The organism is Leeia aquatica (assembly GCF_012641365.1).
Classification (GTDB): Bacteria; Pseudomonadota; Gammaproteobacteria; order Burkholderiales; family Leeiaceae; genus Leeia; species Leeia aquatica.
In genome coordinates, this window is record NZ_JABAIM010000004.1 from 280,179 (window position 1) to 332,542 (window position 52,364).

The 52,364-nt window shown below is 61.8% G+C and carries 52 protein-coding genes, 1 tRNA gene and 1 pseudogene (1 of these 54 only partly in view); 28 read left to right on the top strand and 26 right to left on the bottom strand.

Annotated features, from left to right (window positions below; all coding sequences use genetic code 11):
- The 4 genes from kdpC to HF682_RS16200 form a co-directional block, all read right to left on the bottom strand.
- Nucleotides 1–151 carry the beginning of a potassium-transporting ATPase subunit KdpC gene (gene kdpC, locus HF682_RS16185; protein ID WP_205882132.1) on the bottom strand. Its footprint begins 437 nt before the window's first position, so only the first 151 of its 588 coding nucleotides appear in the window; the start codon lies at nucleotides 149–151; its stop codon lies beyond the left edge, outside the window.
- 10 nt (nucleotides 152–161) lie between these two features.
- Nucleotides 162–2,216, bottom strand: a complete 2,055-nt coding sequence (gene kdpB / locus HF682_RS16190; protein ID WP_168878370.1) for a potassium-transporting ATPase subunit KdpB — start codon at nucleotides 2,214–2,216, stop codon at nucleotides 162–164.
- Between the two features lie 12 nt (nucleotides 2,217–2,228).
- Nucleotides 2,229–3,920, bottom strand: a complete 1,692-nt coding sequence (gene kdpA / locus HF682_RS16195) for a potassium-transporting ATPase subunit KdpA (protein WP_168878371.1) — start codon at nucleotides 3,918–3,920, stop codon at nucleotides 2,229–2,231.
- A gap of 222 nt (nucleotides 3,921–4,142) precedes the next feature.
- Nucleotides 4,143–4,230: transfer RNA gene (locus HF682_RS16200), tRNA-Ser, on the bottom strand.
- Nucleotides 4,231–4,390: 160 nt separating this feature from the next.
- Between HF682_RS16200 and HF682_RS16205 the strand changes: the two genes are divergently transcribed.
- A complete protein-coding gene (locus HF682_RS16205; RefSeq protein ID WP_168878372.1) occupies nucleotides 4,391–5,074 on the top strand; it encodes a Bax inhibitor-1 family protein in 684 nt (227 codons plus the stop codon).
- Between the two features lie 69 nt (nucleotides 5,075–5,143).
- On the opposite strand, the gene HF682_RS16210 is transcribed toward HF682_RS16205, so the two are convergent.
- The 6 genes from HF682_RS16210 to dusB form a co-directional block, all read right to left on the bottom strand.
- Nucleotides 5,144–5,473, bottom strand: coding sequence for a hypothetical protein (locus tag HF682_RS16210; protein ID WP_168878373.1), 330 nt, complete (start codon nucleotides 5,471–5,473; stop codon nucleotides 5,144–5,146).
- A 122-nt stretch (nucleotides 5,474–5,595) separates the two neighbouring features.
- A complete protein-coding gene (gene rlmD / locus HF682_RS16215; RefSeq protein WP_168878374.1) occupies nucleotides 5,596–6,927 on the bottom strand; it encodes a 23S rRNA (uracil(1939)-C(5))-methyltransferase RlmD in 1,332 nt (443 codons plus the stop codon).
- Between the two features lie 28 nt (nucleotides 6,928–6,955).
- Nucleotides 6,956–7,618, bottom strand: a complete 663-nt coding sequence (locus HF682_RS16220; RefSeq protein WP_168878375.1) for an HAD hydrolase-like protein — start codon at nucleotides 7,616–7,618, stop codon at nucleotides 6,956–6,958.
- 50 nt (nucleotides 7,619–7,668) lie between these two features.
- Entirely contained in the window at nucleotides 7,669–9,237 is a 1,569-nt protein-coding gene (gene purH, locus HF682_RS16225; protein ID WP_168878376.1) for a bifunctional phosphoribosylaminoimidazolecarboxamide formyltransferase/IMP cyclohydrolase, read from the bottom strand.
- 42 nt (nucleotides 9,238–9,279) lie between these two features.
- Nucleotides 9,280–9,528: a Fis family transcriptional regulator gene (locus HF682_RS16230; protein ID WP_168878377.1), complete on the bottom strand. Its 249-nt coding sequence runs from the start codon at nucleotides 9,526–9,528 to the stop codon at nucleotides 9,280–9,282.
- A 58-nt stretch (nucleotides 9,529–9,586) separates the two neighbouring features.
- Nucleotides 9,587–10,591, bottom strand: coding sequence for a tRNA dihydrouridine synthase DusB (gene dusB, locus HF682_RS16235; RefSeq protein ID WP_168878378.1), 1,005 nt, complete (start codon nucleotides 10,589–10,591; stop codon nucleotides 9,587–9,589).
- Nucleotides 10,592–10,875: 284 nt separating this feature from the next.
- Between dusB and purB the strand changes: the two genes are divergently transcribed.
- From purB to panC, 6 genes are all read left to right on the top strand, one after another.
- Nucleotides 10,876–12,255, top strand: coding sequence for an adenylosuccinate lyase (gene purB / locus HF682_RS16240; RefSeq protein ID WP_168878379.1), 1,380 nt, complete (start codon nucleotides 10,876–10,878; stop codon nucleotides 12,253–12,255).
- 9 nt (nucleotides 12,256–12,264) lie between these two features.
- Nucleotides 12,265–13,608 carry a polynucleotide adenylyltransferase PcnB gene (gene pcnB, locus HF682_RS16245; protein ID WP_168878380.1) on the top strand — a complete coding sequence of 448 codons (1,344 nt, stop codon included), beginning with the start codon at nucleotides 12,265–12,267 and terminating at the stop codon, nucleotides 13,606–13,608.
- Entirely contained in the window at nucleotides 13,608–14,114 is a 507-nt protein-coding gene (gene folK, locus HF682_RS16250) for a 2-amino-4-hydroxy-6-hydroxymethyldihydropteridine diphosphokinase (protein WP_168878381.1), read from the top strand. Before pcnB ends, folK begins: the two co-directional genes overlap by 1 nt.
- 24 nt (nucleotides 14,115–14,138) lie before the next feature.
- The gene (locus tag HF682_RS16255; RefSeq protein WP_168878382.1) at nucleotides 14,139–14,774 is read left to right on the top strand and encodes a deoxynucleoside kinase; all 636 of its coding nucleotides are present in this window, start codon (nucleotides 14,139–14,141) and stop codon (nucleotides 14,772–14,774) included.
- A gap of 147 nt (nucleotides 14,775–14,921) precedes the next feature.
- A complete protein-coding gene (gene panB / locus HF682_RS16260; RefSeq protein ID WP_168878383.1) occupies nucleotides 14,922–15,716 on the top strand; it encodes a 3-methyl-2-oxobutanoate hydroxymethyltransferase in 795 nt (264 codons plus the stop codon).
- Nucleotides 15,717–15,727: 11 nt separating this feature from the next.
- Nucleotides 15,728–16,552, top strand: coding sequence for a pantoate--beta-alanine ligase (gene panC, locus HF682_RS16265; protein ID WP_168878384.1), 825 nt, complete (start codon nucleotides 15,728–15,730; stop codon nucleotides 16,550–16,552).
- Nucleotides 16,553–16,887: 335 nt separating this feature from the next.
- On the opposite strand, the pseudogene HF682_RS18140 reads toward panC, so the two are convergent.
- Together HF682_RS18140 and HF682_RS16275 are read right to left on the bottom strand one after the other, a co-directional pair.
- Nucleotides 16,888–17,005 (bottom strand): annotated as a pseudogene (locus tag HF682_RS18140) (prepilin-type N-terminal cleavage/methylation domain-containing protein); the annotation flags it as partial.
- Between the two features lie 167 nt (nucleotides 17,006–17,172).
- Complete coding sequence (locus HF682_RS16275) at nucleotides 17,173–18,099, bottom strand: helix-turn-helix transcriptional regulator (RefSeq protein WP_168878386.1); 927 nt, start codon at nucleotides 18,097–18,099, stop codon at nucleotides 17,173–17,175.
- A gap of 178 nt (nucleotides 18,100–18,277) precedes the next feature.
- On the opposite strand from HF682_RS16275, the gene HF682_RS16280 reads away from it, so the two are divergent.
- From HF682_RS16280 to HF682_RS16305, 6 genes are all read left to right on the top strand, one after another.
- On the top strand, nucleotides 18,278–20,218 hold the full coding sequence (locus HF682_RS16280; RefSeq protein WP_168878387.1) for a TonB-dependent receptor domain-containing protein: 1,941 nt from the start codon (nucleotides 18,278–18,280) through the stop codon (nucleotides 20,216–20,218).
- Nucleotides 20,219–20,261: 43 nt separating this feature from the next.
- Nucleotides 20,262–20,567 (top strand): DUF2218 domain-containing protein, encoded by a 306-nt coding sequence (locus tag HF682_RS16285; protein ID WP_168878388.1) that lies wholly within the window; start codon nucleotides 20,262–20,264, stop codon nucleotides 20,565–20,567.
- Nucleotides 20,568–20,574: 7 nt separating this feature from the next.
- Nucleotides 20,575–21,696, top strand: a complete 1,122-nt coding sequence (locus HF682_RS16290; RefSeq protein WP_168878389.1) for an ABC transporter substrate-binding protein — start codon at nucleotides 20,575–20,577, stop codon at nucleotides 21,694–21,696.
- On the top strand, nucleotides 21,693–22,742 hold the full coding sequence (locus HF682_RS16295; RefSeq protein WP_205882133.1) for a FecCD family ABC transporter permease: 1,050 nt from the start codon (nucleotides 21,693–21,695) through the stop codon (nucleotides 22,740–22,742). Before HF682_RS16290 ends, HF682_RS16295 begins: the two co-directional genes overlap by 4 nt.
- Nucleotides 22,739–23,515 (top strand): ABC transporter ATP-binding protein, encoded by a 777-nt coding sequence (locus HF682_RS16300; protein ID WP_168878390.1) that lies wholly within the window; start codon nucleotides 22,739–22,741, stop codon nucleotides 23,513–23,515. The genes HF682_RS16295 and HF682_RS16300 overlap by 4 nt, the downstream gene beginning before the upstream one ends.
- Before the next feature lie 198 nt (nucleotides 23,516–23,713).
- Nucleotides 23,714–24,652, top strand: coding sequence for a VirK/YbjX family protein (locus tag HF682_RS16305; RefSeq protein ID WP_168878391.1), 939 nt, complete (start codon nucleotides 23,714–23,716; stop codon nucleotides 24,650–24,652).
- Between the two features lie 7 nt (nucleotides 24,653–24,659).
- Here the strand turns inward: HF682_RS16305 and ribA are convergent, their stop codons facing one another.
- Nucleotides 24,660–25,253: a GTP cyclohydrolase II gene (gene ribA / locus HF682_RS16310; RefSeq protein WP_168878434.1), complete on the bottom strand. Its 594-nt coding sequence runs from the start codon at nucleotides 25,251–25,253 to the stop codon at nucleotides 24,660–24,662.
- Between the two features lie 202 nt (nucleotides 25,254–25,455).
- Here ribA and HF682_RS16315 point away from each other — a divergent pair, with 202 nt between their 5' ends.
- Nucleotides 25,456–26,271, top strand: a complete 816-nt coding sequence (locus HF682_RS16315; protein ID WP_168878392.1) for a c-type cytochrome — start codon at nucleotides 25,456–25,458, stop codon at nucleotides 26,269–26,271.
- 6 nt (nucleotides 26,272–26,277) lie between these two features.
- Here HF682_RS16315 and HF682_RS16320 read toward each other — a convergent pair whose 3' ends face one another.
- Nucleotides 26,278–27,747 (bottom strand): NAD(P)H-hydrate dehydratase, encoded by a 1,470-nt coding sequence (locus HF682_RS16320; RefSeq protein ID WP_168878393.1) that lies wholly within the window; start codon nucleotides 27,745–27,747, stop codon nucleotides 26,278–26,280.
- A gap of 139 nt (nucleotides 27,748–27,886) precedes the next feature.
- On the opposite strand from HF682_RS16320, the gene glyQ reads away from it, so the two are divergent.
- The 6 genes from glyQ to HF682_RS16350 all read left to right on the top strand — a co-directional run bounded on the left by glyQ (nucleotide 27,887) and on the right by HF682_RS16350 (nucleotide 33,548).
- A complete protein-coding gene (gene glyQ, locus HF682_RS16325) occupies nucleotides 27,887–28,795 on the top strand; it encodes a glycine--tRNA ligase subunit alpha (protein ID WP_205882143.1) in 909 nt (302 codons plus the stop codon).
- Nucleotides 28,796–28,858: 63 nt separating this feature from the next.
- Nucleotides 28,859–30,925 (top strand): glycine--tRNA ligase subunit beta, encoded by a 2,067-nt coding sequence (gene glyS, locus HF682_RS16330; RefSeq protein ID WP_168878395.1) that lies wholly within the window; start codon nucleotides 28,859–28,861, stop codon nucleotides 30,923–30,925.
- A gap of 12 nt (nucleotides 30,926–30,937) precedes the next feature.
- Entirely contained in the window at nucleotides 30,938–31,480 is a 543-nt protein-coding gene (gene gmhB / locus HF682_RS16335) for a D-glycero-beta-D-manno-heptose 1,7-bisphosphate 7-phosphatase (RefSeq protein ID WP_168878435.1), read from the top strand.
- On the top strand, nucleotides 31,480–32,061 hold the full coding sequence (locus tag HF682_RS16340; RefSeq protein WP_168878396.1) for a phospholipid scramblase-related protein: 582 nt from the start codon (nucleotides 31,480–31,482) through the stop codon (nucleotides 32,059–32,061). The genes gmhB and HF682_RS16340 overlap by 1 nt, the downstream gene beginning before the upstream one ends.
- 45 nt (nucleotides 32,062–32,106) lie before the next feature.
- A complete protein-coding gene (locus tag HF682_RS16345; protein ID WP_168878397.1) occupies nucleotides 32,107–32,829 on the top strand; it encodes a lysophospholipid acyltransferase family protein in 723 nt (240 codons plus the stop codon).
- Nucleotides 32,784–33,548, top strand: a complete 765-nt coding sequence (locus HF682_RS16350) for a M48 family metallopeptidase (protein ID WP_168878398.1) — start codon at nucleotides 32,784–32,786, stop codon at nucleotides 33,546–33,548. The genes HF682_RS16345 and HF682_RS16350 overlap by 46 nt, the downstream gene beginning before the upstream one ends.
- Before the next feature lies 1 nt (nucleotide 33,549).
- Here the strand turns inward: HF682_RS16350 and HF682_RS16355 are convergent, their stop codons facing one another.
- The gene (locus tag HF682_RS16355) at nucleotides 33,550–34,590 is read right to left on the bottom strand and encodes an aminopeptidase (RefSeq protein ID WP_168878399.1); all 1,041 of its coding nucleotides are present in this window, start codon (nucleotides 34,588–34,590) and stop codon (nucleotides 33,550–33,552) included.
- Nucleotides 34,591–34,696: 106 nt separating this feature from the next.
- On the opposite strand from HF682_RS16355, the gene gloA reads away from it, so the two are divergent.
- Nucleotides 34,697–35,083 (top strand): lactoylglutathione lyase, encoded by a 387-nt coding sequence (gene gloA, locus HF682_RS16360; protein WP_168878400.1) that lies wholly within the window; start codon nucleotides 34,697–34,699, stop codon nucleotides 35,081–35,083.
- Here gloA and HF682_RS16365 read toward each other — a convergent pair.
- From HF682_RS16365 to phoB, 3 genes are all read right to left on the bottom strand, one after another.
- Nucleotides 35,064–37,007: a sensor histidine kinase gene (locus HF682_RS16365; protein ID WP_168878401.1), complete on the bottom strand. Its 1,944-nt coding sequence runs from the start codon at nucleotides 37,005–37,007 to the stop codon at nucleotides 35,064–35,066. The two genes, gloA and HF682_RS16365, sit on opposite strands and share 20 nt — an antisense overlap.
- Nucleotides 37,008–37,120: 113 nt before the next feature.
- The gene (gene phoR / locus HF682_RS16370; RefSeq protein ID WP_168878402.1) at nucleotides 37,121–38,479 is read right to left on the bottom strand and encodes a phosphate regulon sensor histidine kinase PhoR; all 1,359 of its coding nucleotides are present in this window, start codon (nucleotides 38,477–38,479) and stop codon (nucleotides 37,121–37,123) included.
- 60 nt (nucleotides 38,480–38,539) lie between these two features.
- Nucleotides 38,540–39,232 (bottom strand): phosphate regulon transcriptional regulator PhoB, encoded by a 693-nt coding sequence (gene phoB, locus HF682_RS16375; RefSeq protein ID WP_168878403.1) that lies wholly within the window; start codon nucleotides 39,230–39,232, stop codon nucleotides 38,540–38,542.
- Between the two features lie 155 nt (nucleotides 39,233–39,387).
- On the opposite strand from phoB, the gene HF682_RS16380 reads away from it, so the two are divergent.
- The 6 genes from HF682_RS16380 to HF682_RS16405 all read left to right on the top strand — a co-directional run bounded on the left by HF682_RS16380 (nucleotide 39,388) and on the right by HF682_RS16405 (nucleotide 43,909).
- Entirely contained in the window at nucleotides 39,388–39,753 is a 366-nt protein-coding gene (locus HF682_RS16380; RefSeq protein ID WP_168878404.1) for a gamma-butyrobetaine hydroxylase family protein, read from the top strand.
- A 22-nt stretch (nucleotides 39,754–39,775) separates the two neighbouring features.
- Nucleotides 39,776–40,507: a bifunctional demethylmenaquinone methyltransferase/2-methoxy-6-polyprenyl-1,4-benzoquinol methylase UbiE gene (gene ubiE / locus HF682_RS16385; protein WP_168878405.1), complete on the top strand. Its 732-nt coding sequence runs from the start codon at nucleotides 39,776–39,778 to the stop codon at nucleotides 40,505–40,507.
- Between the two features lie 2 nt (nucleotides 40,508–40,509).
- Nucleotides 40,510–40,839: a DMT family transporter gene (locus tag HF682_RS16390; protein WP_168878406.1), complete on the top strand. Its 330-nt coding sequence runs from the start codon at nucleotides 40,510–40,512 to the stop codon at nucleotides 40,837–40,839.
- A complete protein-coding gene (locus HF682_RS16395; protein WP_168878407.1) occupies nucleotides 40,836–41,432 on the top strand; it encodes a ubiquinone biosynthesis accessory factor UbiJ in 597 nt (198 codons plus the stop codon). The genes HF682_RS16390 and HF682_RS16395 overlap by 4 nt, the downstream gene beginning before the upstream one ends.
- On the top strand, nucleotides 41,432–42,949 hold the full coding sequence (ubiB, locus tag HF682_RS16400; protein WP_168878408.1) for a ubiquinone biosynthesis regulatory protein kinase UbiB: 1,518 nt from the start codon (nucleotides 41,432–41,434) through the stop codon (nucleotides 42,947–42,949). Before HF682_RS16395 ends, ubiB begins: the two co-directional genes overlap by 1 nt.
- Nucleotides 42,950–43,045: 96 nt before the next feature.
- Nucleotides 43,046–43,909 carry an amino acid ABC transporter substrate-binding protein gene (locus HF682_RS16405; RefSeq protein ID WP_168878409.1) on the top strand — a complete coding sequence of 288 codons (864 nt, stop codon included), beginning with the start codon at nucleotides 43,046–43,048 and terminating at the stop codon, nucleotides 43,907–43,909.
- Nucleotides 43,910–43,918: 9 nt separating this feature from the next.
- Here HF682_RS16405 and HF682_RS16410 read toward each other — a convergent pair whose 3' ends face one another.
- Nucleotides 43,919–44,812: a response regulator gene (locus HF682_RS16410; protein WP_168878410.1), complete on the bottom strand. Its 894-nt coding sequence runs from the start codon at nucleotides 44,810–44,812 to the stop codon at nucleotides 43,919–43,921.
- Between the two features lie 143 nt (nucleotides 44,813–44,955).
- Between HF682_RS16410 and HF682_RS16415 the strand changes: the two genes are divergently transcribed.
- On the top strand, nucleotides 44,956–46,056 hold the full coding sequence (locus HF682_RS16415; RefSeq protein ID WP_168878411.1) for a VanZ family protein: 1,101 nt from the start codon (nucleotides 44,956–44,958) through the stop codon (nucleotides 46,054–46,056).
- On the opposite strand, the gene msrQ is transcribed toward HF682_RS16415, so the two are convergent.
- The 7 genes from msrQ to HF682_RS16450 form a co-directional block, all read right to left on the bottom strand.
- A complete protein-coding gene (gene msrQ, locus HF682_RS16420; protein ID WP_168878412.1) occupies nucleotides 46,035–46,685 on the bottom strand; it encodes a protein-methionine-sulfoxide reductase heme-binding subunit MsrQ in 651 nt (216 codons plus the stop codon). The genes HF682_RS16415 and msrQ overlap by 22 nt on opposite strands.
- 10 nt (nucleotides 46,686–46,695) lie before the next feature.
- Entirely contained in the window at nucleotides 46,696–47,628 is a 933-nt protein-coding gene (msrP, locus tag HF682_RS16425; RefSeq protein ID WP_168878413.1) for a protein-methionine-sulfoxide reductase catalytic subunit MsrP, read from the bottom strand.
- A gap of 57 nt (nucleotides 47,629–47,685) precedes the next feature.
- Nucleotides 47,686–48,765, bottom strand: coding sequence for a peptide chain release factor 1 (prfA, locus tag HF682_RS16430; protein ID WP_168878414.1), 1,080 nt, complete (start codon nucleotides 48,763–48,765; stop codon nucleotides 47,686–47,688).
- Between the two features lie 54 nt (nucleotides 48,766–48,819).
- Nucleotides 48,820–50,073, bottom strand: a complete 1,254-nt coding sequence (hemA, locus tag HF682_RS16435) for a glutamyl-tRNA reductase (RefSeq protein ID WP_168878415.1) — start codon at nucleotides 50,071–50,073, stop codon at nucleotides 48,820–48,822.
- A 91-nt stretch (nucleotides 50,074–50,164) separates the two neighbouring features.
- Nucleotides 50,165–50,716, bottom strand: a complete 552-nt coding sequence (gene tsaC / locus HF682_RS16440; protein ID WP_373282895.1) for an L-threonylcarbamoyladenylate synthase type 1 TsaC — start codon at nucleotides 50,714–50,716, stop codon at nucleotides 50,165–50,167.
- A 2-nt stretch (nucleotides 50,717–50,718) separates the two neighbouring features.
- Complete coding sequence (gene purD, locus HF682_RS16445) at nucleotides 50,719–51,993, bottom strand: phosphoribosylamine--glycine ligase (protein ID WP_168878416.1); 1,275 nt, start codon at nucleotides 51,991–51,993, stop codon at nucleotides 50,719–50,721.
- 163 nt (nucleotides 51,994–52,156) lie between these two features.
- Nucleotides 52,157–52,364 (bottom strand): hypothetical protein (locus tag HF682_RS16450; RefSeq protein WP_168878417.1); only part of this gene is annotated, 208 nt, incomplete at its 5' end.

Here is a 52,364-nt window from a genome sequence, read left to right on the forward strand (position 1 = left end):
GACTACCGGTGGCGGTGTAGGGAGACAGGGCGCGGCCCAGTCCTGTCGCCAACAGGGAGTAGGTCAGCCCGAAGCCGAGCAGAGTCAGCATGGCCATTCCCAAGGCCGGGCGTAGCAGGCGGGTTTGCGGGGTGATATCAACGGTATTCATGGCAATCTCCTCATGCGCCAAAGGTGGCATGCAACAGCATGTCGATCAACTTGATGGCCGGGAACGGCAGGATGATGCCGCCGAGCCCATACACCAGCATGTTGCGTCGTAACAGCGCCGTTGCGGTTGACGGGCGGAAGCGTACTCCGCGCAGCGCCAGCGGGATCAGCGCCGGGATGATGATCGCGTTGAACAGCAAGGCGGCAATCACCGCATTGTTCGGGCTGGACAGCTGCATGACATTCAGCGTGGCCATGGCGGGAATCGCACCGGCAAACAGCGCGGGCAGGATGGCAAAGTACTTGGATACATCATTGGCCAGAGAGAAGGTGGTGAGCGCCCCGCGGGTGATCAGCTGCTGCTTGCCGATTTCTACCACCTGCAGCAGTTTGGCGGGATCGTTGTCCAGATCGACCATATTGCCGGCTTCCTTGGCGGCCTGTGTTCCTGAGTTCATGGCCAGACCGACATCTGCCTGGGCCAGTGCCGGGGCATCGTTGGTGCCGTCACCGACCATGGCGACCAGTCGGCCACCTGCCTGTTCCTTGCGGATACGGGCCAGCTTGTCCTCGGGGGTTGCCTCCGCAATGTAATCGTCGACCCCGGCTTCGGCCGCTATGGCGGCTGCGGTCAAGGGGTTGTCCCCGGTGATCATGATGGTTTTGACCCCCATCGCCCGGAAGTGCGCAAACTTCTCCTTGATGCCGTGTTTCACCACATCGGAGAGCTCCACCACGCCCAGCAGATGCTTGCCATCCGATACCACCAGCGGGGTGGCCCCTTTGCGGGCAACCGCCTCAACCCGGTTGGCCAGTTCAAGCGGGACTTGCCCACCGAGCGACTGCACATGGCGACTGATGGCATCCATGGCCCCTTTGCGGATGGTGCGCCCGTCTGGCAGGTCGACGCCGGACATGCGGGTGTGTGCGCTGAAGGCCACAAAGTGTGCCTGTTCTGGCTCCTCCAGCGACTCACCGGGCTGGCGTGCCAGCTTGACGATGGATTTACCCTCAGGGGTGGGGTCCGCCAGCGAGGACAGCAAGGCCGCTTCACGTAACGCGGCATGGTCGATGCCAGCCAATGCATGGAAGGCGGTCGCCTGGCGGTCGCCATAGGTAATGGTTCCCGTCTTGTCCAGCAGCAGCACATCAACATCGCCTGCCACCTCCACCGCTTTGCCGGATTTGGCCAATACATTGGCGGACAGCGCCCGGTTCATCCCGGCAATCCCGATGGCTGGCAGCAAGCCGCCAATCGTTGTGGGGATCAGGCAGACCAGCAAGGCGACCAGCAGCAAGGGATTGAGCGTGACACCCACAAAGCCCGCAATAAAGGGGAGGGTGGCGACCACCAGCAGGAAGGTGATCGTCATGGTGAACAGCAACAAGCCGAGAGCCACTTCGTTCGGGGTTTTCTGCCGGTTTGCACCTTCAACCAGGGCAATCATGCGATCCAGGAAGCTATGTCCGGGTGCCACCGTAATCTTGACCACAATCTCGTCTGACAACACCTTGGTGCCGCCAATCACGCCAGAGCGGTCGGTTCCCGCCTCACGTAGTACGGGGGCAGATTCACCGGTCACGGCCGATTCATTGATGGTGGCCAGACCCTGCACGATTTCGCCATCCGCCGGGATGATCTCACCGGCAGAGACCAGCACCAGATCGCCAGGTTGTAAATCGGCGCCAGCGACAGTGGTGGTCTGGTGACGTTGTGTCGGATCGGACAGCCGCCGTGCAACCAGCGACTGACGCGCCCGGCGCAGCGAGGCCGCCTGGCCCCGGCCACGGGCTTCGGCGATGGCCTCTGCGAAGTTGGCAAACCAGACCGTAACGAACAGCAGGCTCGTCACCGTCCAGCCCAGTTTGGGGCTGGATGCGCCCGTCAGGGTCAAGACGGCGGTGAGTACCGTTCCGACCCAGACCACAGCCATGACCGGGTTCTTGAACGCATGCTGGGGTGCCAGTTTGGTAAAGGATGCACCCAGCGCGGCCTTGAATCCCGCGGCATCCAGCAAAGCCTGGTGGGTCTTGCGTTGAGTGGGGGAGGAAGTGAATGAGGTCATGACAGGATATCCTTAATGGGCCATCAGCGACAGATGCTCGGCAATCGGGCCTAAAACCAGTACCGGCAAGAACTGCAGCAGGGTCAGGATCACCACCACCGCAATCAGCGTGAGGGCAAAGGTCGGTGTTTCTACTTGCAGACTACCGCCACCTTCGGGGGCAACTCGCTTGCTGCCCAAACGGGCTGCAATGATCAGCGGCAAGATCAGTGCGGGGTAGCGTCCGAGTAACAGGACCAATGCGCAGCTCAGGTTCCACCAGTAACTGGCATCACCCAGCCCCTCAAAGCCAGAGCCATTGTTGGCAAATGCCGAGGTGAACTCATAAAACACCTGGCTGATGCCATGGAAGCCCGGATTGGAATTGCCGGTGAGGGCGGGCAGGCTCAGCGTCAGCGCGGTCATGCCCAAAAGCACCAGCGGCTGCAGCAGGACCAGTACCGCCAGCAATTTCACTTCACCGGCTTCCACCTTGCGGCCAAACAATTCCGGTGTCCGGCCCGTCATCAATCCTGCCAAAAACACCGACAGCAGCAGGTACACCAGAAACTGCTGCAAACCGCAGCCAACACCGCCCCAGATGGCATTGATCAGCATATTGCTCATTGCGACCATGCCGGTCAGCGGGGTCAGCGAATCATGCATGGCATTGACAGAGCCATTGCTGCTTTGGGTGGTGAAGGCCGACCAGACTGCTGACGCATCCACGCCCAGGCGTACCTCTTTGCCTTCCATGACGACCTGGCTTGAAGCCACTGCTGGGTGACTTTCTAGCCACCATGAGGCGGTCGCGGACAGGAGCGACATCAGCAACATGGTGCCCAGCACCAGGGCCGAGAACTTCTTGCGCCCGGTAAACGGGCCGATCATGAATGCAATGGCGACCGGGAACAAAATCAAGGCCAGACATTGCAGCAAGTTGGTCAGCGGGCTGGGGTTTTCCAGCGCCACACTGCTGTTCGGGCCATACCAGCCACCACCATTGGTACCCAACTGCTTGACTGACACCATGGCGGCGACGGGGCCAAGCGGAATCTTTTGCGTCGCCATGCCTGCGCTGGCGTCAACAGGGTGCGCCACGGGCCCTGCCGACAAGGTTGAGGGCACGCCTTGGGTAGTGAGCAACACGGCAAACAGCATTGCCACGGGGATAAATACCCGTACTGCAGGGCGCAGGACATCAGCCCAGTAATTCCCGACATCCAGTGCGGCGCCCGCCTGTTCGGTCTTGCGACCGCCAAACAGACCACGCAAGGTGGCGGCCACCAGCGCGAGGCCCATCATCGGGGTGATGACTTGCAAGCCAACGATGCAGGTCATCTGGGACAGGTAAGATAGCTGAGCTTGACCCGAGTAATGCTGCTGATTGGTGTTGGTCAAAAAGGACACCATGGTGTGCAGCGCCAAATCCCAGCGCATATTCGGCACACCATCCGGGTTGAGGGGGAGCCAGCCCTGGCACATCAGCTGCACCCACACCACTCCGGCCAGCATCAGGTTACTGAACAGGAACGCCTTGGCGTAGGCTTGCCAGCGCATGCCCTGCGCAGGGTCCACCCCCAGCAGGCGGTAAACCGGGGCTTCAATCCAGCCAAAGCAGCGATCGCCCCGCATGGGGGCGCCTTTCATGACCGCTGAAAGGTAATGGCCTAGCGGCCAGCCGAGCACCAAGGCCAGTGCCAGCACAAGAAACAGGTCTAACACGCGATTCTCCTGGTAATGAACACAGGAGAAATTCTGGCTGCGCAGCCCGTAAAGTTACTATTCCAGCCAGGCCGGGTTTGCGTAAATTCTGCATAAATTGGGGCTGCACAGCGTAAAGCTTGCTGGTGAACGACTTACACATGCGCTGGCAAGGCATGGCAAATACACATATGGCACTGCTGGCGGTCTAATGGCGTTAAGGCAATTGGTGTAAGGCATGGGTGGCGGAAGCTGTGAGATTCGAACTCACGGATGGTTGCCCATCGCTGGTTTTCAAGACCAGTGCCTTAAACCACTCGGCCAAGCTTCCGCTGAAAGCTGCTGACCGGACGGCAGCAGCAAAGGTGCTGCGCATTATACCGCGCAGCCCGGGTTGTGACGAGAGCTGAGGTGGAAACTTTCCTGGGTTCCCGGTAGTCTTACGCTCCAACAACCCGTGGTGGGTTGATCTCAACGCAAGGAGTTCCAACATGCAACCCTATGGCATCCCGAGTTACGGCGCTGCCGCTGGCCTGCAAGAGCGCAACAAGGTGTTGCGCAATACCTATCTGCTGCTCGCGCTGTCCATGATCCCGACCATTGCCGGTGCGCTGCTGGGCATGCAAATGCACTTCATGATGGGTGGCCTGGGCCTGCGCTTACTGGTGTTCATTGGCGTATCGTTTGCCTTCATGTTCATGATCGAGCGGACCAAGCACAGCAGCATGGGCGTGGTGTTGTTGCTGGCGTTCACCTTCTTTATGGGCTTCTGGCTGTCGCAGTTGCTGCAAGTGGCGCTGATGTTCCGTAACGGTGCTCAGGCGATTGGTCTGGCCGGTGGTGCTACGGCGACCATCTTCTTCGCACTCTCCACGCTGGCGACCGTGACCAAGAAGGATTTCAGCTTCCTGGGCAAGTTCCTGTTCATTGGCTTGATCGTGATGCTGGTGGCTGGTATTGCCAATATGTTCCTGCACCTGCCGGTGATGACGCTGGTGCTGTGCTCGATGGGTGCGCTGATTTTCAGCCTGTACATCCTGTACGACGTGAGCCGGGTGGTGAACGGTGGTGAAACCAATTACATCACTGCTGCATTGGCGATCTATCTGGACATCTATGGTCTGTTCCAGAACCTGCTGGTGCTGATCCTGTCGTTGACCGGTAATGACGACTAAAGGCCAAGCGTCCTGCCAACAAAAAACCGACCCTGGGGTCGGTTTTTTGTTGGGCATCCATGTAACGGCTTAGCGGGCAACGCCCGGTATTGGCAGCTTGGGGCCGACTTCGCGACGCTCAAACTGGCGGCGGCGCAGCAGGGTCAAACCATAGACGGTGGCACAACCGATCAGGTGGCCGGTGGAGACACCCACCCAGGGCAGGTCTTTCACCACCAGTGCGGCGTACAGCAGGGTGACCAATGAGGTGAAGGTCCAGACCCCCCACGACCACAGCGAGACGGCGCGCGCGCCTTCCTGGTCACGCCAGATCATCAGTGCCTGCGGGATATAAACGGCCAGCAGGCCGATGCCGCAGATACTGTAGAGGAAGGTGATGGACTGGTTCAGCAACGACATGATTCACACTCGATATATTAGCCAGCGAACTATAGCAGTTTTCGCATGCTGTGTCGCAACAATTGGTCAAAAACCGACAAACGGCGTGACCATTTGTCGAATTTTGACCAATTAAAGTCGCGTCAAGGGCGCTCGAACCAAGCGATGCTTTCGACGTGTGCGGTATGCGGGAACATATTGACCACGCCCGCTGCCATCAGCCGGTAGCCATGTACATTCACCAGCACTCCGGCATCCCGCGCCAGGGTGGAAGGGCTGCAGGACACGTAAACAATACGCTTGAGCGCATCCGGTCGACGTGCCAGTGCAGTGCCGAGTGATTTGACCAGCTCAATTGCGCCATCGCGCGGCGGGTCGATCAGCATGCGGTCGAAATCGCCCAGCGCGGCAAAACCGGCTTCGTCGATCTCGAACAGGTTGGCTTCGGTAAAGCGGGTCAAGTGGCTGAGGCCATTATGACTGGCGTTTTCCAGCGCACGCTGGCACAGCTGGCGGCTACCTTCCATCCCCAGCACCTGCGCACCCCGGCGTGCGATGGGCAGCGTGAAGTTGCCCAGCCCGCAGAACATGTCGGCAATCTGTTCGCCCGGCTGTGGGTCCAGCAGGTCAATGGCACGTTTCACCAGCACCTGGTTGATGTGCGGGTTGACCTGGGTGAACTCGGTCGGCTTGTAGGGCATCTCGATACCGAATTCCGGCAGGCGGTAGCACAGGCGCGGGGCATCCAGCGGATACAGCGGGTAGGCGGTATCCGGGCCTTTCGGTTGCAGCCAGAACTGCAGCGGTTGGGCCGGTGTGCTGTGCTGCTGGATGAAGGCTTGCAGCTGCAGCTCATCCGCCGGGGTCAGCGGGTCCATATTGCGCAGTACCAGTGCGGTGACATCGTCTCCCACCGCCAGCTCGATCTGCGGCATGCGCTGGGCGATGGAGAGCGAAGCGATCAGTGTACGCAGCGGCAGCAACAGGTCGGAGACAAAGCGCGGCAGCACCTCACAGGACTGCATGTCGGCAATGAAGCTGGAGCGTTTCTCATGGAATCCAATTAGCATGCCGCCTTTCTTCACCACCAGTCGGGCCGACAGGCGGGCACGATGGCGGTAACCCCAGGTCGGGCCGTAGATGGCGGGCAGGATGCGCTCGGCTTTCACCTTGCCGATGTGCCAGAGGTTATCCTCCAGCACACGCTGCTTGGCCGCCACCTGGGCCGCTGGCTCCAGATGCTGCATCGAACAGCCGCCACAGACGCCAAAGTGCGGGCAACGGGGTGTCACCCGCTGGCTGCTGTGCTGCAGGATGCGGACGGCTTGTGCGCTCTCAAAGTTTGGCTTCTTGCGATAACTGCTGTACTCCACCACCTCACCCGGCAGGGCGCCGTCAATGAAAATGGTTTTGCCATCGACATGGGCGACACCATGGCCTTCATGGTCGAGCGATTCAATCTGGGCAATCGGCATGGCCCTTTACCTTCCGTGCATCAAGTATTCAGGCTGGCAAACGTGCTGCCAGCAGGGTTGTAATACAGTCCGGCAGCTGGTCCGGCTGTCGGCAAAATCCATCCGGCTGGGCGGCGTGCAGCTCGGCATCGCTGCCATAGCCCCAGCACACTGCCAGCGCGTGCACCCCGGCACGGCGGGCGGCCAGCAGGTCGTTGTCGCGGTCGCCAATCATCAGGCAATCCTGCAGCGGGAGCTGTAGCCGGGTGGTCAGGCGTTCGATCTGCACCGCCTTGTCGTCCAGGCTGGCATCCAGCGCCGCACCAGAAATGGCGCGAAAACGCGCGGCCAGGCCAAAATGCTGCAGGATGCGCTCTGCGGGCTGCTGCGGTTTGGCGGTGACCACATACAAGGTGTGTCCCAGCGTGGTTAGCTGATCCAGCGCCTGCGGGATGCCTGCGTAGACCTGATTCTCGAATAGCCCCGTCTGGTTATAGCGCTCACGATAGGCGGCGATGGCCGCCTCGGTGAGGTCGTCCCGCCCCAGCAATTGCGGGAAGCTCTTGCGCAAGGGCGGGCCGATTACCCAGCCCAACCCCGTTTGCGGCGGTGCGCTGAAGCCCAGTTGCTGCATGGCGTACTGCACGGAGCGGGTGATGCCTTCAAACGGGTCCGTCAGCGTACCGTCCAGGTCAAACAGCAAGTGGGCCAAGCACGCGCTCCTCGGGTCAAAATGGCGCCGCTCACGCGGCGCTGGTGGTCTTAGTGACGGAAGTGGCGAATGCCGGTGAACACCATGGCAATGCCATGCTCGTCGGCGGCGGCAATCACCTCTTCATCCCGCATCGAACCGCCGGGCTGAATGATGGCAGAGACCCCATTTTCGGCGATCACATCCACGCCGTCGCGGAACGGGAAGAAGGCATCCGAGGCGCACACCGAGCCCTGCAGTGACAAACCTGCATGCTGCGCCTTGATGGCGGCGATGCGGGTGGAGTCCACCCGGCTCATCTGCCCGGCACCGACGCCCAGCGTCTGGCCCTGGCCACAGAACACAATGGCATTGGATTTCACAAAGTGCGCCACGCGCCAGGCAAACAGCAGGTCGGCCACCTGTGCCGGGGTCGGCTGCAGGCGGGTGACCACTTTCAGGTCGGCTGCGCTGATCGGCAGCAGGTCCGGCGTTTGCACCAGCAGGCCACCGCCCACCCGCTTCAGGTCAAAGCGGTTGGCGCCTTCCTGCAGCGGTACTTCCAGCACGCGCACATTCTTTTTGGCCGCAATCACCGCTTGTGCTTCTGCGGTGAAGGCGGGCGCAATCAGCACTTCGAGGAACTGGCCGGTCACGGCTTCCACGGTGGCGGCGTCCACTTCGCGGTTGAAGGCGATGATGCCGCCGAAGGCGCTGGTGGTGTCGGTGGCAAAGGCCTTGCGGTAGGCGTCAAGCAGGGTATCGGCAATCGCCACGCCGCAGGGGTTGGCGTGCTTGACGATCACACAGGCGGCCTCGCTGAATTGCTTGACGGCTTCCCAGGCGGCATCAGCGTCAGCAATATTGTTGTAGCTGAGCTCCTTGCCTTGCAGCTGGCGGTAGTGGGCCAGGCTGCCGACTGCCGGGCGCAGGTCGCGGTAGAACGCCGCCTGCTGGTGCGGGTTTTCGCCATAGCGCATATCCTGCACTTTTTCGAACTGCAGGTTGAGTCGGGCAGGGAAAGTCTGCAGATTGCCGTCGTCCATCAGCGCGGTCAGGTAGTTGCTGATGGCGCCATCGTAAGCCGCGGTGTGGCTGAAGGCCTGCCGCGCCAGCCGCTGGCGGGTTGACAGGGTCAGCGCACCGTCGTGCTCGGCCAGCTCGGCGATCAGGCTGTCGTAATCTGCCGGGTTGGTCACAATCGCCACATGGGCGTGGTTCTTGGCGGCGGAGCGCACCATGGCCGGACCGCCGATGTCGATGTTTTCGATGGCGTCGTCAAAGCTGCAGCCCGGCTGGGCGATGGTGGCCTCGAACGGGTAGAGGTTCACGCAGACCAGATCAATGCGGCCGATATCGTGCTGGCTCATCATCTGTACATGGCTGTCGAGGTCTCGCCGCCCCAGGATGCCGCCGTGAATCTTCGGGTGCAGGGTTTTCACCCGGCCATCCAGCATTTCCGGGAAACCGGTGTAGTCCGCCACTTCGGTGACAGTCACGCCGTTTTCCGCCAGCAGCTTGGCGGTGCCGCCGGTGGAGAGGATGTGTACGCCACGGGCCGCCAGCGCCTGGGCAAACGCCAGTACGCCGGTTTTGTCGGAGACGCTGATCAGCGCACGTTCAATCTTGCAGGGATTCATCCGGGGGTTCCTGAATCTAAGGGTCACACACGCATGGGCTGCTTACAGCAGCCCATGCTCTTTCATTTTCTTGCGCAGGGTGTTGCGGTTCAGGCCCAGCCAGTCTGCGGCCCGGCTCTGGTTGCCACCGGCCTTGTCCAGCACGGCCTGCAGCAAGGGGCGCTCGACACTCTTCAACACCATGTCGTACACCCCGGCGGGCGTTTCGCCGTCCAGATCAGCAAAGTACTGCTGCAGTGCCTGTGCCACGCATGCGGCAATCGGGTCGTACTGCGGGTTCTCCACTTTCATCAGCTGTTGGCCTTTTCTCGTTATCCTGCTGCGGCAGGTGCCTTGTGGCGTCTGTTGTTCAGGCTGCAACCGCGAGCGGCACACGGTCGCCAAACTCGCGCATCAAATGGTCGAAATAACCGTCAACGGTAGCAAATTGTGCGGCGGTACTGTCCAGCTGGTTCATCGCTTGCCGGAACGGCTCTGCCCCGGGCAAGTCTCGCACATACCAGCCAATGTGCTTGCGGGCGATGCGGCAGCCGCTGTATTCACCGTAAAAGTCATACAAATCGGTCAGGTGGCCACGCACAATGTCCTGCATCTCGGCCAGGTCTGGCCCCGGCAGCAGGCGGCCATGGTCCAGGAAATGCTGGATTTCACGAAACAGCCACGGCCGTCCCTGCGCAGCCCGGCCGATCATCACGGCGTCAGCCCCGGTGTGTTGCAGCACCTCCCGCGCCTTTTGCGGTGAATCAATGTCACCATTGGCGCTCACCGGAATCCGCACCGCTTGCTTGACCTGCCGGATGGTGTCGTATTCGGCCGCGCCACGGTAGGCGTCAGACCGGGTGCGCCCATGTAGCGCCAGTGCCGCAATCCCGGCGTCTTCCGCCATGCGGGCAATGGTCAGCGCATTGCGGCTGTCCGGGCACCAGCCGGTGCGGAATTTCAGCGTCACCGGCACATCGACGGCATCCACCACCGCACGCAGGATGGACCCGACCAGCGCCTCATCCTTCAGTAAGGCCGAGCCCGCCGCCACATTGCACACCTTCTTGGCCGGGCAGCCCATATTAATGTCAATGATCTGCGCGCCACGGCTGACATTGTAGCGGGCCGCCTCGGCCATCATGCCGGGCTCGCCGCCTGCGATCTGCACCGCGATGGGACCCGGCTCACCCTCATGGTTGCCCCGGCGCACCGTCTTGTCGGTTTTCCACAAGCCCGGAATCGAGGTGACCATTTCGGACACCGCCAGCCCGGCACCCAGCCGCTTGCACAGCATGCGGAAAGGCCGGTCCGTCACCCCCGCCATGGGGGCGACAATCAGGCGATTCGGCAGGGTGTACGGTCCGATCTGCATGCGAGGCCAATGTCCATAAAATCAAATGGGGCGCGGCCTGGCAGGCAGTGGCCCAGTGCGGGGCGAGCGCCAGGCAGCGCGCACGCCGGGCGGCAGGGTGGGCCGCCCAAGGCAGCCACTCTGCAGCGAAAAGGCGGCCATTGTACCGCGAACCCCGGACCGGCGGAATGGTGATTGCCTGTTTTTTAGACAGAAGGTTGACCGCAGGCCAAGGGTAAATCGGTCTGAACGCGACCGGCTGGGCATGTTAAACTATGCCGTTCTGATTTTTTGGCTGCTGAAACATGGACTTGACCCATCTGACCGCGCTCTCCCCGCTGGACGGGCGCTACCGCAAACACGTAGAAGCGCTGGCGCCGCTGTTCTCCGAATTCGGCCTGATGCACCGTCGGGTGCAGGTGGAGGTGGCCTGGCTGAAAGCGCTGGCAGCACACCCGGGCATCGCCGAGGTGCCGGCATTTTCGGCAGACACGGTGGCGGCACTGGACGCACTGGTGGCGGGGTTTTCGCTGGCGCAGGCAGAGCGGGTCAAAGCGATTGAGTCGGTGACCAACCATGACGTCAAGGCCATTGAGTATTTCCTGAAAGAGCATTTCAACGACAACGCGGAAGTGCGCGCCGCCAGTGAGTTCATCCACTTCGCCTGCACCAGTGAAGACATCAACAACCTGTCGCACGCGCTGATGCTGCAAGCCGGTCGCCAACAGGTACTGCTGCCGATGCTGGACAAGCTGTTGGCGCGTCTGACCGAGCTGGCGACGCAACTGGCCGCGCAGCCGATGCTGTCGCGCACCCACGGCCAGACCGCCAGCCCGACCACGCTGGGCAAGGAGCTGGCCAATGTGGTGTACCGTTTGCAGCGCCAGCGGGCGCAACTGCTGGACGTGCCGCTGCTGGGCAAACTCAATGGCGCGGTGGGCAACTACAATGCCCACCTGTCGGCCTACCCTGAGGTGGACTGGGAGTCGCTGTCGCGGCAGGTGATCGAGTCGTTTGGCCTCACCTTCAACCCCTACACCATCCAGATCGAGCCGCACGATTACATGGCCGAGCTGTATGACGCACTGGTGCGCATCAACACCATCCTGATCGACCTGGATCGCGATGTGTGGGGCTATATTTCGCTGGGCTACTTCAAGCAGAAGGTGGTGGCGGGCGAGGTGGGCAGCTCCACCATGCCGCACAAGGTCAACCCGATTGATTTTGAAAACTCGGAAGGCAATCTGGGGGTGGCCAATGCGCTGCTGACGCATATGGCACAAAAGTTGCCGGTATCGCGCTGGCAACGGGATCTGACCGATTCCACCGTATTGCGCAATATGGGCACTGCCTTCGGCTACACCCAGTTGGGCTGGGTGTCCTTGCTGCGCGGCCTCAACAAGCTGGAAGTGAACCCGGCTGCGCTGGCGGAGGATCTGGACCAGAGCTGGGAAGTGCTGGCCGAGCCGATCCAGACCGTGATGCGCCGCTATGGCATTGCCAACCCCTACGAACAGCTGAAGGCGCTCACACGTGGTCAAGCGGGTATCAACCGTGACACACTGGCGGCCTTCATCCAGGGGCTGGCGATTCCGGCAGCGGAAAAAACCCGCCTGCTGGCGATGACTCCGGCCAGCTACATCGGTAAAGCCACCGAGCTGGCGCTTCGTATCGGGCAGGAGTAAGCAGCCGGCATGATTCGCAAACTGATTCGTCGCGTCCTGCGACTGCCGCTGCGCCCGCAAGGTGGGGCGGAGGCGGTGCCGTTCAAGAAGCATGGTATTGCCCGCGAGCACCTGAGTGGCCCGGCCCTGAAAGTCACCGACAAACTGCAGGCTGCGGGGTATACCGCACTGGTGGTGGGCGGTGCGGTGCGCGACCTGCTGCTGGGCAAGTCGCCCAAGGACTTTGATATTGCCACCAATGCGACGCCGGAACAGGTGCAGCAGGTGTTTGGTCGTCGCGCCCGCATCATTGGCCGCCGCTTTCGCATTGTGCATGTGCCGTTCGGGCAGGAAATCATTGAAGTCACCACTTTCCGTGGCGATGCGGATGAGGTGCACACCGACGAAGAAACCGGCCGTATTCTGCGCGACAATGTGTGGGGCGATCAGGAGCAGGATGCCCGGCGGCGCGACTTTACCGCCAACGCGCTCTACTATGACCCGGCCAAGCAGGTGATCTACGACTATCACCACGGCATTCGGGATTTGCAGCGCAAGCAGCTGGTGATGATCGGCGACCCCGAGCGGCGTTACCGCGAAGACCCGGTGCGCATGCTGCGCGCGGTCCGGCTGGCGGCCAAGCTGGGTTTGAACATCGAAAAAGACACCGCTGCGCCGTTCGCCAACCTGATCACGCTGCTGGACGACGTGCCACAGGCACGCCTGTTTGATGAGCTGACCAAGGTGCTGGTGTCTGGCGCAGCAGAAGCGTGCCTGGTGGAATTGCACCGTACCGGCGTCTATCGGGCCGTACTGCCGCAACTCGATCGCCTGATGCGGGATGCGGAGGATCGCGCCTTCCTGCTGGCGGCCATGCGCGCCACCGACCTGCGCATTGCGCAGAACAAGCCGGTGAATCCGGCGTTCCAGCTGGCCGCCTTGCTGTGGCCGGAAGTGCGCCAGCAAGCACTGGAACTGGAGGCCGATGGCCAAAGCGTGCTGCAGGCCAATCTGGGCGCAATTGAGGAGGTGCTGGATCGCGCCCGTGGCATGGTGCCGGCCCGCCTGGCCAGCACCATGCGGGAAATCTGGTCCTTGCAGCCCCGCTTCGAATCCCGCAGTGGTCGCCGTCCCTTCCGTCAACTGGAGCACCCGCGCTTCCGCGCCGCCTACGATTTTCTGCTGTTGCGTGCCGAGAACGGCGAGGTGGAGACAGAGCTGGCCGAGTGGTGGACCCGCTTTCAGGATGCCGATGCACATACCCAGACCGAGATGCTGCAACCGGAACGCAGCGGTACCGCCAAGAAGCGTCGCCGTCGTCGTCGCAAGCCCGCAGGTGAGGGTACGTCGTCCACCGGATCAGCGGAGGACTGATGGCGGTTGCCTATATCGGCATGGGGGGCAATCTGGGCGATCCGGTGACCCTGATGCAGACCGCGGCCCGGCAACTGGCGGCCCACCCGGCCGTCACTCTGGTTGAGCTGTCGCCCTTTTATCGCAGCGCCCCGGTGGGCTATGTGGACCAGCCCGATTTCATCAATGCAGTGGCCCGGCTGGACGTGATGCTGCTGCCGCATGAGGTGCTGGATCTGCTGCAGCAGCTGGAGCGAGAGGCCGGGCGCGAGCGCTTGTTCCAGAATGCGCCCCGCACGCTGGATCTGGACCTGTTGCTGTATGATGAGCTGTGTCTGCAGGATGAGCGGCTGACCGTACCGCATCCCCGCATGCACCAGCGTGCTTTTGTGCTGCGACCGTTGCTGGATCTGGCGCCGGCCTTGCACCTTCCGGGTTTGGGTGCGGCGCAGGCGGCGTTACAACAGTGTGCAGATCAGGTGGTCCTGCCGTGGTCACCGGAACATGAGGTAGATCGCAAGGGCTGATTGCAACCGGCTGGAAGGAGCACTATGTCGCGGCAATACCGGTATATCGTGGTGGAAGGCCCGAGCGGGGTCGGTAAAACGGCACTGGCTCGCCGGCTTGCTGAACATTACCAGTCCCGGCTGCTGCTGGATGCCCCGGAAGACAATCCGTTCCTGCCGCGTTTCTATGCCGACCCGCAACGCTATGCCCTGCCCACCCAGCTGGCCTTTCTGTTTCAGCGCCTGCGCCAGCTGGAGGAAACGGCGCAGCCCGACCTGTTTGACAGCGGCCTGGTGGCGGACTTCCTGCTGGAGAAAGACGCGCTGTTTGCCGAGCTGCTGCTGTCCAATGATGAATACAGCCTGTACCTCGACCTGTACCAGAAGCTGACCAGCAATCTGCCACAGCCCGATCTGGTGATCTGCCTGCAAGCCTCGCCCAACTGGCTGGTCGAGCATGTGCGCCGTCATAATTACCCGCATCTGCCCCAAGTCGGGGATGGCTTGTTGCGGCGCTTGGCTCAGCGCTACAGCAGTTTTTTCTACCGTTATCAGGATGCCCCGCTGCTGATGGTGAATGTCGAGCATTTACAGCTTGAACAGGACGCAGATTTTGCGCTATTGTTGCGACGCATCAACGAGATGCGTGGCCAGCGCGAGTTTTTCAACAAGGGCGACTAGGCGAACGCAACCCGGAATGCGGGTGGTACCCCTGAGGGAATGCCGCAGGAAGACCGCAGCCGTTGCTGCGGTTTGTGCATTTCTGGGGTCATCAGCCTTGAAAATTACCAAGCAACCGCTTGCTTGTTTAAAACGGATGGGATGACCATGCAAGTCACCGTGACCACTTTGCAGTCCATGGCGCAGCAAGGGCAAAAGATCGCCATGCTGACCTGTTATGACGCTACCTTTGCCCATGTCGAAGATGAAGCCGGGGTGGATGTGGTGCTAGTCGGGGATTCCCTCGGCATGGTAATCCAGGGGCATGGCTCCACCTTGCCGGTGACGCTGGAGGATGCGGAGTACCACACCCGCTGTGTGGCCAGCAAGCTGCAGCGTGCCATGCTGGTGACCGATCTGCCGTTTGGCAGCTATCAGGTCAGCCCGCAGCAGGCGTTTGCCAGTGCGGCGCGACTGATGGCCGCCGGTGCCCATATGGTCAAGCTGGAGGGCGGCAGCCATATGGTGGACACCGTGCGCTTCCTGACTGAGCGCGGTATCCCGGTGTGCGCGCATCTGGGGCTGACCCCGCAGTTCGTCAACGTATTTGGTGGCTACAAGGTGCAAGGCCGCAATGAAGAGGCGGCCGAGCGGGTCAAGCGGGAAGCGCTGGAGCTGCAGGCCGCCGGTGCCGGGCTGTTGGTGCTGGAGGCCATCCCGGCTCAGCTGGCTGCTGAAGTGACGGCGGCCATGCAGACCTGCCCGACCATCGGTATTGGCGCTGGGGTGGATTGCCACGGCCAGGTATTGGTGCTGCAGGACATGCTGGACATCTTCCCTGGCAAGAAGGCCCGCTTCGTCAAAAACTTCATGCAAGGGCAACCCAGCATCCAGGCAGCAGTGGCACGCTATGTGGATGAAGTGAAAGCCCGCCAGTTTCCGGCGGCAGAACACAGTTACTGAGGAGCGGAGTGATGCAGGTACTGGAGCGCATTGCGGAGGTCCGCGCTTTTCGCAAGCAGGTGGGGCGACTGGCCTTTGTGCCGACCATGGGCAATCTGCACGACGGCCATTTGTCGTTGCTGCGGGCCAGCCGCCCACACTGCGATGCCGTGTTGACCAGCATCTTCGTCAACCGCCTGCAATTTGGACCCAATGAGGACTTTGACCGCTACCCGCGCACGCGGGAGGACGATCTGGCCTTGCTGGAAGCGGCGGGCTGCGAAGCGGTGTTCTACCCGACTGAAGCCACCCTGTATCCGCAACCACAGGTGGTGGCAGTCGACCCGCCCGGCGAGCTGACCAGCATCCTGTGTGGGGCTTTTCGTCCTGGTCATTTCAAGGGCGTGACAACGGTTGTGGCCAAGCTGTTCAATATCGTCCAGCCGGACGTGGCAGCGTTTGGCCTCAAGGATTATCAGCAGTATTTCCTGATTCGCCAGATGGTTGAGCAGCTGGAAATCCCGGTGCAGTTGCTGGCGGTGGATACCGGTCGGGCTGAGGATGGTCTGGCGCTCAGCTCGCGCAACCGCTACCTGAACCCGGGCGAGCGGGCAGAAGCGCCGCGCTTGTACCGTTTGTTGCAGCAAGTGGCAACCACTGTGGGGCGTGGTGAGGACGCCAGCCAAGCATGCCAGCAGGCGATGGCAGAATTAGAGCAGTCCGGCTGGCAGCCACAGTATCTGGAAGTACGTGATGCGGACAGCCTGCTGCCGGTAGCGGAAACCAGCCGCCACAAGGTGGTGCTGGCCGCCGCCTATCTGGGCAAGACCCGCCTGATCGACAATCTGATGTTCTGACCTGCTCGATCAGCTGCCAACGCCGGTTTGCTTGCGGGTACAGCCGACGTTGGAGAAGCTCCAGAGCAGGCTGTTGTTTTGTGCTGTGGGCTGCAATTGCACCGTGCAGCCTGCCAATCCCCCGGTGCCCTGGATGTTGATGATGGCGGAGCTTTGCATGGTGACATCACCAAACTTGACCTTCCAGACCAGCGGGTTAGGGATCGGGTCAATGTACTCACTGGTGCGCAGTTCTGCAAAGGAATCGCATAAGCTGGCCTGTGATCCATTCTCATTCATGCATTGTGCGATACCCAGCTTTAATGCCATCACACCGCCAAAGTTGTCCTGCCAGCGACTGCGGGTGACGTAGTCCTGGTACTGCGGGATGGCAATGGCCGCCAGGATGCCGATGATGGCAACCACGATCATCAACTCAATCAGTGTAAAGCCCTGTCGCAGGGTCTTGCCCATGAAGCGCTCCTTGCTAATGGTCTCTGCCCGCCATGGCGGGCTTATGTCTTCAGACTTCATTAGCAAGAATGATGCCTTGTCATGGAGCGGACTAAAGCTGTCATTTGGTACCAGTGACACGACAAGCTGCGGCGGGATGTGACCTTGTACGTCAGCCTCGGGAGCGCTCAGGGACGGGTTTGACTCGGAGCCTCACCAAAGCAACGCCGGTAGGCCGTAGCAAAGTTGCCACTCTGGGCATAACCCGCCAGAGCCGCTGCCTGCTGAATGGTGCCGCCGTCCAGCAGATGATCACGGGCTTGTTGCAAGCGGTTTTGCCGCAGATAGTGCAACACACTGCAGCCAAAGGCTTGCATGAAGTGGCGCTGCAGGCTGGCGGCGCTGGTGGCAAACTGGCTGGCCAGTTGCTGCAGGCTGGGCGTCGTGTCAACGGGCAGGGCGTGCAGGTAGTCCCGCAGTTGTGACATGCGTTGCTGCACGCGTGGGGGTAGCGCACGGTCTGCTGGTGGAGCCTGCAAGACTTCATGCGCCATCGCCAGGCTCAGGCTCTCCAGTTGCAAGAGGGCAAGACCGGCATTACCCAGCCGACTGTCCAGCACGGCATCTGCCAGTGCGTGTAATCGGGCCGAGGGCCGCCAGCGCCGCGTTTGCAGGTGTTGCACAGGCAGCGCGGTGTGCCGTAGCAGATCATGCGTGTGCAGCCAGTCTGCGCTCATGCCGAGGTGAACCTTGCGTACCCGGATACCGCGCCGGGCCTGCCGGATCAACCGTTCCGGCTGCTGAAGCTGCAGCAAGGTCGCCTCACCCCGCCTAGGTGTATGGTCTGCACATTCCGCGCTGCCATAGCGTAATGCCACATCCCCTTCCAGCAGCAGGGTGAAGCCCAGCCCTGCTTCTGCGACGACTTCACTGTGCAGATCCTGCAGGTTGAGCACGTCCGAGCAATGCAGGCTCAAGCCGTTGCCCCAATCGTGTGTCCGAAATACGCCTTGCAGCATGCCGCTCGGGTGGGTCTGGCCGTGCAGTTGGTAGTGTGGGCCCCAGAGGCGGGCGTGCGCCAGCAGGTCGGACCGGTCAAGGATGTGGTGCAGCATGATTTGATTCTTTTGCAAAACAGTTTGAGTGGCGTGCAAAACGCAAAGGGCAACAACCTCGCCATACTAGGCGCCGTTCCATTTTGTTGCAATCAATTCTCATTCAATAGTTGAAGAAATGATCAAAACCATGCAGAAAAAGGGTTATTCAGGGCAGGCTAAGGCAAGGGGGCGCCGTATGGTGGCCGTGGTTGGGTTGGCGCTGGCAGGGTGGGCTCAGGCTGAACAAGCCAGTTTGCCGACGATCCAGGTAGTAGGTGAAATCGACAATGCCACTTTGCGGGCCAATCCCGAGACCCTGGCACGCAAACAAGCCAAGGACATCCGCGACATCTTCAACGATGCCCCCGGTATCACGGTGGGTGGTGGGGGTCTGTCGGCGGCGCAGAAGGTGTACATCCGGGGTCTGGAAGATACCTTGCTCAATGTCACCATTGACGGCGCCACACAAAGCGGCAATCTGTATCACCACCAGAGCCGATTGATGATTGACCCGGCGCTGGTGGAAAAAGTCGAGGTCGAGAAGGGCACCGCCTCTGCCACGGCGGGGCCGGGTGCGCTGGCCGGCGCGGTGCGGGTGCAAACCCGGAATGCCCGTGACCTGCTGCAACCCGGTGAGCGAGTGGGTGCCCGCCTGAGCCAGGGCTGGCAGAGCAACGAAGGCTGGCGCAGTAGCGCACTGGTATACGGGCGCTTTACCGATACAGTCGACGCCATGCTGTCCTACTCGCGGCAGCAGAATCATGATTATGAGGACGGCAATGGTCAGCGGCAAATCAACAGCGCTTCGCAGCGTGACAGTTGGCTGGCCAAAGTCAACTGGCAGCCCTCTGCCCGGCAGCAGTTGACGCTGAGCCACAACCACGAGCGTGACAAAGGCGTGCGCAACCAGCGGCCGAACATGGTGGCTTGGGCTGCCAACCAGCCTCTGCCACAGACGCTGGAGCGCGATACCACCACTTTGAGCTACCGGCAGAAAGAAGAGGGCGGCCTTCCCGGCATTCAGGCCAGCCTGTACCACACCAAGGCCCGCTCAACCCGGCAGACCGTGACGCGTCTGGCGGGCGAAGAAGTAGCCAGCCATGGGGCCGATGTGAAGCTGGAATCTACCCTCGGCCGTCACCGCCTGCAGTACGGCATCAACTGGCGGGAAGACCATGCTCAGGCGCTGAGTCCGGTCAACCGCTACAACGCCAGCGTGACCAACGGTGCGGATAATCGCGCTGAAGAGGATAGTCGGGTCGCCGGGTTGTTTGTTGAAGACAAGATCACCCTGGGTGAGCAGTGGCAGCTGGCGCTGGGGCTACGGCATGACCGCTATGCCTACAAGGACAACCACAACCAGACCTACCGCAGCAGTGGCTGGAGCCCCAGTGGCGCGCTGACTTTTGCTCCAAATGATGACTGGCTGATCACGGCCAGCAGTGCACGCAGTCTGCGCGGGGTGGGCTTGAAGGAAGGTTTTGACCTGGACACCCTGATTGGCGGCGAGATTGTCCGTAACCTGCCCAATCTGAAAGCCGAGCGCGCGCAAAAGCACGAGCTGGAAGTGCAGTATCAAGCAGATGGTTGGAAGGTGGGGGGCAGTGTGTTCCGGCAGCGTATCGACAACTATGTGGCCGGGCTGGACGACGGGCGTGGCAACTCGGGTGCGGTGCGTATTCGGGGCTTTGAACTGGGCCTGCAGTACAGTCAGGCGCGCTGGAATGCCGGGGTCAGCCTGTCACGCAGCAAGCCGGAGTGGGATGGTCGCGCTTTGGCGGACTACGACTTTGGCCTGGGCAGCACCTATGGAAAGACCCTGCTGGCCAATGCGAGCTACCGCTTCCCGACAGAGCGAGTAGAGCTGGGCTGGAACGGCAAGTGGGTGACGGCACTGCGCTACACCCCTTACAACGGGAAAGAGCAGGTCAAGCCGGGCTACAACGTCCATGACGTCTATGTGCGCTGGCAGCCGGTTGAAAAGGAAAAGCTGTTCCTGACCCTGACGGTGCAGAACCTGTTCAACAAAGCCTATTACGACCACGCCACCTATGGCTATCACGCCGGGATGAAACGGCTGATCGGCTTGCCTGAGCCGGGTCGCAGCATTCGTCTGGATGCCAGCTGGCAATTCTGAACCACTTGATGCCGGCCACCTCATGGGGTGGTCGGCGAGGGAAATGACCATCATGTTGCAAAGTGAAGCCATTGTGCAGACCAGCGAGGCTTCGCGTCTGCTGTTCAAGCTGTGCAAGCATTTTGCCCGCAAGATTGACGTGCAGTTCGACGAACGACAAGCCCGAGCTTGCTTCCCCTGGGGGGGGTGTCATATGCAGGCCACCGCGGAAGACCTGGTCTTCCGCTGCCAGGCCAGCAGTGAGGACAACCTGCAGCAATTGCAAACTGTGCTGCAAGCGCACCTGGAACTGCTGACCCGCAAGGTACCGCTGACCTGTTGCTGGTCGCAGCCGCTGGACTTATCGTAGAATAGAAATGATGATGAAAAGCATACTCAGTTATTTTTACAAGGCTGGCCTGCTGCTCGGTTTACTGCTCCCGCTGGGCCAGATCAAGGCGGAAACCGTGACGGATCTGGCCGGACGTCAGGTCAAGCTGCCTGCCAAAGTGGGGCGCATTGTGCTGGGCGAGGGGCGCTTGCTGTATACGCTGGCCTTGCTGGAAGGCAAGCAGCCGCTCAAGCGCATCGCGGGCTGGCAGGGCGACCTCAAACTGCTGGATGGGCAGACCTATCGGCAGTATCAGAAACAGTTTCCCGAGATTGAGCGTATCCCCCTGATCGGCAAGGCGGATGAAGAGTCGGTCAGCGCGGAGAAAGTGCTGGCGGTACGGCCGGATCTGGCCATCTTTACGCTGGCGGGGCATGGTCCGGATGTCGACAGCAAGGTGCTGCATGATCTGGAGAAAGCCGGTGTGCCGGTGGTGTTTGTCGACTTCCGTGTTTCGCCGCTCACCCACACCGTACCCAGCATGCGTTTGTTGGGCAAGGTCCTGCAGCGCGAGCAGGAGGCCGAGCGTTTCATCAGCTTCTACCAGCAGGAAATGGACAAGGTCCGTCAAGCACTGACCAAACTACCCGGCAACCAGCGCCCGGCGGTGCTGGTGGACTTACGGGGTGGCAGCATGCCGCAGATGATGTCACCCGGCAAAGGCAGCCTGGGCGAGATGGTGGCGTTTGCCGGTGGCCGCAATCTGGCAGCAGATTGGGTACCCGGCGCCATGGGTGAGGTGAGCGTGGAGAAGGTCTTGGCTGCCCGCCCGCCTTTTTACCTGCTGACCGGCGCCAATGCCCCGGATGCGGCCAGTGGCCTGAAAATGGGGGCGGAGATTGACGCCAGACTTGCTAGAGACAGCCTGTTGCAGACCGCGCGACGCGGGCAGCTGGGCCAACTGCCCGCCATCCGGCAAGGGCAGGTGCTGGGTGCCTGGCATCACTTCTACAACACCCCGCTGCACGTGGTACTGGTGCAAGCCATGGCGCGCTGGATGCACCCGGACCTGATGCAGCAGGTGAACCCGCAGCAAACCTGGCTTCGGCTGCATCAGCAGTTCCTGGCCGTCGCCCCAAGCGGCACGTACTGGGTCAGCGGGCATTGAGCGTCGCACTCGCCCTGCAGCACAGCCAGCTGCGCATCGAGCGTCGCCGTCAGGCCTTGCTGGGTGTGCTGCTGCTGGCGTGCCTGCTGAGCTTGCTGCTGGATGGCATCACCGGCCCTTCGGCACTGACACTGCGAGAGTGGTGGCAGACCCTGTGGCAACCAGGGCAGGCCGACCCGATTGCGCGCACCATTGTCTGGGACATTCGCCTGCCAGCCGCCCTGCTGGCGGTGTTGACGGGCGTGGCGCTTGGGGTAGCCGGCGCCGAGATGCAGACCATTCTGGATAATCCACTGGCCGATGCCTTCACCCTGGGGCTGGCCCCGGCGGCGGCTTGCGGCGCTGCGTTGGCCATGGTGCTGGGCGTCAGCCTGCCGGGATTGGCAACCGTCTGGCTGGTACCGGGCAATGCCTTTCTGTTTGCCATGGGTACCGCACTGTTGCTGGACCAGCAGGCACGACGCCCCGGCACAGACCGGCAGGCCGTGCTGCTGTTCGGCATCGCCTTGGTGTTCGCCTTCAACGCGCTGCTGTCGCTGGTGCAGTTCCTCGCCTCTGCTGAGGATTTGCAAGGGCTGGTGTTCTGGATCATGGGCGGCTTTGGTCATGCTTCGTGGACGGCTGTGGCGGTCCTGGCCGGGGCGCTGTTGCTGGTGCTGCCATGGTGGTGGCGCGCACGCTGGATGATGACGGCCTTCCGCTTGGGTGAGGCAAGGGCACGCGGCTTGGGAGTGCCGGTGCAGCGGGTACGGCGACAGGCCCTGTTGCGTGTCAGCTTGCTGGCTGCGCTGGCGGTGGCCTTTACCGGCACCATTGGCTTTATTGGCCTGATGGCGCCACCGCTGGCGCAACGCATGGTGGGGGATGATCAGCGATACGCCATCCCGGCCAGTGGCCTGATTGGCGGTGTGTTGCTATCGCTGGCCGCGCTGCTGAGCAAGAACCTGATGCCGGGGGTCATGATCCCGGTGGGCATCATCACGGCCCTGCTGGGGGTGCCCGCGTTCCTGTGGCTGGTGTTGCGGCGCACCGGGGGTGTGGCATGAAGCAACTGTATTGGCAGGACCTGACCGTCGGCTATCGTCAACGACCGGTCTTGCAGGGCTTGTCCTGTCAAGCGCTACGGGCGGGTGAGCTGGTGGCCGTGCTGGGGCCGAATGGCTGTGGTAAATCGACCTTGCTGCGCGCCTTGATGGGCGAGATTCCGGCGGAAGGCACCCTGTGGCAGGATGGCGCCCCGGTGAGCCGGGCGGCGCTGGCGGCACAAGCAGCCTGTCTGCCGCAGGCGCTGCCACCCCCCTCCCGCCTGAGCGTGCTGGAGGCGCTGCGGCTGGCGCGACAGCTGTCTGGCGACAACGCTGCAGCCCGCTATGCCGAGCTGGCCAACATGTTGCATGCCATGGATCTGCAGGAACAGGCGCATACACCACTGGCAGAGCTGTCAGGTGGCCAGCGGCAGCGTGTCGGCATCGCGCAGGCGCTATTGCGGCAGCCGCGCCTGCTGCTGCTGGATGAGCCACTCAGCGCATTGGACCTGTACCAGCAACATCAGGTCATGGCCTGGTTGAAAGCAGAGACGCAGACCCGGCAGATGATCACCATCCTGGTGCTGCATGACCTGAACATCGCCTTGCGCCATGCCGATCAAGTGCTGCTGATGCACCGGGGAGGGCTCTATGCCCAGGGGCGACCGGAGCAGGTGATTCGCCCGGACACGCTGCGAACGGTTTACGCCATCGACACCCGCCTGGAAACCTGCTCGCAAGGGCGGCACTGGCTGATGGTGGATGGTGCAGCACAAGGCTTTCCGCCACTTTGAATGCCGGCATCCGCGCCGGGCAGGTGATCCGCCTGCGGCTTTGGACAGCATTAAGCCGGATCGCGTCTTCCTTTGGCTGGCCTTGGGATGAGGCGCCTAGCATGGGCGCTGTTATGGCGTAACGGACGCCTGACCCTGCAGCAATGACAGCGCCATGACAGCAGGGGCCAAGGGTGCCGAATCTGGTTAATGCTGATCATGTCTCACACTGCCCTTGCTGCGCCTGCGCGCTCTTTTGTATCCACCCAAGCCTGGTCCACGGTCTGGTGGGCGTATCGCCAGTTTTCCGATCGAAAGGGGCAGCGGCTGGGGCGCAAGCTTCGCTTTCTGTCGCGTTCCTTGTTTTACTGGCAGGGAAGTGTGCGCTGGTTCCAGCTGTTGCAGCAAACCAGCCTCGGCACCTTGGCGAAACGCGAGGGTGCTTTCTGGGAGCGGGTACATCGCCCGTTTTTTGATTGCCGGTTGACAGCCGCCGAGCGGGCCGAACTGCTGCTGAACCACTATCGCCTGTTGTTTACCTTGCTCAAGCCGGGATTGGTGGAGCCCATCCTGAATGGGCAAGGCTGGCCGCTGGCACAGTTGCAGGGCAAGAGCGGGGCTGTGTATACCCTGCAGTTCACCCGCAATGGCAAGTTCGACAAGGAGGGCGGCATGTGCCTGCAGCTGCTGGCCGAAGGCCGGGTGCTGGTGACCTTGACCCTGCTGCTGGCTGAAGGTGCAGAGGGCCGCGTGATCAAGGTGGGGGGGGCGCAAGGAGGCCTGAATTGCCGGGAGGCGCTTAAACAGGCCACGCGTGACCTGCACGGCATTCAGCCAAGGCTGTTGCTGGTGGAGGCGCTGCGCCGGGTGGCGCGCTGGTTTGCGGCAGCGCGTATCGAAGCCATTACCCAGGCCCAGCATGTCTACCGGGCAGGCCGCTACAGCTGGAAAAAACAGATCCAGATGGACTATGTGGCGTTGTGGGACATGTGTGGCGGCTCGCGCCGTGCGGACGGGCTCTATGATATTCCGCTGCAGGCGCCGGAGCGGTCGCGGGAGATTCCGGCCAACAAGCGTGCTGAATACCGGCGGCGCGAGGCCTTGTATCAGGACATGAGCGAGCAGATGTATCAGACCTTGTACCTGCAGCAGGCCTGACCCGGCGTTAATCCAGCAGATGCCCCATGCGCCGCCGCTTGGTTTCCAGGTAGGCGGCGTTTTCATCGTTGGCTTCCACGATGTGTTCCACCCGCTCCAGAATCGTGATGCCCGCCGCCTCCAGCGCGTCCAGCTTTTGCGTGTTGTTGCTCATCAGACGCACCGAACGTACGCCCAGTTGCTGCAGCATGTTGACGGCATCGTGGTACTCGCGGCCATCCACCGGCAGGCCCAGTGCCAGGTTGGCGTCTACGGTATCGAGCCCGCTATCTTGCAGCCGATAGGCATCAATCTTGTGGGCAAGACCAATGCCACGGCCTTCGTGGCCGCGTAGATACAGCAGTACGCCACGCCCTTCCTGCACAATGCGCTGCAAGGCGCGGTCCAGCTGTTCGCCACAATCACAACGCAGCGAGCCAAACGCATCGCCCGTCAGGCATTCGGAATGCAGCCGAGCCAGTACCCCGTCACCGGCAACCTCTCCGATGGTCAGGGCAAGGTGTTCTACACCATTGTCCGGGTTGCGGAAGGCATGGGCGTCAAACTCACCATGGCGGGTGGGCAGACGGGCGCTGGCAATTTTTTCCAGGGGCGGTGTCATCAGGTGCAGATCGGTCAGGGCGGCCACAGGCCAGCCGGGTTGGAACAGTAGACAGCAGGTGCATCCTGCATGCGCTATAAATCAGGGCATGTTGCCTGTTTTCAAGTATACACCTGTCCATTGGTCGGAATGCCGTCAGATGACCGGTCAAAAACAGGTGCAGGCTGACGTATGCTGTCCTTTTTGACAGGAGGAGACCGAGATGTGGCGCTTGTTCTGTGTGTTTTTGCTGTGCTGTAGCGGGCCGCTGCTGGCGGCACCCGCGCTGACCCTGAAGTCTGCCCGGCAGACGGTAACGTATGAGCTGGCTACCTTGCAGGAGCAGCCTGGCCTGAGCGCCATTACCATTCCCAATGACATTGCCTACAACCGCAGCATGCAGTATCAGGCGCTGCCGCTGGCGCCGCTGCTGCGGCAGGCAGGCTTTCAGCCCGGCGACCAGCTGCGGCTGGTGGCGCTGGATGGCTTCGCCATGACGGCGGATGCGTCACCCTTCCTGAATGAGCAGGGGGCACAAGCCTGGCTGGCGGTGGAAAGCCCGCAAGCGCCTTGGCCACCGCTGAAGCCTGGTAAGCCGGGAGCCGGCCCGCTGTACGTGGTGTGGACCCATCCGGAGCAAGGCAAGATCACCGCTGAGATGTGGCCGTACCAGCTGGCGATGATTGACCGGGTGGCTCCGCTGGAAGAGCGCTTTCCCATGCTGCTACCCGATGCCGCCTTGCCACGACAAGGCGCGGTCTGGCAGGGCTTTGCCCATTTCAAACAGCATTGCCTGGCCTGCCACAGCCTGAACCAGGGGGGCGACGCCCGCCTGGGGCCGGATCTGAATGTGCCGTATAACCCGACCGAATATCTGGGCGAGCGCTTCCTGCGCCAGCTGATCCGCGATCCCAAGAGTGTACGCTGGTGGGAAAAAGGGCAGATGCCGGCCTTGAGCGCGCAAAGCCTGTCGGACGCGCAGCTGGGTGAATTGCTGCAGTACCTGCAGCATATGGCCGGACGCAAGGTCACTCCTTAAACGATGTCAGTAGCAGGCCCGGTTCAGGCGTGACCGGGCCGCGGTGATGACTTCATCGCAACTCAAGCCGATCGGCCCGCCCTGCTGGGCGACCGCATCGTCGGCGGCTGCACCATGCAGCCAGATTGCGCCGAGCAGGGCGTCACCGGCCGCCATGCCTTGTGCCAGCAGGGCCGCCACCATGCCCGCCAGCACATCGCCCATGCCCGCCACCGCCAGGCCGGGGTTACCGCTGCCGTTCACCCACCATTGCCCATCCGGGCTGGCCACAATGCTGCCTGCGCCTTTCAGCACCACCCAAGCCTTGAATTGCTGTGCCAACTGCAAGGCGTGCTGTATGCGGTCTGCCTGAATATCCGCGACGGTGCAGCCAAGCAGGCGGGCAGCTTCCAGCGGGTGCGGGGTGAGCAGGGTTGGCGCTGGCCGCTGCTGTACCGTGGTGTGTAACGCCGGGTGTGCGCCCAGCAAAGTTAGTGCATCGGCGTCCAGCAGCAGCGGTGCTGTGCTGTGCAGCGACTGCTGCAGGAGCTGCAAAGCCGCATGTTCCAGCCCCATGCCCGGCCCGACCACCAGTGCTTCCAGCGCTTGTGTGCAGAGCGTGTCTGCGGGTTGTTGCATCAACTGCAGGTGGGATACATCCAGCGGCAGTGGCGACAGCCCGCCCAGCCACACCCGCCCGGCACCCAGCTGCAGCGCTGCGCGCCCGGCCAGCAAGGCCGCGCCCTGCATGCCTGCCGCACCACCGATGATACCCACCCGCCCGAAGCGGCCCTTGTGGCTGTCATGCGGCCGTGCAGGCAACCGGGCGGGTAGCTGGTCCAGTCGCCAGCCATCAGTCACGCTGAGGGTATCCAGCAGCGGAGCGATATGCACCTCACCCGCATGATCCTGCCCGGCCCCGGTCCACAGGCCTGGCTTGTCGCTGAGGAAGGTCAGCGTGTACTGGGCGCGTACCGCCGGACCGGTAGGGTAGCCCGTATCGGCCTGCAGGCCGCTGGGAATGTCCAGCGCCAGGATGCGGCGGGCGTACAGATGGAGGTAGTTCACGGCCTCGGCATACTGTCCTTGCAGCGGGCGCTGCAGGCCAATGCCGAATAGGCCATCCACCGCCCAGTCCCACTGCTGCGCCGGTGGCAGACTGGTGTGCAGCGGACAGCCCGCTGCGCGCAATTGCTGCAGGGCCGCAGCGGCATCGCCGGGTAGTCGCGCCTCCTCGCCCAGCCACACCAGATGCAGCGGTACGCCGCGCTGGTGCAGGTGGCGGGCCATCACCAGCACGTCGCCCCCATTGTTGCCGGGGCCTGCCAGCAGCAGTAACCGGTCCCCGGCTTGCAGGCGCGGCAGCAGCCAGTCTGCCGCTGCCTGCCCCGCCCGCTCCATCAGGGGCGGCTGTAGGTGGGCATGCTGCATTTCCAGCTGCCGCAAGGCGAAGCTGCGCAGACAGGGGGGCAGGTTGGGGCGATCGCAATCAGACATGGGCAGCTTTCTGCAGCTCGGATGGGAAAACGTTCTTTTGCCGGCACCACATTCCAAGTAAAATCAAGCGTTTTGAACCTCCGGCCATCAGGCCGGATGGACCGCCACGCGGGCGGCAACCGGTACAGGCTAGATGAGTATGCGCACTTTTCAGGATCTGATTCTAACGCTGCAACAGTATTGGGGTAAGCAGGGCTGCGCCTTGCTGCAACCCTACGATATGGAAATGGGCGCCGGGACCAGCCATACCGCCACCTTCCTGCGGGCCATCGGCCCGGAGCCATGGCGCGCCGCCTATGTGCAGCCCTCGCGCCGCCCGAAGGATGGTCGCTACGGTGAAAATCCCAACCGCCTGCAGCACTATTACCAGTTTCAGGTGGCGTTGAAGCCGAACCCGGACAACATCCAGGAACTGTACCTCGACAGCCTGCGTGCTGTGGGCATCGACCCGACCGTGCACGACATCCGCTTTGTTGAGGATGACTGGGAAAACCCGACACTGGGGGCCTGGGGCCTTGGCTGGGAGGTGTGGCTCAATGGCATGGAAGTGACCCAGTTCACCTACTTCCAGCAAGTGGGCGGGTTGGACTGCAAGCCGGTGCTGGGTGAAATCACCTATGGGCTGGAGCGGCTGGCCATGTACATCCAGGGCGTGGAAAATGTCTACGACCTAGTGTGGGCAGAAGGTCCGGACGGCAGCAAGATCTGGTACCGCGATGTCTACCATCAGAACGAAGTGGAACAGTCCACTTACAACTTTGAACACAGCAATGTCGACGGCCTGTTCACGCTGTTCAACTACTTCGAGTCCGAGGCCAAGCGCCTGCTGGAAGTGATGAATACGCAGCAGGTGGGGCTGGCGCTGCCGGTGTACGAAATGGTGCTGAAGGCCGCGCATACCTTCAACCTGCTGGATGCCCGTGGCGCCATCTCGGTGACCGAGCGTGCAGCCTATATTGGCCGCATCCGCAATCTGGCCCGTGCTGTGGCGCAAGCATTTTATGATAGCCGCGAAGCGCTGGGTTTCCCGATGTGCAAGCAGGGCTAAGACCTGCCGCCAGCCATGATTTTCACACCTGCTGCGGCAGGTGTTGCCCGGATGAGATAGACCATGCAAGACACCCTGTTGATTGAGTTGCACACCGAAGAATTGCCGCCCAAGGCGCTGGCGCGCCTGGGGCAGGTTTTCGCCCAGACCCTGTACGAAGAGCTGCAGAAACTGCAGCTGGTGGATGCCGGGGTGGAATGGCAGCCGTTTGCCAGCCCGCGCCGCCTGGCGGTGCGGATCCCGCAGGTGCGGGCGCAGCAGCCCGAGCAGCAGATCGAGCGCAAAGGCCCGGCGGTGGCCTCTGGCCTGAAAGACGGGCAGCCCACTCCGGCGCTGCTCGGCTTTGCCCGCTCCTGCGGCGTGGAATGGAACACCTTGCAGACCATGCCGGACGGCAAGCAGGAGGTGTTTGTCTACCGCAGCCGCCGGGACGGTGAGCCGCTGGCCAGCCTGCTGCCGGATGTGCTGCAGCTGGCAGTGAAGAAGCTGCCGATCCCCAAGGTGATGCGCTGGGGCGATTCCGACGTACAGTTCGTACGCCCGGTGAAAAGCCTGATCGCACTGCACGGCAGCGCCGTGTTGCCGGTATCGGTGCTGGCATTGCAGGCCGGACGGGATACCCGTGGTCACCGCTTCCTCTCTGAGGGCGTGATCACCCTCGCGCATGCGGATGATTACGCGCGGGTTCTGTTCGAGCAGGGCAAGGTGGTGGCCAGTACCGCTGCGCGCAAGGCGCTGATCGAGCGTGAGCTGCAGCAAGCAGCCGAGCGGCTGGATGCAGTGATTGGCGCTGAACCGGAGCTGATCGACGAAGTGACGGCGCTGGTAGAGTGGCCCAAGGTCTATGTCGGCGAGTTCGACGCGGACTTCCTCAAGGTGCCGCAAGAGTGCCTGATGCTGACCATGCAGCAAAACCAGAAGTATTTCCCGTTGCTGGACCGCCAAGGCAAGCTGCTGCCGCGCTTCCTGCTGGTGTCCAATCTGGAAACGGCTGACCCCTCACACATCATTCAGGGCAATGAGCGGGTGCTGCGCGCGCGCTTGTCGGACGCGCAGTTCTTCTTCGAGCAGGATCAGAAGCACCCGCTGGACAGTCGCATCCCGCGTTTGGCCGAAGTGGTGTACCACAACAAGCTGGGCTCGCAGCTGCAACGGGTCAGCCGCCTGCAGGCGCTGGCAGCTGAGATTGCCGCGCTGCTGGGGGCGGTCCGTGCGCTGGCCAGCCGTGCCGCCGGTCTGGCCAAGGCTGACCTGCTGTCCGACATGGTGGGGGAATTCCCTGAGCTGCAAGGCATCATGGGCACCTACTATGCCCGTCTGGATGGCGAGCACGCTGAGGTGGCTGCGGCCATTGAAGGGCATTACCACCCGCGCTTTGCCGGTGACAGCCTGCCTCAAGGTCCGGTCGCACTCAGCGTGGCGCTGGCCGACAAGCTGGAAACGCTGGTGGGCATCTACGGTATTGGCCTGATTCCGACCGGCGACAAAGACCCGTTTGCCCTGCGCCGCGCCGCGCTGGGGGTGCTGCGCATGCTGGTGGAAGCTGAGCTGCCGCTGTCCTTGCCGCAATTGCTGCAGATGACGGCGGATACCTTCGAGCCGGGCGTGCTGGCAGCTGATGTGGTGGCAGGCGTTAACGGCTTCATGCAGGATCGCCTGAAGCATTTGCTGTCTGGCGAATTTGATCCGCGTGAGGTGGAGGCTGTACTGGCACTGCAACCGGCGCAATTGGACCGTGTACGAGCCCGTCTGGCGGCAGTGGCGGAATTCCGCCGCCTGCCGGAAGCGGCAGCCTTGGCCGCCGCCGACAAACGTATCCGCAACATTCTGAAAAAGGTCAGCGAGCCCTTGCCGGAGGTCGACCCGACCCGTCTGCAGGAAGATGTTGAACGGGCCTTGTTTGACGCAACCCGCGCCCTGGAAGCCCCGGTCCGCGCCGCCCTGCAGCAGGGCGACTACACCGGCGGCCTGAAACAGCTGGCGGGCCTGCGTGCGCCGGTGGATGCTTTCTTTGATCAGGTGATGGTGATGGCCGACGATCTGGCGGTACGGCAGAACCGCCTGGCCCTGTTGCAGGCACTGGCGGGCTTGATGAATCAGGTGGCGGAAATCGCCTTGTTGGCCGACTGAGTGAGCGCCTCGTTGAAGCTGCTGATTCTGGACCGGGACGGCGTGCTGAACCACGACCGGGATGACTTCGTGAAGTCACCCGAGGAATGGATACCGTTAGCAGGTAGCCTGGAAGCGGTCGCGTCCGCTTGCCAGGCGGGCTGGACGGTGGCGGTGGCCACCAACCAGTCCGGCATTGGCCGCGGCCTGTTTGACCTGGCCACCTTGCAGGCGATGCACGACAAGCTGCAACGCTTGCTGCAGCCGCTGGGTGGGCGCATCGACCTGATCACCTGGTGCCCGCATGGCCCGGACGCGGCATGTGACTGTCGCAAGCCCAAGGATGGCCTGTTTCGCCAGATCATGCAGCACTACGGTCTGGCGGACCTGAACGGGGTGCCTGCGGTGGGCGACAGCCTGCGTGACCTGCAGGCAGGACAGGCACTGGGCACCCGTCCCTGGCTGGTACGCACCGGCAAGGGCGAGCGTACCCTGGCCAAGGGCGGCCTGCCGAAAGGGACCCGTATTGAGCCCGATCTGCAGGCCGTGGTGCAGCGATTGCTGACGGAGGAATGATGAGCTGGGAAGCCAGTCCGGTCTTGCATGTGCGTGAACACCCCGGGGTGTTCAAGGCCGCCAACGGTTATGATGTGCTGGATCAGCACGGCCAGCTGCAGCTGACCTGCACGGAAGAGAAGCTGAACTGGTTCAACAAGGCTTTTCGTTACGGCAAGTACAAGCGTATCCTGCCCTTCCGCCTGCAGGTGCGCGATCGCAAGGGCCATCTGGTGATGGAGGTGAGCCGCGGCTTTGCCTTCCTCCGCTCCACGGTCAAGGTGCATCTGCATGATGGCAGTTACCTGGGCTGTTTCCAGCAGATACCCTTGTCGTCGGGTGGTGCGTTTCAGCTGCTTGACCGGACCGATCATGAGGTCGGCCGCCTGCTGGGGCATTGGCGCGGCCGTGATTATCGGGTGGTGGACGAGCAGAAGCATTGGGCTACCATCACCAAAGTCTGGAACGGCTTTGTGAAAGAGCTGTTTACCACCGCTGACGATTACCGGCTGGAGCTGGACCCGCAAGCCTGTAACCAGCCGGAGCTGATGCGGCTGATGCTGGCCTCGGTACTGTGCATCGACATGGTACTGAAAGAATGATGATTCATCCCTTAAACTCCCCCCTTTTGTGACGAAAACCCCGCCATGCTGGTTATCCGCTCCCTGTTGTTCTACCTGATTGCGCTGTTGACCACCCCCCTGTACTGCCTGATCGGGGTGCTGATCCTGCCACTGCCGCCGCAGCTGCGTTACCGCATCATGACCCAGCGTGGCTGGACCCTCATCACCATGTGGGTGATCGAGCATATCTGCGGCATCAAGTATGTGGTGGAAGGGGCAGAGAATATCCCGGACCGTCCGGCGGTGATCTACAGCAAGCATCAGTCAGCGTGGGAAACCATGGCACTGCAGTTCATCTTTCCGCCGCAGGTGTATATCGCCAAGCAGGAGCTGCGCTGGCTGCCGTTCTTTGGCTGGGGCCTGGCCACCATTTCCACCATCTTCATCGACCGCAAGGCCGGTGCCCGCTCCAAGGAAAAGATGGTAGCGGCGGCACGCAACCGCCTGGACAATGGTTTCTGGATCGTGATTTTTCCGGAAGGCACGCGCATTGCGCCGGGACGTCGCGTCAAATACAAGAAGGGCGGTGCCGAGCTGGCTCGCGCGCTGGATGTGCCGCTGGTGCCGGTGGCACACAATGCCGGTGAATTCTGGGCGCGCAATTCCTGGTGGAAGCGACCTGGCACCATCACGGTGAGCATTGGCCGCCCGGTTTATCCGGAAGGTCGGGATGCGACGACGCTGACCGATGTGGCTGAGACGTGGATCGAAGACGAAGTCCAGCGCATCAGCACGCTGCCGCGCTAAGCTGGCAGCTGACTGAGCAGGGCGGCACCCTGCAGCTGGCATCGCAGTCTTGGCCGATCCAGCTGAAACGTAGCGCCCGCCGCACGGTGGGCCTGTTGATCCGTGACGGGCAGCTCACCCTGCAGCTGCCGCAGCGCTACCCCCTGCATGACCTCACGCCGCTGCTGCGAGATAAGGCCAGCTGGCTGCTGCGTCATCTGCAAACCGCTGCGGAGCCCGTGCCTGCGCTGCAGGATGGTGGCACCGTGGAATGGCTGGGTGAGCCCTTGACCTTGGTGTGCCTTCCCGCCGCAGGCCGCAGCAGCCGGGTTGAGCGGGATGGGGCGCATCTGGTGGTGCGTGTGCCGGTTGCGGCAGCGGCAGACGCCTTGCCGCAGGCGGTCAGCCGTTATTACCGCCAGCAGGCCCTGCCCTACTTGCTGGCACGGCTGAGCCATTTTGCGGCGATGATGCAGCGCCCGGTACCCCCGCTGAGTTTGTCTTCTGCACGTGGACGCTGGGGCAGCTGTAACCGGCACGGTGAGATACGCCTGAACTGGCGTCTGCTGCAAGCCCCACCCGAAGTGGTGGACTATGTGGTGTGCCACGAGCTGGCCCACCTGCTGGAGTTCAACCATTCCCCTCGCTTCTGGGCAGAAGTGGCTCGCCTGTGCCCATCGTATTTGCACTTGCGCAGCGTATTAAAGCAGCAGGGCCATCGCTGGATGCGGCTAGGCTGAGTCAGGGTGCGGGCAGCAAGGCAGACAGCTGCTGCTGGCGCTGAGGCGCAGGCAACTGCGCCAGTGCTTTGACCGCACTGTAGAAGCGGGAGAAATCGCTACCGTTTTGCGCGAACAGCTGCCGGAACGCCGGAACCCAGCGCTGGTAGGTGGCCAGCGTCGCCAGCTGGGCATTATTGGGGTAAGGCTGAAACCATTGTGCATAGCCCCGGTAATCAGGCCAGCGTGTGCGGAGTGCTTGATAGTGATCCGCCATCTGTTGCTGGATCTGCTGTTTTTGCTGCAACTTCTCCGCATCGCTCAGAGGCCCCTGGTACAGGGTAGTCAACTGTTGCCGCCCGTCTTCCAGCAACTGCTGCACCGCCTGATGGCGGCTGTCCTCCAGCAGGTACTGCACCCGTTCGTCAGCGGTCGCTTCACTGGCGAGCCAGCGAGTCAGTCCTTCCAGCTCCACGCTGGTGGCGAAGGCCTCATTGAAGGTGCTGTCGTCCGCCACATAGACCACCTGATGGGCCAGCTCATGGAAGATCAGCCGTGCCAGCGTCGGGCGGTCATACTGGATGATGGTACTGGGCAGGGGGTCATCAAACCAGCCCAGGGTGGAATAGGCGGGAACGCCGTAGCGAAACACATCCTGCCCTTCGGCGGCGGCTTGCTGTGCGACCCGGCGGGCGCTCTCCGCATCAAAATACCCCCGGTAGCTGACACAACCGGCGAACAGGAAACAGTGCTGCTGCGGAAGCAGGGAGAGCGGCGGGGTGGTGACCACATTCCACAGCACATAGGGGCGGTCCAGCGCACTGTAGCGTGTGTAGCTGGCATTGTCCGGCAGGCCGATTTGCACGCTGGCATAACGCCGAATGGCTTGAGCGGATCGCAATTGCTGCTGCAAGGGGGCGGGTGTGGCGGGGTCGGCCAATACTGCCTCGATCGGGCGCGCCCGATGCTGCAGATCGGCATGGCCTTGTGCGGCCTGCAGGTAATAGCCGACCGTCTGGCAACCGCTCAAGAACAGGGACAGGCACAGGATTAGGAGGCGCATGAACAGGGTGGCTCAGTCAGGTAGGCTGATTGTAGGCAGTGGTCGACTACCCGACAAGCGAAGGGCTGTGTTAGGGTAGTTCTTCAATAGCATTGGAGAACAGATCATGCGTTTGCTGCATACCATGCTGCGGGTCGGGCAACTGGAACGGTCCTTGCAGTTTTATACCGAGGTGCTGGGCATGCGCCTGTTGCGCCGACAGGACTATCCGGAAGGGCGCTTTACACTCGCCTTTGTCGGCTATGGTGAGGAAGCTCAGCATACCGTGCTGGAGTTGACCCATAACTGGGACACCGATGCCTACGAGCTGGGCAATGCCTTTGGTCATCTGGCCGTGGAGGTGGAGAACGCGGCGGCGGCCTGTGATCAGGTGCGAGCCAAGGGGGGCAAGGTGGTGCGGGAGGCGGGGCCGATGAAGCATGGCACGACGGTCATCGCCTTTGTTGAGGACCCGGATGGCTACAAGATTGAGTTCATTGAGCGGAAGGGCTAACGACAACGTCCGGGTTCTGCCGCAGCAAGACGGTAAAGCAGACCCCCTGCCCATCGGGCAGGTTGGACGCCCAGACACGCCCGCCGTGGGCCTGCATGATTTCGCGGCAGATCGGCAGGCCCAAGCCGGTACCCCCGGAGGGTGCACGATGCTGCCGACCCTGCACGAATTTGTCGAAAATCAGCTCCAGCTCATCCTCCCGTATCGGGCTGCCGCTATTGCTGATACCGAGCGCCAGCCAGCCGGGTTCCAGCCAGGGGGTCACGCTGAGGGTGATGGTGCCTGACTGCGGCACGAACTTGAGGGCATTGGCCAGCAGATTGCGCAACACCTGCCCGAATCGCAAGGCATCACACCATACCTTGTGTTGCAGCAGCGACGCCTCAGGAAGGATGAGCTGCACTTGGCGGGCTTCCAGCAAGCCCTGGATTTCCCGCAGGCAATCGGTCACCAGCGGGGCCAGCGCCTGCAAGCGAAAATCGTAGGACATCTTGCCGGCTTCGAGCTTGCTGAGGTCCAGCAAGTCATTGATCAGGGCCAGCAAGCGGGTGCTGGCTTCCTGGATGTTCTGAAAGTAGCGTTGGGCCTTGCTTGCATCTTGCGCACCCCGCTCTAGCCCAAGTCGGGAGAAACTGAGGATGGCGTGCATCGGGGTGCGCAGCTCGTGCGACATATTGCTGAGAAACTCCGACTTGACCCGGTTGGCGGTTTCCGCCACATTTTTGGCCTGCAACAGCTGCTCGGTTTGCTGGGCAACCAGCTCCTGCAGATGGTCGCGGTGGCGCGCCAGCTCCTGTTCGGCCAGCTTGCGGGCCGTGATGTTGCGGGCGACGGCAATGATCGCCGCCCCCAAGGGCGCGGGCTGCTGCATGGGGGCCATATGCGCCTCCAGCCAGACCGGACCTTCCTGGCCTTCCAGCATCAGTTCATACGTCACGGCCTCGCCCGCCAGACAGCGCTTCAGTTCGTTGCGGACCACCTCATCCCACGGTGGCAAGGGCAAATCCAGCAGGCTGCGGCCCAGCAGCGCGCTGGGTCGATGCAGGTGCGGCTTGCCGAGGATATCCACAAACACGCCCTCGGCGGTCATCAGGAAAGCCGGATCGGGCATGGTGGCCAGTATGCCTTGCAGGCGTGCCTGCTGGGCTTCGGCCAGCATCATCTGCTGGACCAGGCTCTCCGTACTGGCCTGCAAGGCCTGGTCTCGCTCATCCAGCGCCTGAGCCATCAGGCGAGTGGCCTGACTCAGGGCATGGACTTCGGAGAGCGGATTCTCCGGGATGTCAGGCCGATAGTTGCCTTGACCAATGGCGGCATGCGCCGCAGCCAGCCGCTGCAAGGGCAGGACCAGCTGCCGCTTCAGGGTGCTGCGCAGAGTCCAGACGCCCAACAAGACACTCAGTAAACCGAAAAAAGCAACTGGCAGGGTAATCAACCATAGTTGCGTATTTAGGGCACTGAGAGGCAGCAAGGCAACCAAGGCCCAGCGCTGCTGGGCCAAAGTCACGACTCTGATCAACTGGGTATCGTGCACCAGATTGCCTTGTGCGGGCAGATTGGCGCGCCAGTCCAGCAGCGCCAGCTGCTGCGGGGTCAGCTGCAGGCGCCCATTCGGCCCACGTGGCGCAACCATGGGACTCAGCAGGGCATGTCCTTGGGCATCAAACAGCCAGAGTTGTGTGCCGGGAAGGGTCGTAGGGTGGAAGCTGTCTAACCGCGTCAGGCTATCTGGGTGGGCGCGCATAAAGCTGCTGAGTTCTCGACTGACGCCATGCAGCATTTGCTCTAAGTCATACAACTTTTCCTGCTGCAATAGCCAGCGAGCATAGGCATGCCCAGCCAATAGTACGGCCAGCAGCAGCAAGCCGACGCGCAGCAGTATGGTCTGCAGAATGGTTTGAACCAGTGAGCGCTGAACACTCATGGCTGGAGTGAGGCATTTTTAGGGGAAAGGGCAAAGCAGCGGGGCATGTTGCCTCCGTTCAGGGGCCTGCTTGCAGCATAATGCCTGGCGAGCCATTGTGCTGCCTGTTCTGCTTAGCGGTTGACAATGCGCTCCGGCGGAAACGTGGCGCTGAAGGTACTGCCTTCGCCGGATATCGACCGGATGTCAAGCTGGGCCTGGTGGCGCAGCAGGGCATGTTTGACAATGGCGAGGCCGAGACCGGTGCCGCCCGTGTCCCGTGAGCGGCTGCGATCCACGCGGTAGAAGCGCTCGGTCAGCCGGTCCAGATGTTCCGGGGCAATACCGATACCTGTATCGCAGACCGAGAAACAAACACCGTCTCCCTGCTTCTGCCAGCGCAAGGTGATGCACCCGCCTTCCGGGGTATAGCGCACGGCGTTGCTGACCAGGTTGCCGAGCGCACTGTGCAGCTCATCCCGATTGCCACGCAGCCAGGCTGGGCCATGATTTTCCAGCACCACCACATGACGACCACCGGACAAGCCCTCGGCCTCCTGCGCCAGCATCTGCAGCAGCAGGGACAGGTTAACATCCTCTTCGCGGTGCTCGCCGCTGTGACTCTCCAGGCGTGACAAGGTCAGCAAATCGTCCACCAGGCGCTGCATTCGGCGGGTCTGCTCCTGCATCATCCGCATGTAGCGGTGTTCGATGTCGCGATTGGGCTGTTCCAGATCCAGCAGCGTCTCCAGAAAACCACCGACCACGGTCAGCGGCGTGCGCAGCTCGTGTGAGACGTTGGCGACAAAGTCCCGGTGTACCACGCTGACTTTTTCCAGCTGGGTGACATCGCGGGTGACCAGCAGCTTGAGGGTGGCCTCAAACGGGAAAATCTGGATCGATAGCAGGGTGTCGGGTGCGTGCACCGGGTGCAGGCTGATCGACTCGGTATAACGCTCGTTGTTGACGTACTCAACGAAGTGGGGCTGACGAATCAGGTAGCTGATGGTCAGGCCAAGATCGCGCTTGCGGGAGAGGCCAAGGTGATGCTCGGCCACCCGGTTGCACCACTCGATGCGGTCGTTATCATTCAGCACCACCACGCCATCCGGCAAGGCTTCTGCCGCCAGGGTGAAGCGCGACAGGGTGGCGGTCAGGCGGCGCTGGTCCTTGCGGCGACGCTTTTCCTGCCGGTACAGCGCGCTGAAGATTTCCCCCCAGTTGCCCACCCCGTCCGGCACCGATTCGGGGTGGGGGTCCAGCAGCCAGGCGTTAAGCCGGTACAGTTGCCAAAGTTGGTACGCCAGCGCCACGGCCAGTAAGGTGGCGGCCAGCACCCAGGCGCTATGGCTGCTGCCGAAGAAACCCACCAGCCAGATCAGCGCTGCGGCTGGCAGCAGGGCACCCAGCAGGCGACTGGTGAACTTCATCAGGGGCGGGTAGCGCTTGACGCGAGGTTGCGCCTTGGCTGAGAAAAAGGGGAGGTCACTCATGGGCGCAAGGGTAGCGCGTTTCCATGCGGGAGGGAAACGCGCCGGATCGCTGACCGGGGGTCAGGCGGGTTGGGTAGAAAAGCGGTAGCCTGCGCCGCGTACTGTCTGAATCAGGTTGTCGTGCCCGCTGGGCTCCAGTGAGGAGCGCAGCCGCCGGATATGTACATCCACGGTACGTTCTTCTACAAACACATGGTCGCCCCATACCTGGTCGAGCAACTGGGTGCGGGAATGTACCCGCTCGGCGTGGGTCATGAAAAAGTGCAGCAGGCGGAATTCGGTCGGGCCCAGATCCATCGGTGAGCCGTGGCTGGTGACGCGATGGGTTTGCGGGTCCAGCCGCAGGCCGCGCACTTCCACCACATCGTCAGTCATCTGGGGTGCACGGCGGCGCAGGACGGCCTTGATGCGGGCCAACAACTCACGCGGCGAGAAAGGCTTGGTGACGTAGTCGTCCGCGCCGCATTCCAGCCCCATGATCTTGTCTTGCTCGTCGGAACGGGCTGTGAGCATGATGATGGGGATCGGGCGGGTGCGGTCATCCGAGCGCATGCGGCGGGCAAAGTCGATGCCACTCTGACCAGGCAACATCCAGTCCAGCAGAATCAGGTCCGGCAAGGCATTCTTCACCAGATGCTGGGCACGTTCGCTGGTGTCGGCACGCAATACGTGATGGCCAGCCTGTTCCAGATTGAAGGCAATCAATTCCTGAATGGCGGGCTCATCTTCCACTACCAGAATGTTCGCTGCCATGACTTCCCCCCACCTGCTGATCTGCTTGTTGATGCGCGACAGCATAGATATTTCATATTACAGAAAAATGACAGCTTGTGTTGCGTTGCCGCAGTATCCGGCACCTGTCACGCTGCGCTATCATAGACAACTGTTTTAGAAAGAAGTGAGCCGCCATGGCGGACATGCCGCATCCCACCGATCTGATCCTGCACCAACAATCGCGACAGCTGGAGCTGCGCTTCTCGGATGGTGCGCATTTCATGCTCGATTGCGAGTACCTGCGGGTGTTTTCGCCCAGTGCCGAAGTACGGGGCCATTCGCCCTCACAGGCGGTACTGCAGGTGGGCAAGCGGCTGGTGAATATCGTGGACATCCGGCCCGTCGGCCATTACGCCGTCAAGCTGGTGTTTGACGATGGCCATGATACCGGCCTGTATTCATGGGATTGGCTGTACCAGCTGGGGCAGCAGCATGCGGCCAACTGGCAGGATTATCTGGCGCGACTGGCTGCGGCAGGCGCTTCGCGAGACCCGGCCTGAGCCGGTGAAGGAGTAAGCAAACATGACACAGACCCACTTTGGTTATCAGCAGGTTGAAGAGCAGGACAAGGCACGCAAGGTGGCCGGGGTATTCCACTCGGTGGCGCAGAAATATGACCTGATGAACGACCTGATGTCGGCAGGCCTGCACCGGGTGTGGAAGCAGTTCACCATCGCCCAGAGTGGCGTGCGCAGCGGCAGCAAGGTGCTGGACATCGCCGCCGGTACGGGTGACCTGACCCGTGCCTTTGCTCGCAAGGCCGGGCGGAGCGGCGAAGTGTGGCATACCGACATCAACAGCTCCATGCTGCAAGTCGGGCGTGATCGCCTGCTGGATGACGGCTTGTTGGTGCCCAGCCTGCTGTGTGACGCCGAGAAGCTGCCGTTCCCGGATGCCTACTTTGACTGTGTCAGCGTGGCGTTTGGCCTGCGCAACATGACGCACAAGGACAAGGCTCTGGCCGAGATGTGCCGGGTGCTGAAACCGGGCGGCCGCTTGCTGGTGCTGGAATTTTCCAAGGTGTGGGCGCCGCTGTCCAAGGCCTATGATGTGTACTCCTTCAAGCTGCTGCCGATGATGGGCAAGCTGGTGGCGGGTGATGCCGAGAGCTACCAGTACCTGGCCGAGTCGATCCGCATGCATCCGGATCAGGACACCCTGAAGCAGATGATGCTGGATGCCGGCTTTGCCAGTGCCGACTATTTCAACCTGACCGGCGGTGTGGTCGCCCTGCACAAGGGATTCAAGGTCTGATCATGAATGCCTGGGGCCTGCTGGCCGCCGCCATCGCGGCTGAACTGGTGGCAACCGCATCGCTGAAGGCCTCGGCGGGCTTCAGCCGCCTGCTGCCCTCGGTGATGGTGGTGCTCGGTTATGGCGTGTCATTCTGGTTGCTGGGCCTGACGGTCAAGAAACTGGAGATCAGCACGGTTTACGCCATCTGGTCGGGAGCGGGTACTGCCTTGATGGCGGTGATCGGCTGGTGGCTGTTCAAGGAAAGCCTGACCCCGCTCAAGCTGGCATCGATTGCCCTGATCGTGGCCGGTGTGGTGGGCTTGAACCTCAGCGGGGGTGGGCACGCATGATGGCGCATCTGGCAATCTCGGCCTTCAATCATTTGCTGCAGCAGCAGGATTGGCTGTGTGAACAGCTGCGCCCCTTTGCCGGGCGCAAGGTGGCGCTGGGTGAGTCGCCCTTGCAGGTGGTGGCGCTGATCCAGCCAGATGGCTATCTGCACGCCTTGCCGGGTGATGCCGAGCCGGATGCCAGCATCCGCATACCGCTGTCCAGTTTGCCGCTGATGCTGGGTGACGCCGCCCAGCGGCGTGGAGCGGTGCAGATCAGTGGTGATCCGGCGCTGGCGGCTGCCTTGGGTGAGGTGTTGCAAGCCCTGCAGTGGGACGTATCCGCCGACCTGTCCCGCCTGCTGGGCGATGCGGCAGCGACGCCAATTGCCCGGCAATGGCAGCAATACTGGGCGACACACCATGAGCAATGGCACGTGCTGGGGCAGCAATTGGCCGAATACGCCCGGGATGAAGCGGGCTTGTTGGCGGACCCGACGGCCGTGTCCCGTTTTGTGAATGACATTGACACCCTGCGCGACGATGTCGCCCGGCTGGAGGCTCGGCTGAGCTTGCTGGAGGCGCAACGGAGTGCCACTGGAGACAGTGCCTGATGCGGTTGTTCCGTCTGTGCCGCATCGTCTGGGTCATTTTTGCCTACGGACTGGATGAGTTTTTGCTGGGGCACAGTCGAACGCGCTGGGCGCGGCGGCTGGTGGGCGGACTGCTGTTCTGGCGGCGACTGGATGCCCCACGTGGCGAGCGGCTGCGGCTGGCGCTGGAGTCGCTGGGGCCGATTTTCGTCAAGTTTGGCCAGGTACTGTCCACCCGGCGTGACTTGTTACCCCCCGATATTGCCGATCAGCTGGCCCGGCTGCAGGATAAAGTCCCGCCGTTCCCTGGCGAGGCGGCGCGTGACATTCTGGAGGCCAGCCTCGGTCGCTCGGTGAACCAGCTGTTTACCCGCTTTGACCTGGCGCCGGTGGCCAGTGCCTCGGTGGCACAAGTGCACTATGCCGTGTTGCCGGACGGCCGTCCGGTGGCGGTCAAGGTATTGCGGCCGGGCATTGCCCCGGTCATTGAATCTGACCTCGCCTTGATGCGAACGCTGGCAGGGCTGGTCGAGCGTCTGTCGGCGGACGGCAAGCGCTTGCGCCCGCGCGAAGTGGTCGCCGAGTTCGACAAGTACCTGCATGACGAGCTGGACTTGATGAAAGAGGCGGGCAACGGTAGCCAGTTGCGGCGCAATTTCACCGGGTCCAGCATGCTGCTGGTGCCGGAGATCTACTGGGATTATTGCAGTCGCGATGTGATGGTGATGCAGTGGATGGATGGCACGCCGATCAGCCAGATTGAGCAACTGCAGGCGGCAGGCATCGACCTGCCCACGCTGGGGCGTTACGGGGTGGAGATTTTTTTCACCCAGGTGTTTCGTGATGGTTTCTTCCACGCCGACATGCACCCCGGCAATATCCTGGTGGCGGCGGATGGGCGTTACATTGCGCTGGATTTTGGCATCATCGGCACCTTGTCGGATGTCGACAAGCACTTTCTGGCAGTCAATTTCCTCGCTTTCTTCAACCGCGATTACCGCCGTATTGCCACCACCCATATCGAGTCTGGCTGGGTACCCGCCGATGTTCGGCCTGATGAGCTGGAAAAAGAGTTGCGCGCCGTGTTTGAGCCGATCTTTGACAAGCCGCTGGCTGAAATCAGTTTCGGCCAGGTGCTGTTGCGGCTGTTTGAAGCCTCCCGCCGCTTCAATGTAGAAGTGCAGCCACAGCTGGTGTTGCTGCAAAAGACCTTGCTCAACATTGAAGGACTGGGGCGCCAGCTCGATCCGCAACTGGACCTGTGGCAGACCGCCAAGCCCTTCCTGCAGCGCTGGATGAACGAGCAGATTGGCTGGCGGGGGCTGTGGCGCACCCTGAAGCAGGAGGCTCCACACTGGGCGGCCAGCGTACCGGCCTGGCCGCGCAAGCTGGATCAACTGCTATCGAAAGATCATAGCCAGACCCTGGTGCAGGCTTATATGCATCTGGCTCGCGAACAACGCCGGCAGAGCTGGTTGCTGCTGGTGGTGGCTTTACTGTTGTGTGTCATGGTGCTGCTTTTTTGGCTGGGCCGCTGAGACGGGTCGTATTCTGACCGTTTGTCGTCGTCATTTTGCTTGTCAGGCAGGTGGCGCCTAGGGTAAAAGAAGCCCTTTTTCCCGGATGCATTCATCATGAACTCGCTTAAACTGCTGGCCCTCGCTCTGGCGGCGACCCCTGTATTGTCCTTGGCAGATCCGACGCTGGACCGGATTATGCAAACCAAGGAAATTCGCTTGGGGCACTGGACCGATGATGAGCCTTTCTCTTTTGTCGAGGCCGGGCAGCCCACCGGTTATGCGGTGGAACTGTGCAAGCGATTCCTGCAAGACCTGAGCAAGAAGGCAGGCGGGGAGATCCGCATCAAGTGGGTGCCGCTGGATTCCAAGACCCGCTTTTCACTGCTGGATGGTGGCCAGTACGACATCCTGTGTGGGGGTACTACCAACACGGCAGAACGGCAGCAGAAGTATGCCTTCTCGCACACCATCTTTGTGACCGGCACTCGCGTCATGGGGCGTAAAGACCGTAAGCTGACCAGCCTGGCCGCCTACAAGGGCCTGCGGCTGGGCGTGATGCCAGGAACCACCGCGACCAAGCTGATTACCCAGTTGTCCAATGAAAAACATTATAACTATGTGTTTGTGCCGGGCAAGACTGCTGACGAGCTATGGACTTTGCTGGAACAAGGCAAGGTGGATGGTCTGGCCTATGACGACACGCAGTTGCTGGATCATGCTGCCCACAGCAAGGCAGGCCCGGATGCCTATGCCTTTGCCCATGAATACCTGTCGGTGCAGCCCTATGGCCTGCTGCTGCGCAAGAGCGACCCGGACTTGCTCAAGGCGTTGAACCGTACTCTGTCCGACATCATGATTGGTGGTGAGGCGACTGGCATCTATAACCGCTGGTTCATGAATGCCAAACGCAAGACCCCGCTGAACCACATCCTGCGCGAAGACTTCAACACCCCAAACAACCATCCGGCTTTTCCGTAAGCCGGGAACCTAGCTCAGCAGCAGGGTAGCGACCACCTCGTTACCCTTGCCGAGATACTCCAGCTTTTGAAATGACAGCTGCCGGGCCAGCGCAATGCCGCGCCCATGGGAATCAAAGGCGCGTGTGGGGTCCAGCTCGGTAAAGCGCTGCCACTCAAAGCCTTCGCCCTGGTCGGTGATATGCAGCTGAATTTGGTCCGGCATGCGATGGAAGCGCACGGAGACCACTTTATGGTGATAATCCGGATGCTCAAGCCGCTGCTCGACTTCACGCGCCCAGTTGCCCGTGGACATCAGTGTGGATTTTTCTTCATAGCCAATGCCCAGATTGCCATGTTCAATGGCATTAACCAGCAGCTCGGCCAGCCCCAGTGCCACAATGGACGAGTTGGGGCAGATATTGGCCAGTGAGGCCGCCAGACGGCGCGCCTCGGCCAAGGTGCGCAGCTGGAAGGTGCCCTCGCACAGCAGGTCGAGCATGGCCTTTTGCTCTTCCATCTGCTGAATGACAGCCAGTTGCGACATCCGGTCGTTCAAGGCGGTGCGGATCACCGTGAGCAGGACATCGCTCTCGAACGGCTTGGTCAGGTAGTAGTAGGCACCTAACCGCAGGCCATCCAGCACCTGCTCCTTGGCCGCCGCCGCTGTCTGCATGATCACCGGTAAGGCTTTCAGCAGCGGATCCCCTTTGATGTTGGCCAAGACCTGCATACCATCCATGCGAGGCATCATCCGGTCCAGCACCACCAGGTCATAACGTCCGGGCGCGGACTGCAACTTGGCCCAGGCTTGTTCACCATCAACCGCCGTATCAATCTCACAGTCGATCTCTTCCAGATATTCGCATATGATCTCGAGATTGAACGGTTCGTCGTCAACGACCAGCAGTATGGGTCTGTGCATCGGGTGCTCCTGGCGACTTGCGCCAACGAATGGACCTGTGATCCTCAGTGTAGACGTACCGTATTGTTTTGCAAACGCTTCCCCCTATCCTGAAAGGACAGTAGGCAGCGTGAGCCACTGCGTTACGGAGCGTGCTGTCCCCCATGTTTTCGGTGTCTTACCTGTCCCGCCATCCTGCCGAGAGCCGCATCCCGCGGTTTGTGGCGTTCTGGCTGTCATTGCTGCTGCTGACCGCCGGGTTGTTCCCTTTGCAGGGCTGGCAGGACACGGGGGTGCCGTTCGGCGCGTTTTTAGGCTATGACTGGCCCTATTACTTTTCCCGCTTTGATTTTGGCCTCAACATCGTTGCGTTCATGCCGTTGGGGGCCGCGCTGTGGCTGGATGGTCGCCGTCGCCGACTGGGTTGGCATGCCTGGTTGCGAACGGTGTTGCTCAGTGCCGCACTCAGCCTGCTGATCGAACTGTTGCAGCAATACCTGCCCAATCGCAATGCCTCCAACGTTGACTTGCTGGCGAATACGCTGGGCGGCGCGCTCGGGGCGCTGTTGCCGGTGTGGGGCCGCAAGCTACCGTTTGCCGCGGCTCTGTTCCGCTGGCGGCATCAGGTTTTCCGCGATGGCCCACTGGCGGATTTTGGCGTAGTGTTGCTGCTGCTCTGGCTGATCGGTCAGACCAACCCGGCGACGCCGTTATTTGGCATTGTGCTGCTGCCCACGGGCTTGCCACAGCCGTTTGAATCGCCTATCACGGATCCGGCCTTGTTCCTGCGCCTGCTGGAGGGCGGGGGGGCGGCACTGCACTTCACCAGCGTGGGCATCTTTCTGGCGACCTTGCTGCAGCGGCCGCAGCATACCTTGCGTGCCATGCTGATCATGGCCACGGGCGCCTTGCTGGTGAAAGGGGTGATGGCCGGGATGCTGCTCAAGCCTGCTGCCTTCTTCAGTTGGCTCAATGTCACGGTGGTGGTGGGGCAAGTGCTGGGCTGGCTGGTCTTGGCCAGCATTTTCCGCTTGCCACGGCGCTACCAGGCCATGCTGGCCATCCTCTTGCTGCTGGGGAGTGAAGTGGTCAGCTACTACTGGCCGCTAACCGCCAATCCCGTCGCCATGCTGCAATTGTTCCGCTGGTCGATGGGGCATTTGCAGAATTTCAATGCGGTGGCGGATCTGGCGGCCGACCTGTGGCCACTGGCCGGACTGGTGTACTTCTCGGCTTATCTGTATCAACGCTGGCGGGCGACCTGAGCCGGTGCCGCACTCGCTTGCTGTTTGCGCCATACTCGCCAGCCGAGCAGCAACAGCAGGCTGAGGCCGAACAAAAGGGGTGTGCGGTAGTCCGCCTTCACCAGCCACCAATAGTGCAGCACGCCCAATGCCGGGGCCAGATAGGCCAGCCGGTGCAGGCTTTGCCAGCGGCGGCCCAGCTTGCGCATCGCCCAGCGCGTGGAGGTGGCCGCCAGCGGCAGTAGCAGCAACCAGGCGGTCATGCCAACCGTGATGAAGGGGCGCTTCCATACGTCTTTCAGCATGCCCATCCAGTCCCAACCCTGATCCAGCCACAGATAGGTACCCAGGTGCAGGCAGGCGTAGAAGAAGGCAAACAGGCCCAGCAGGCGACGGATGCGCAGCAGCTCGGGGCGCTGCAGCAGCTGCCGCAACGGGGTAACCGCCAGCGTACACAGCAGGAAGGTCAGCGCCCAGGTGCCGGTGGAGCGGAGGATGAACTCAATCGGATTGGCGCTCAACCACAGGCTGCCATGGTGAATATCGTGCCAGGCAGCGACCGCCAGACGTGCCAGTGGCAGCAGCAAGAGCGGCCACAGCAGACATTTCAGACGCACCGTCCAGTGCAGCTTGCGCCAGTAGCTCAACATCGGCTGTCCCTCAGTAGTAGCGGCGTAGGTCCATGCCGCTGTACAGGCTGGCCACCTGCTCGGCATAGCCGTTGAAAGGCAAGGTCTTGCGGCGGCTGAATTCGCCGATACGGCGCTCGGTCTTCTGGCTCCAGCGCGGGTGATCCACCTCCGGATTCACATTGGAGTAGAAGCCGTACTCGCGCGGGTTGGTCTTGTTCCAGGTGGTGGGTGGCAAGGCCTCCACCAGCCGAATGCGGACGATAGACTTGATGCTCTTGAAGCCGTATTTCCACGGCACCACCAACCGAATCGGGGCCCCGTTCTGGTTGGGCAGCACGTCGCCGTAGAGGCCTACCGCCAGCAGGGTGAGCGGGTGCATGGCCTCGTCCAGCCGCAGGCCTTCCACATAGGGCCAGTCCAGCACGCCAGACTGCTGACCGATCATCTCGCTGGGCCGATTCAGGGTTTCAAACGCCACAAATTTGGCTTTGCCGGTAGGCTCTACCGCTTTAAGCAAACTGGCCAGCGGAAACCCCACCCAGGGAATCACCATCGACCAGCCTTCTACGCAGCGTAGCCGGTAAATACGCTCCTCCAGCGGGAACTGCTTGATCAGGCTGTCGATATCAAAGGTCTTGGCTTGTTTGACCTCGCCGCTGACCTGTACCGTCCACGGTCGGACTTTCAGGCTGCGTGCGTTCTGTGCGGGCTCATCCTTGCCGGTGCCAAATTCGTAGAAATTGTTGTAGCCGGTGATTTCCTGCAGGGCATTGACCGGCTCATTGGTCGAGAGCGGGCTTTTGCTGGCCTTGGGCAAGGCGGCTTCGGCGATGGAAGGCAGCAGGCCACTACCGGCCAGCAGGAGGCCTGATGCCGTTTTCAGCCACTGTCGGCGTTGCTCGAACAGGGTGCGGTCGGTGATTTCCGACGGGGCAATATCGGCAGGGTGGCGTATCAGCATGATGATCTCCTCGGCAATACCGCTTGGTCGCCGGGGAGACTGCATTCTTACAGGCGATCAGTCATTGCCCAGCTCGGCCAGCAGTTCAGTCTGATGTTCGGTAATCAGCGCCTGGGTAAGTTCCCCCAAGTCTCCGTCCATGATGGCATCAATCTTGTACAGTGTCAGGTTGATGCGATGGTCGGTGACGCGTCCCTGCGGGAAGTTATAGGTACGAATGCGCTCGGAACGGTCGCCGGAGCCGATCAGCGATTTGCGGGTGGCTGCCTCGGCAGCTTGTCTGGCCTGTACTTCCCGGTCCTGGATGCGGGCAGCCAATACGGCCAGCGCGCGCGCCTTGTTCTTGTGTTGCGAGCGATCGTCCTGGCACTCCACCACGATGCCGGTTGGCAGGTGGGTGACCCGTACCGCAGAGTCGGTTTTGTTGATGTGCTGACCACCGGCCCCGCTGGCGCGGAAGGTGTCGATACGCAGATCTGCCGGATTCAGGTTGACCTCGGCCAGCTCATCCGCTTCGGCCATGATGGCTACCGTGCAGGCTGAGGTGTGGATACGGCCCTGCGTTTCGGTGGCGGGTACCCGCTGTACCCGGTGCCCGCCGGATTCGAACTTGAGCTGCGAGTAAGCACCGAAGCCGATTACCCGGGCAATGATTTCCTTGTAGCCGCCGAGGTCGGACTCGCTGGCGGAGACGATTTCCACCTGCCAGCGCTGCCGCTCGGCAAAGCGGCTGTACATGCGAAACAGGTCGGCGGCAAACAGCGCCGACTCATCCCCACCGGTACCGGCGCGGATTTCCAGAAACACATTGCGCTCGTCATTGGGGTCCTTGGGCAGCAAGGCACGTTGCAAGTCCTGCTCCAGGGCTTGCAAGACCAGCTTGCCCTCACGCAATTCCTCGGCGGCAAACTCGGCCATCTCCGGGTCGGACAGCAGGTTTTCGGCATCCTGCATGTCTTGTTCCTGCTGGCGGAAGCGCTGAAACAGTTCGACTACCGGCGACAGCTCGGCATGCTCGCGGGAGAGGCGGGTGAACTGCTCCATCTTGGCGGTCGCCTCGGGTGAGGCCAGCAAATGGTTGACTTCTTCCAGACGGTCGGCCAGTTGGGCCAGCTTCTGGGCAATCGAGGCTTTCATGGGTATTCCTGTCAAACGGATCAAGGGGGCATGCGCGGGGTAGGGCTGCTGCCGCTAGAGGTGATCCGTGAAATGGTAGAGCCGACCAAGCAGGCGAATCAGCTGGCTGCGCTCATCTCTATCGGCTTGTTGCAGCGCCTGGGTGGGCTCATGCAACCATTTGTTGGTCAGGCTGTGGGCGAATTGCTCCAGCACCTGTTGTGGGTCTTCGCCTTGTGCCAGCCGCTTTTGCGCGCGTTCCATCTCATGGCGGCGCAAGCGTTCAACATGATCGCGCAGCGCACGTATGGTGGGCACCACTTCCCGCTTGCCCAGCCACTGCATGAATTCGACGACCTGCTGCTCGATGATGGCCTCTGCTTCCACCACAGCAGTCTGTCGTGCATCCATGCCATCGCGCACGATGCTGGCCAGATCATCCACCGTGTAGAGGAATACATCGTCCATCCGCGCGATTTCTGGCTCGATGTCACGCGGCACCGCCAGGTCCACCATGAACACCGGGCGGTGTTTGCGCTGGCGAATCACCCGTTCCATCAAGCCCTTGCCGATGATGGGCAAGGGGCTTGCCGTACAGGACACCACAATGTCAAAGCGGGGCAGGGCATCCGGCAGCTGCTGCAAGGTGATGGCCTGACCGCCAAAGCGGCTGGCCAGGACCTCACCGCGCTCCAGCGTGCGGTTGGCGATTAGCAGGCTTTTCGGCTGTTGGGCGGCAAAGTGCGCCGCGCACAGCTCGATCATCTCGCCCGCGCCGATGAACAGCACATGCTGGTCGCCCACGCGAGGGAAAATACGCTCGGCCAAGCGGACGGCTGCCGCCGCCATCGAAATGGAGCTGCTGCCAATGGCCGTTTCACTGCGTACCGACTTGGCCACTGAGAAGGTATGCTGAAACAGACGATTCAGCAGCAAGCCTAGGGTGCCTGCCGCCTCAGCCTGGCGGACGGCATCCTTCAGTTGACCCAGGATCTGGGTTTCCCCCAGCACCATGGAGTCCAGCCCGCTGGCGACCCGGAAGGCATGCTTGACCGCCTGCTCGCTATTGAGCTGATAGGCAAAGGGTTCCAGTTGGGTGCGCGGCAGCTGGTGATGCTGGGCCAGCCAGTCCAGCGCCTGTTCCGGTCGCTCGGTGGCGTAGTAGATCTCGGTCCGATTACAGGTAGACAGGATGGCGGCTTCATGCGCACGCTGGCCGTCGACCAGATCATGCAGGGCATGCGTCAGCCGTTCCGGCTGGAATGCCACTTGCTCACGCAACGCCAATGGCGCGGTGTGGTGATTGATGCCCAGCGTGAATAACTGCATGAATGAAAAACAATGACTTGTCGACCGAGTACCGGCATTCTAGCCGATTCATTCGCCGCCTGCGACGGAACTGATCCGGATCAAGGGATTACTAGCCCCGCAAGATGCGCCCACTGGCAAAATCAATAATGGTAGAGGGCTTGCGGGCGCGCCCCACCCGGCCTGGAATCACCTGGACGCCGGTACCAAACTGGCGACGGCAGTTGCGGGCATCGCGAATCGACGGTTTGCCGCTACGGTTGGCGCTGGTCGAGACCAGTGGACCGAGGCTCCGGCACAAGGCCACTGTGGCCGGATGGGCGGTCACACGTACCGCCAGGGTTGGGTGTTTGCCGCGCAGCATGGGCAGCACCCGACGGGCTGCTGGCAACAGAAAGGTATACGGGCCAGGCCAGTATTGCATCAGTCTGGCCTCGTCGGCCTGACTGAGCGGGCGCAGCAGCGGCCGCACCTGATCCAGCGAGGCCGCCACCACAATCATCCCCTTGCGCTGCGGGCGACCTTTGAGCCGTAAGATGGCTTGCAAGCCCTGCGGGTGCAAGGGGTCACACCCCAGGCCAAAACAAGACTCGGTGGGGTAGGCAATTACCCCCCCACGCTGGATGTGGCCGCGCGAAGCACGGCCCAGACGACGCATCCGCATGATTAACGACGCTGCAGCGCCCGGTGGCCAATGTCGCGCCGCATTTGCATGCCATCAAACTGGATGCCATTTGCCACGTCATAGGCACGTGCCTGAGCCTGCTTGACGTTGTCACCAATCGCCGTCACGCACAAGACGCGACCACCGCTGACCCGGACTGCACCGTCACTCTCCAGGGTGGTCCCGGCATGGAATACCTGTACATCGTCCTGCGCGGCAGGCAGGCCGGAAATGGCCGCGCCTTTTTCCGGATGATCGGGATAGCCCTTGGCCGCCATCACTACCCCCACCGCGACCCGACGGTCCCACTCGGCTTCCACCTGATCCAGCGTCCCGGCTACACCGTGCTCCAGCAGGGTCAGCAGGTCAGACTTCAAGCGCACCATGATCGGCTGGGTTTCCGGGTCCCCCATGCGGCAGTTGAATTCCACCACCCGTGGCGCACCCTGCTCATCAATCATCAGCCCGGCGTAGAGGAAGCCCGTAAACGGCATACCTTCGCGCGACATCGCAGCGATGGTCGGCAGAATCACCTCGCGCATGGCACGTGCATGCACCTCCGGAGTCACCACCGGCGCGGGGGAATACGCACCCATGCCGCCCGTATTGGGCCCCAGATCACCATCCAGCAGGCGCTTATGGTCCTGGCTGGTGGCCAGCGGCAGCACATGCTGGCCATCGGCCATTACAATAAAGCTGGCCTCCTCGCCCTGCATGAATTCCTCAATGACCACCCGAGCACCGGCCTGGCCCATGCGGTTATCCAACAGCATCATGTCGATGGCACCGTGGGCTTCGTCCAGCGACATCGCCACCACCACCCCTTTACCCGCCGCCAGACCATCTGCCTTGATTACGATAGGCGCGCCTTGCTCAACCACATAGGCGTGGGCCTCAGCGGCATCACTAAAGGTACGGTAGCGTGCAGTGGGGATGTTGTTACGCTGCATGAAGGCTTTGGCAAAATCTTTCGACCATTCCAGCTGCGCGGCCATGCGAGTCGGGCCAAAGATGGGCAGCCCTGCTGCACGGAAAGCATCGACCACCCCTTCTGACAGGGGTGCCTCCGGGCCCACCACCGTCAGGTCCACCCCCTCCTGCTGTACAAATGCCATCAGGGCGTCATGACCGCTGAGCGGCACATTGGTCAAATGCTTGTCGAGCGCCGTACCGGCATTGCCCGGCGCAACAAAGACCTTGGACACCCGGGGTGACTGTGCCAGCTTCCATGCCAGCGCATGCTCACGACCACCCGAACCAATAACCAGAACTTTCATGACCCGACACCTTGCCCGTTACATATATATAGAAAGCGACTTGTCGCACTATATAAAAAGCCCTGATCGGTGTCCATGCAAGCTGGTATGCCGCTGCTCAGTGGCTGAAAATGGGAGAGATTGTGCCAAATGCTTCGCAGGCGAAAAAAATTTCACCAAAAATTCATTGCTGAAACATGAGCTTGAAAGCCATCAGGCGAGAAACTGGAAAATTACCTGCAGAAAGCTGTTGACGACCTTGGCCGGTGTGCGTATAGTTCGCATCTCTGCTGCTGACGCAGACGACGAAACGAAGCGAAAAGCTGCTGAGTTTAGCGAAGTCTGAAGTTGGTTGCAACTGCTCTTTAACAAATAAACAGCCGATAAGTGTG

What these genes read in the sequence shown, in the direction of transcription:
- ubiE (WP_168878405.1), top strand. Translation starts at nt 39,776, where the DNA reads ATGACACAGACCCACTTTGGTTATCAGCAGGTTGAAGAGCAGGACAAG.
- HF682_RS16355 (WP_168878399.1), bottom strand. Translation starts at nt 34,590, where the DNA reads ATGCGCCTCCTAATCCTGTGCCTGTCCCTGTTCTTGAGCGGTTGCCAG.
- HF682_RS16230 (WP_168878377.1), bottom strand. Translation starts at nt 9,528, where the DNA reads ATGAAAGTGGAGAACCCGCAGTACGACCCGATTGCCGCATGCGTGGCA.
- prfA (WP_168878414.1), bottom strand. Translation starts at nt 48,765, where the DNA reads ATGAAAGCCTCGATTGCCCAGAAGCTGGCCCAACTGGCCGACCGTCTG.
- glyQ (WP_205882143.1), top strand. Translation starts at nt 27,887, where the DNA reads ATGCGCACTTTTCAGGATCTGATTCTAACGCTGCAACAGTATTGGGGT.
- HF682_RS16395 (WP_168878407.1), top strand. Translation starts at nt 40,836, where the DNA reads ATGATGGCGCATCTGGCAATCTCGGCCTTCAATCATTTGCTGCAGCAG.
- panB (WP_168878383.1), top strand. Translation starts at nt 14,922, where the DNA reads ATGCAAGTCACCGTGACCACTTTGCAGTCCATGGCGCAGCAAGGGCAA.
- HF682_RS16410 (WP_168878410.1), bottom strand. Translation starts at nt 44,812, where the DNA reads ATGCACAGACCCATACTGCTGGTCGTTGACGACGAACCGTTCAATCTC.
- HF682_RS16205 (WP_168878372.1), top strand. Translation starts at nt 4,391, where the DNA reads ATGCAACCCTATGGCATCCCGAGTTACGGCGCTGCCGCTGGCCTGCAA.
- dusB (WP_168878378.1), bottom strand. Translation starts at nt 10,591, where the DNA reads ATGCAGATCGGACCGTACACCCTGCCGAATCGCCTGATTGTCGCCCCC.
- HF682_RS16210 (WP_168878373.1), bottom strand. Translation starts at nt 5,473, where the DNA reads ATGTCGTTGCTGAACCAGTCCATCACCTTCCTCTACAGTATCTGCGGC.
- purH (WP_168878376.1), bottom strand. Translation starts at nt 9,237, where the DNA reads ATGAATCCCTGCAAGATTGAACGTGCGCTGATCAGCGTCTCCGACAAA.
- gloA (WP_168878400.1), top strand. Translation starts at nt 34,697, where the DNA reads ATGCGTTTGCTGCATACCATGCTGCGGGTCGGGCAACTGGAACGGTCC.
- HF682_RS16305 (WP_168878391.1), top strand. Translation starts at nt 23,714, where the DNA reads ATGTCTCACACTGCCCTTGCTGCGCCTGCGCGCTCTTTTGTATCCACC.
- HF682_RS16405 (WP_168878409.1), top strand. Translation starts at nt 43,046, where the DNA reads ATGAACTCGCTTAAACTGCTGGCCCTCGCTCTGGCGGCGACCCCTGTA.
- HF682_RS16365 (WP_168878401.1), bottom strand. Translation starts at nt 37,007, where the DNA reads ATGAGTGTTCAGCGCTCACTGGTTCAAACCATTCTGCAGACCATACTG.
- HF682_RS16285 (WP_168878388.1), top strand. Translation starts at nt 20,262, where the DNA reads ATGACCATCATGTTGCAAAGTGAAGCCATTGTGCAGACCAGCGAGGCT.
- purD (WP_168878416.1), bottom strand. Translation starts at nt 51,993, where the DNA reads ATGAAAGTTCTGGTTATTGGTTCGGGTGGTCGTGAGCATGCGCTGGCA.
- HF682_RS16255 (WP_168878382.1), top strand. Translation starts at nt 14,139, where the DNA reads ATGTCGCGGCAATACCGGTATATCGTGGTGGAAGGCCCGAGCGGGGTC.
- panC (WP_168878384.1), top strand. Translation starts at nt 15,728, where the DNA reads ATGCAGGTACTGGAGCGCATTGCGGAGGTCCGCGCTTTTCGCAAGCAG.
- hemA (WP_168878415.1), bottom strand. Translation starts at nt 50,073, where the DNA reads ATGCAGTTATTCACGCTGGGCATCAATCACCACACCGCGCCATTGGCG.
- HF682_RS16340 (WP_168878396.1), top strand. Translation starts at nt 31,480, where the DNA reads ATGAGCTGGGAAGCCAGTCCGGTCTTGCATGTGCGTGAACACCCCGGG.
- HF682_RS16345 (WP_168878397.1), top strand. Translation starts at nt 32,107, where the DNA reads ATGCTGGTTATCCGCTCCCTGTTGTTCTACCTGATTGCGCTGTTGACC.
- HF682_RS16315 (WP_168878392.1), top strand. Translation starts at nt 25,456, where the DNA reads ATGTGGCGCTTGTTCTGTGTGTTTTTGCTGTGCTGTAGCGGGCCGCTG.
- ubiB (WP_168878408.1), top strand. Translation starts at nt 41,432, where the DNA reads ATGCGGTTGTTCCGTCTGTGCCGCATCGTCTGGGTCATTTTTGCCTAC.
- HF682_RS16380 (WP_168878404.1), top strand. Translation starts at nt 39,388, where the DNA reads ATGGCGGACATGCCGCATCCCACCGATCTGATCCTGCACCAACAATCG.
- HF682_RS16300 (WP_168878390.1), top strand. Translation starts at nt 22,739, where the DNA reads ATGAAGCAACTGTATTGGCAGGACCTGACCGTCGGCTATCGTCAACGA.
- pcnB (WP_168878380.1), top strand. Translation starts at nt 12,265, where the DNA reads ATGATTCGCAAACTGATTCGTCGCGTCCTGCGACTGCCGCTGCGCCCG.
- phoR (WP_168878402.1), bottom strand. Translation starts at nt 38,479, where the DNA reads ATGAGTGACCTCCCCTTTTTCTCAGCCAAGGCGCAACCTCGCGTCAAG.
- HF682_RS16390 (WP_168878406.1), top strand. Translation starts at nt 40,510, where the DNA reads ATGAATGCCTGGGGCCTGCTGGCCGCCGCCATCGCGGCTGAACTGGTG.
- phoB (WP_168878403.1), bottom strand. Translation starts at nt 39,232, where the DNA reads ATGGCAGCGAACATTCTGGTAGTGGAAGATGAGCCCGCCATTCAGGAA.
- ribA (WP_168878434.1), bottom strand. Translation starts at nt 25,253, where the DNA reads ATGACACCGCCCCTGGAAAAAATTGCCAGCGCCCGTCTGCCCACCCGC.
- HF682_RS16290 (WP_168878389.1), top strand. Translation starts at nt 20,575, where the DNA reads ATGATGATGAAAAGCATACTCAGTTATTTTTACAAGGCTGGCCTGCTG.
- kdpB (WP_168878370.1), bottom strand. Translation starts at nt 2,216, where the DNA reads ATGACCTCATTCACTTCCTCCCCCACTCAACGCAAGACCCACCAGGCT.
- HF682_RS16415 (WP_168878411.1), top strand. Translation starts at nt 44,956, where the DNA reads ATGTTTTCGGTGTCTTACCTGTCCCGCCATCCTGCCGAGAGCCGCATC.
- HF682_RS16280 (WP_168878387.1), top strand. Translation starts at nt 18,278, where the DNA reads ATGGTGGCCGTGGTTGGGTTGGCGCTGGCAGGGTGGGCTCAGGCTGAA.
- rlmD (WP_168878374.1), bottom strand. Translation starts at nt 6,927, where the DNA reads ATGCCGATTGCCCAGATTGAATCGCTCGACCATGAAGGCCATGGTGTC.
- msrQ (WP_168878412.1), bottom strand. Translation starts at nt 46,685, where the DNA reads ATGTTGAGCTACTGGCGCAAGCTGCACTGGACGGTGCGTCTGAAATGT.
- folK (WP_168878381.1), top strand. Translation starts at nt 13,608, where the DNA reads ATGGCGGTTGCCTATATCGGCATGGGGGGCAATCTGGGCGATCCGGTG.
- msrP (WP_168878413.1), bottom strand. Translation starts at nt 47,628, where the DNA reads ATGCTGATACGCCACCCTGCCGATATTGCCCCGTCGGAAATCACCGAC.
- glyS (WP_168878395.1), top strand. Translation starts at nt 28,859, where the DNA reads ATGCAAGACACCCTGTTGATTGAGTTGCACACCGAAGAATTGCCGCCC.
- purB (WP_168878379.1), top strand. Translation starts at nt 10,876, where the DNA reads ATGGACTTGACCCATCTGACCGCGCTCTCCCCGCTGGACGGGCGCTAC.
- HF682_RS16320 (WP_168878393.1), bottom strand. Translation starts at nt 27,747, where the DNA reads ATGTCTGATTGCGATCGCCCCAACCTGCCCCCCTGTCTGCGCAGCTTC.
- HF682_RS16275 (WP_168878386.1), bottom strand. Translation starts at nt 18,099, where the DNA reads ATGCTGCACCACATCCTTGACCGGTCCGACCTGCTGGCGCACGCCCGC.
- tsaC (WP_373282895.1), bottom strand. Translation starts at nt 50,716, where the DNA reads ATGCGGATGCGTCGTCTGGGCCGTGCTTCGCGCGGCCACATCCAGCGT.